At 41.3% G+C, this 57,671-nt stretch carries 47 protein-coding genes (1 of these 47 cut by a window edge); 25 read left to right on the forward strand and 22 right to left on the reverse strand.

Features of this window, described 5'->3' with window-relative positions; genetic code table 11:
* Both F0249_RS07910 and F0249_RS07915 read left to right on the forward strand, forming a co-directional pair.
* Positions 1 to 415, forward strand: partial view of an allophanate hydrolase subunit 1 gene (locus F0249_RS07910; RefSeq protein ID WP_017053217.1) — the 3' portion only. It extends 299 nt beyond the left edge of the window; only the last 415 of its 714 coding nucleotides appear in the window; the start codon falls outside the window, past its left edge; it ends in the stop codon at positions 413 to 415.
* Positions 412 to 1,341, forward strand: coding sequence for a biotin-dependent carboxyltransferase family protein (locus F0249_RS07915; RefSeq protein ID WP_171756322.1), 930 nt, complete (start codon positions 412 to 414; stop codon positions 1,339 to 1,341). The genes F0249_RS07910 and F0249_RS07915 overlap by 4 nt, the downstream gene beginning before the upstream one ends.
* 104 nt (positions 1,342 to 1,445) lie before the next feature.
* On the opposite strand, the gene F0249_RS07920 is transcribed toward F0249_RS07915, so the two are convergent.
* The 3 genes from F0249_RS07920 to F0249_RS07930 all read right to left on the reverse strand — a co-directional run bounded on the left by F0249_RS07920 (position 1,446) and on the right by F0249_RS07930 (position 6,350).
* Positions 1,446 to 2,906: an FAD-dependent oxidoreductase gene (locus tag F0249_RS07920; RefSeq protein ID WP_171756323.1), complete on the reverse strand. Its 1,461-nt coding sequence runs from the start codon at positions 2,904 to 2,906 to the stop codon at positions 1,446 to 1,448.
* A 326-nt stretch (positions 2,907 to 3,232) separates the two neighbouring features.
* The gene (locus tag F0249_RS07925; RefSeq protein WP_171756324.1) at positions 3,233 to 5,674 is read right to left on the reverse strand and encodes an ABC transporter permease; all 2,442 of its coding nucleotides are present in this window, start codon (positions 5,672 to 5,674) and stop codon (positions 3,233 to 3,235) included.
* Positions 5,661 to 6,350 carry an ABC transporter ATP-binding protein gene (locus F0249_RS07930; RefSeq protein WP_171756325.1) on the reverse strand — a complete coding sequence of 230 codons (690 nt, stop codon included), beginning with the start codon at positions 6,348 to 6,350 and terminating at the stop codon, positions 5,661 to 5,663. The genes F0249_RS07925 and F0249_RS07930 overlap by 14 nt, the downstream gene beginning before the upstream one ends.
* On the opposite strand from F0249_RS07930, the gene F0249_RS07935 reads away from it, so the two are divergent.
* The 4 genes from F0249_RS07935 (at position 6,349) to F0249_RS07950 (ending at position 12,158) form a co-directional block, all read left to right on the forward strand.
* On the forward strand, positions 6,349 to 6,999 hold the full coding sequence (locus tag F0249_RS07935) for an arylesterase (protein ID WP_171756326.1): 651 nt from the start codon (positions 6,349 to 6,351) through the stop codon (positions 6,997 to 6,999). The genes F0249_RS07930 and F0249_RS07935 overlap by 2 nt on opposite strands.
* A gap of 91 nt (positions 7,000 to 7,090) precedes the next feature.
* Positions 7,091 to 8,287 (forward strand): enoyl-ACP reductase FabV, encoded by a 1,197-nt coding sequence (gene fabV / locus F0249_RS07940; RefSeq protein ID WP_171756327.1) that lies wholly within the window; start codon positions 7,091 to 7,093, stop codon positions 8,285 to 8,287.
* A gap of 213 nt (positions 8,288 to 8,500) precedes the next feature.
* Positions 8,501 to 10,411: an EAL domain-containing protein gene (locus F0249_RS07945; RefSeq protein WP_171756328.1), complete on the forward strand. Its 1,911-nt coding sequence runs from the start codon at positions 8,501 to 8,503 to the stop codon at positions 10,409 to 10,411.
* Positions 10,412 to 10,496: 85 nt separating this feature from the next.
* Positions 10,497 to 12,158, forward strand: a complete 1,662-nt coding sequence (locus F0249_RS07950) for an ABC-ATPase domain-containing protein (RefSeq protein ID WP_171756329.1) — start codon at positions 10,497 to 10,499, stop codon at positions 12,156 to 12,158.
* Positions 12,159 to 12,389: 231 nt separating this feature from the next.
* Here the strand turns inward: F0249_RS07950 and F0249_RS07955 are convergent, their stop codons facing one another.
* Positions 12,390 to 13,007 (reverse strand): DNA-J related domain-containing protein, encoded by a 618-nt coding sequence (locus F0249_RS07955; RefSeq protein ID WP_171756330.1) that lies wholly within the window; start codon positions 13,005 to 13,007, stop codon positions 12,390 to 12,392.
* 185 nt (positions 13,008 to 13,192) lie between these two features.
* Positions 13,193 to 14,032, reverse strand: coding sequence for an isopenicillin N synthase family oxygenase (locus F0249_RS07960; RefSeq protein WP_017051244.1), 840 nt, complete (start codon positions 14,030 to 14,032; stop codon positions 13,193 to 13,195).
* 260 nt (positions 14,033 to 14,292) lie between these two features.
* Here F0249_RS07960 and F0249_RS07965 point away from each other — a divergent pair, with 260 nt between their 5' ends.
* Entirely contained in the window at positions 14,293 to 14,913 is a 621-nt protein-coding gene (locus tag F0249_RS07965; RefSeq protein WP_017051243.1) for a DUF2238 domain-containing protein, read from the forward strand.
* A 55-nt stretch (positions 14,914 to 14,968) separates the two neighbouring features.
* On the opposite strand, the gene cutA is transcribed toward F0249_RS07965, so the two are convergent.
* Positions 14,969 to 15,289: a divalent-cation tolerance protein CutA gene (gene cutA / locus F0249_RS07970; protein WP_113798046.1), complete on the reverse strand. Its 321-nt coding sequence runs from the start codon at positions 15,287 to 15,289 to the stop codon at positions 14,969 to 14,971.
* Complete coding sequence (locus tag F0249_RS07975) at positions 15,286 to 16,212, reverse strand: LysR family transcriptional regulator (protein ID WP_171756331.1); 927 nt, start codon at positions 16,210 to 16,212, stop codon at positions 15,286 to 15,288. Before F0249_RS07975 ends, cutA begins: the two co-directional genes overlap by 4 nt.
* 219 nt (positions 16,213 to 16,431) lie before the next feature.
* Here F0249_RS07975 and F0249_RS07980 point away from each other — a divergent pair, with 219 nt between their 5' ends.
* Complete coding sequence (locus F0249_RS07980) at positions 16,432 to 18,066, forward strand: alpha-glucosidase (RefSeq protein ID WP_171756332.1); 1,635 nt, start codon at positions 16,432 to 16,434, stop codon at positions 18,064 to 18,066.
* A 156-nt stretch (positions 18,067 to 18,222) separates the two neighbouring features.
* A complete protein-coding gene (locus F0249_RS07985) occupies positions 18,223 to 19,491 on the forward strand; it encodes an O-acetylhomoserine aminocarboxypropyltransferase/cysteine synthase family protein (protein ID WP_017051239.1) in 1,269 nt (422 codons plus the stop codon).
* 105 nt (positions 19,492 to 19,596) lie between these two features.
* Here the strand turns inward: F0249_RS07985 and F0249_RS07990 are convergent, their stop codons facing one another.
* From F0249_RS07990 to F0249_RS08005, 4 genes are all read right to left on the reverse strand, one after another.
* On the reverse strand, positions 19,597 to 19,848 hold the full coding sequence (locus tag F0249_RS07990; protein ID WP_017051238.1) for a hypothetical protein: 252 nt from the start codon (positions 19,846 to 19,848) through the stop codon (positions 19,597 to 19,599).
* Positions 19,848 to 21,569 (reverse strand): SgrR family transcriptional regulator, encoded by a 1,722-nt coding sequence (locus F0249_RS07995; protein WP_171756333.1) that lies wholly within the window; start codon positions 21,567 to 21,569, stop codon positions 19,848 to 19,850. The genes F0249_RS07990 and F0249_RS07995 overlap by 1 nt, the downstream gene beginning before the upstream one ends.
* A gap of 115 nt (positions 21,570 to 21,684) precedes the next feature.
* The gene (locus F0249_RS08000; protein ID WP_017051236.1) at positions 21,685 to 21,918 is read right to left on the reverse strand and encodes a DUF3389 domain-containing protein; all 234 of its coding nucleotides are present in this window, start codon (positions 21,916 to 21,918) and stop codon (positions 21,685 to 21,687) included.
* A gap of 55 nt (positions 21,919 to 21,973) precedes the next feature.
* Positions 21,974 to 22,420 carry a hotdog fold thioesterase gene (locus F0249_RS08005; protein WP_017051235.1) on the reverse strand — a complete coding sequence of 149 codons (447 nt, stop codon included), beginning with the start codon at positions 22,418 to 22,420 and terminating at the stop codon, positions 21,974 to 21,976.
* A gap of 104 nt (positions 22,421 to 22,524) precedes the next feature.
* Here F0249_RS08005 and F0249_RS08010 point away from each other — a divergent pair, with 104 nt between their 5' ends.
* From F0249_RS08010 to F0249_RS08020, 3 genes are all read left to right on the forward strand, one after another.
* Entirely contained in the window at positions 22,525 to 23,313 is a 789-nt protein-coding gene (locus tag F0249_RS08010; protein ID WP_171756334.1) for a M48 family metallopeptidase, read from the forward strand.
* A 370-nt stretch (positions 23,314 to 23,683) separates the two neighbouring features.
* On the forward strand, positions 23,684 to 24,154 hold the full coding sequence (locus tag F0249_RS08015; RefSeq protein WP_171756335.1) for a thrombospondin type 3 repeat-containing protein: 471 nt from the start codon (positions 23,684 to 23,686) through the stop codon (positions 24,152 to 24,154).
* 119 nt (positions 24,155 to 24,273) lie between these two features.
* Positions 24,274 to 30,954: a hypothetical protein gene (locus F0249_RS08020; protein ID WP_171756336.1), complete on the forward strand. Its 6,681-nt coding sequence runs from the start codon at positions 24,274 to 24,276 to the stop codon at positions 30,952 to 30,954.
* A 163-nt stretch (positions 30,955 to 31,117) separates the two neighbouring features.
* On the opposite strand, the gene F0249_RS08025 is transcribed toward F0249_RS08020, so the two are convergent.
* From F0249_RS08025 to narQ, 3 genes are all read right to left on the reverse strand, one after another.
* Positions 31,118 to 31,876: an ABC transporter substrate-binding protein gene (locus tag F0249_RS08025; protein ID WP_253825290.1), complete on the reverse strand. Its 759-nt coding sequence runs from the start codon at positions 31,874 to 31,876 to the stop codon at positions 31,118 to 31,120.
* A gap of 158 nt (positions 31,877 to 32,034) precedes the next feature.
* Entirely contained in the window at positions 32,035 to 32,667 is a 633-nt protein-coding gene (locus F0249_RS08030; protein WP_029203222.1) for a response regulator, read from the reverse strand.
* A 1-nt stretch (position 32,668) separates the two neighbouring features.
* Complete coding sequence (gene narQ / locus F0249_RS08035) at positions 32,669 to 34,378, reverse strand: nitrate/nitrite two-component system sensor histidine kinase NarQ (protein ID WP_017051230.1); 1,710 nt, start codon at positions 34,376 to 34,378, stop codon at positions 32,669 to 32,671.
* 242 nt (positions 34,379 to 34,620) lie between these two features.
* On the opposite strand from narQ, the gene napF reads away from it, so the two are divergent.
* From napF to F0249_RS08065, 6 genes are all read left to right on the forward strand, one after another.
* Positions 34,621 to 35,118, forward strand: a complete 498-nt coding sequence (gene napF / locus F0249_RS08040) for a ferredoxin-type protein NapF (protein WP_017051229.1) — start codon at positions 34,621 to 34,623, stop codon at positions 35,116 to 35,118.
* 36 nt (positions 35,119 to 35,154) lie between these two features.
* A complete protein-coding gene (locus tag F0249_RS08045; protein ID WP_017051228.1) occupies positions 35,155 to 35,460 on the forward strand; it encodes a chaperone NapD in 306 nt (101 codons plus the stop codon).
* The gene (gene napA / locus F0249_RS08050) at positions 35,457 to 37,946 is read left to right on the forward strand and encodes a periplasmic nitrate reductase subunit alpha (protein WP_171756337.1); all 2,490 of its coding nucleotides are present in this window, start codon (positions 35,457 to 35,459) and stop codon (positions 37,944 to 37,946) included. Before F0249_RS08045 ends, napA begins: the two co-directional genes overlap by 4 nt.
* Positions 37,947 to 38,030: 84 nt before the next feature.
* Complete coding sequence (locus tag F0249_RS08055) at positions 38,031 to 38,489, forward strand: nitrate reductase cytochrome c-type subunit (protein ID WP_113798026.1); 459 nt, start codon at positions 38,031 to 38,033, stop codon at positions 38,487 to 38,489.
* Positions 38,490 to 38,519: 30 nt separating this feature from the next.
* Positions 38,520 to 39,095 (forward strand): NapC/NirT family cytochrome c, encoded by a 576-nt coding sequence (locus tag F0249_RS08060; protein ID WP_017051225.1) that lies wholly within the window; start codon positions 38,520 to 38,522, stop codon positions 39,093 to 39,095.
* Positions 39,096 to 39,108: 13 nt separating this feature from the next.
* Positions 39,109 to 39,243, forward strand: coding sequence for a TIGR02808 family protein (locus tag F0249_RS08065; RefSeq protein ID WP_017051224.1), 135 nt, complete (start codon positions 39,109 to 39,111; stop codon positions 39,241 to 39,243).
* Positions 39,244 to 39,360: 117 nt separating this feature from the next.
* Here the strand turns inward: F0249_RS08065 and secF are convergent, their stop codons facing one another.
* From secF to F0249_RS08085, 4 genes are all read right to left on the reverse strand, one after another.
* On the reverse strand, positions 39,361 to 40,263 hold the full coding sequence (gene secF, locus F0249_RS08070) for a protein translocase subunit SecF (protein WP_171756338.1): 903 nt from the start codon (positions 40,261 to 40,263) through the stop codon (positions 39,361 to 39,363).
* Complete coding sequence (secD, locus tag F0249_RS08075) at positions 40,263 to 42,098, reverse strand: protein translocase subunit SecD (protein ID WP_171756339.1); 1,836 nt, start codon at positions 42,096 to 42,098, stop codon at positions 40,263 to 40,265. Before secD ends, secF begins: the two co-directional genes overlap by 1 nt.
* Positions 42,099 to 42,179: 81 nt before the next feature.
* Positions 42,180 to 42,623, reverse strand: a complete 444-nt coding sequence (locus F0249_RS08080) for a hypothetical protein (RefSeq protein WP_171756340.1) — start codon at positions 42,621 to 42,623, stop codon at positions 42,180 to 42,182.
* A gap of 192 nt (positions 42,624 to 42,815) precedes the next feature.
* Positions 42,816 to 43,487, reverse strand: coding sequence for a hypothetical protein (locus tag F0249_RS08085; protein ID WP_171756341.1), 672 nt, complete (start codon positions 43,485 to 43,487; stop codon positions 42,816 to 42,818).
* A 173-nt stretch (positions 43,488 to 43,660) separates the two neighbouring features.
* Here F0249_RS08085 and F0249_RS08090 point away from each other — a divergent pair, with 173 nt between their 5' ends.
* From F0249_RS08090 to F0249_RS08110, 6 genes are all read left to right on the forward strand, one after another.
* Positions 43,661 to 44,239, forward strand: a complete 579-nt coding sequence (locus tag F0249_RS08090; protein ID WP_171756342.1) for a hypothetical protein — start codon at positions 43,661 to 43,663, stop codon at positions 44,237 to 44,239.
* Positions 44,240 to 44,519: 280 nt separating this feature from the next.
* Positions 44,520 to 44,762 (forward strand): hypothetical protein, encoded by a 243-nt coding sequence (locus F0249_RS20400; protein ID WP_113798014.1) that lies wholly within the window; start codon positions 44,520 to 44,522, stop codon positions 44,760 to 44,762.
* Between the two features lie 315 nt (positions 44,763 to 45,077).
* The gene (locus tag F0249_RS08095) at positions 45,078 to 45,746 is read left to right on the forward strand and encodes an OmpA family protein (protein WP_017051218.1); all 669 of its coding nucleotides are present in this window, start codon (positions 45,078 to 45,080) and stop codon (positions 45,744 to 45,746) included.
* A gap of 574 nt (positions 45,747 to 46,320) precedes the next feature.
* On the forward strand, positions 46,321 to 47,844 hold the full coding sequence (locus F0249_RS08100; RefSeq protein ID WP_171756343.1) for a peptide MFS transporter: 1,524 nt from the start codon (positions 46,321 to 46,323) through the stop codon (positions 47,842 to 47,844).
* 195 nt (positions 47,845 to 48,039) lie between these two features.
* The gene (locus F0249_RS08105; protein WP_171756344.1) at positions 48,040 to 48,786 is read left to right on the forward strand and encodes a helix-turn-helix transcriptional regulator; all 747 of its coding nucleotides are present in this window, start codon (positions 48,040 to 48,042) and stop codon (positions 48,784 to 48,786) included.
* 149 nt (positions 48,787 to 48,935) lie between these two features.
* Complete coding sequence (locus F0249_RS08110) at positions 48,936 to 49,163, forward strand: hypothetical protein (protein WP_171756345.1); 228 nt, start codon at positions 48,936 to 48,938, stop codon at positions 49,161 to 49,163.
* 92 nt (positions 49,164 to 49,255) lie between these two features.
* Here the strand turns inward: F0249_RS08110 and F0249_RS08115 are convergent, their stop codons facing one another.
* The 3 genes from F0249_RS08115 to F0249_RS08125 form a co-directional block, all read right to left on the reverse strand.
* Positions 49,256 to 52,300, reverse strand: coding sequence for an efflux RND transporter permease subunit (locus F0249_RS08115; protein WP_113798093.1), 3,045 nt, complete (start codon positions 52,298 to 52,300; stop codon positions 49,256 to 49,258).
* A complete protein-coding gene (locus tag F0249_RS08120) occupies positions 52,297 to 53,367 on the reverse strand; it encodes an efflux RND transporter periplasmic adaptor subunit (RefSeq protein ID WP_017051214.1) in 1,071 nt (356 codons plus the stop codon). Before F0249_RS08120 ends, F0249_RS08115 begins: the two co-directional genes overlap by 4 nt.
* Before the next feature lie 164 nt (positions 53,368 to 53,531).
* Positions 53,532 to 53,837 carry a hypothetical protein gene (locus tag F0249_RS08125; RefSeq protein WP_017051213.1) on the reverse strand — a complete coding sequence of 102 codons (306 nt, stop codon included), beginning with the start codon at positions 53,835 to 53,837 and terminating at the stop codon, positions 53,532 to 53,534.
* A 523-nt stretch (positions 53,838 to 54,360) separates the two neighbouring features.
* On the opposite strand from F0249_RS08125, the gene F0249_RS08130 reads away from it, so the two are divergent.
* On the forward strand, positions 54,361 to 55,131 hold the full coding sequence (locus tag F0249_RS08130; protein WP_171756346.1) for a siderophore-interacting protein: 771 nt from the start codon (positions 54,361 to 54,363) through the stop codon (positions 55,129 to 55,131).
* Positions 55,132 to 55,229: 98 nt separating this feature from the next.
* Here the strand turns inward: F0249_RS08130 and F0249_RS08135 are convergent, their stop codons facing one another.
* Positions 55,230 to 57,536, reverse strand: a complete 2,307-nt coding sequence (locus F0249_RS08135) for a bifunctional diguanylate cyclase/phosphodiesterase (protein ID WP_171756347.1) — start codon at positions 57,534 to 57,536, stop codon at positions 55,230 to 55,232.
* Positions 57,537 to 57,671: the final 135 nt, after the last annotated feature.

A 57,671-nucleotide genomic window follows, 5' to 3' on the forward strand; every position in this document is an offset into this window, starting at 1 on the left:
CTATTCGCATAGAGTTGGCCCTGACATCAGCCGATACGAAAGTATTGGAATCACTCTTGAAACTCTGATTGAGCTACATACCTCTGAAGTCTATTCGGTTAGCGCCATAGGCTTCGCTCCTAGCTTTGCTTTTTTGTCTGGGCTAAATGAGAAATTAAAGCTACCAAGGTTAGAAACGCCACGCGTGTATGTTCAAAAAGGCAGTGTTGGTATTGCTGATAGACAGACCGCGGTGTATCCAAATCATTCTCCTGGTGGATGGAATATCATTGGCAATTGCCCACTTGAATTATACCGCCCAGACTCAGCTGAAATTTGCCCATTTAATATCGGTGATAGCGTTAAATTTGAATCCATTGATGAATCGACATTCTTATCATTAGGCGGTGTGATTAAAGAGGCTGACAAACAATGAACACGATAAAAATCAATAAACCAGGCCAGCTTAGCTTAATTCAAGACTTCGGGCGCTTTGGCCTATCACAACACGGCATCACACAAGGTGGCCCTGTTGATGACTATGCGTATAGTTGGGCAAATTATTTATTGGGAAATACTGTCAATTTAGCCACCCTAGAAATTACTCTCGGTCAGGCTGAGTTTCAGGTTCAAAATGACTGCCTTCTTGCTATTTGTGGTGGTGATCTCCAAGCAAAGCTTGATGGAGTGGCGATTGATAATTGGAGTAGTTTTGCGGCTTACAAAGGACAAATGCTCACTTTTGGGCTTCCAATCAATGGACTGAGAAGTTATCTGGCCATCAAAGGAGGATTCATTACCCCAGCTCAATTAGGCAGTTGCTCTACCGTTGTGAGGGATAAACTCGGAGGTGTCCATTTTGATGGTTTGCCCCTTAGATCTGACGATGAATTGCATTTTCATCTTCATGAAGTCAAAAATTTTAAGCCCGTTAGCCTCACATTTCGATTCAAACCAGACTACAACTTACCCTTAAATTTACGAGTCATTGAAGGCTACCAATGTGATGACTTTTCGGCTAAAGCGAAGAATAGTTTTTATTCGAATAAGTTTACGGTGGATCAAAACTCAGATCGCATGGGTTATCGATTATCTGGAACGATGATATCTACACCTTACAATGGAATACTATCAGAAGGGATCGCTCTCGGGGCGGTTCAAGTTCCAAGCGATGGACATCCAATAATCTTACTTAATGATAGACAAACGATTGGTGGCTACCCGAAACTAGGCTGTGTCGCAAGAATTGACTTACCCCGACTAGCACAAGCGAAACCGGGACAACAAGTTCAATTTACTCGTGGTGATCGGCTTGGATTACAGGATGTATGGTGTCAGTGGGCAAATTTCTTTGGATACTAAGAAACAATGAAACGAATGGGTCACTACCATTAGCACTCTTGAAAGAGTTTCAAGTTAAGATAATGGATAGAAAGGCAAATGGCTTACTATCCATTTGATTATATTTAACTATTTTGGGATTTAACCCCTGATATTTTCGCTAAAGATTGTGGGTAATGACGTTCCTTTGCAAGTTGCAGAGCCCTCTCTTCAACCTCATGGCGAGATAAATCACAAGTGACAGGGTAACTGGACGGTAAGGTTTCATCGCCTTCAAATCCTAATGAATCAAACCAGAATGTCGAAATTTTACGTGCAGCTTCAAGTGCTGAAGACGCTTTTACGACCTCGATTCTGGCATACCTTTCACCTTCAAACGAAACGTCCGCCGCACGTAAACTCGGATCACTTCCCGGAATTTGTTGAGCTCCGAATAACGGTTTTCCAGCTACCGTTGAACTCATATATGAAGGTATAAACTGACTCATATGCTCTATCGCACTTGTAGAGCGCTGATGAATAACCTCGTTAGACCAACCGGAATTGATCTTTTTAAGTAAACGCTTTGGTAGTTGAGGTTGAGATGATGATGAGTCGGAGGTCACAAGCCCATCCTCAAACAGAGTGATCCCTTCTGTCATACCATGCAATTGGAAATACCCATCAGCATAAGGTGTTAATTGGGCCATGCCCTGTGGTGTACCTCTTGGCCCGTGGAATATAACCTCTGGCCATTCATCACTGCAATCTGGCCAATGAGTTACGTAGGCTGCTTTGAATTCAACTAACCGATCTCTTTGCTTTCCTAAATAGTCGTCAATTTTTCCAGTTTCAAAACCGCTCGCATTGATCAGAAAATCCGCTTCAAAAGTAGAAGTGTGACCAGATACTTGCTCATAAGAGAGCGTCCAATGGTCTTGGTTCCATTGAGCGTTAGTCAGCGACGTTTCTGTCATCACAGTGCAATTAGGGTTTCTTTCTAGTGCAATGTTTGCTGTTGCTGATAGACGAAATACACTCATCCCAAACTCTTGAACCGCGACAACTGGATACTTTAGAGCGCTTAAATCTGTGTATTGAGCGAAAGGAATGACCCAGTCATCGATCGATCGGGGCTGTTTAGGTTGGGTTTTTAGGGCTAATTCCTGCAAATCCGACAATGAGTAAAGCTTATAATAATCTTTCGGATCGCCAAGAACCTGATTATCAATACTCTCCTCGACGAGTGATTGGTACGCATTTGCAACACTTTTCAAACGTGGCAGGAGTTCATTAGGGTCGCCACTATCAGAATGAGGAACTGCAATAACGGTTGGTCGGATATTCAGCGAATGCGGATAAAGACGAACCGTTTCAATTGATTGACGAAGTAACTCAAGGCACTGCTGTTCAGATATCTCACGATACAAATTGCCACCCGCATGTAAGTGACATATTGGTGGGCCATTTACTAAGCTTGGGCCTTTCTCTAGTAAAGTGACATCTAATCCCATCTCAGACAAATGAATTGCTGCTGTAGAGCCGGCAATTCCACCTCCAATGATTGCAATTTTACGCTTAGGGTGAATCTTAGTATTCAATATCATGAGCTTAACTATATGATTTATAGGCTGTGGTCAGTAAAAATCAACCAGATTATGAGCAGTGCGTATTCTACTGAGTAAACGAGAAGAATAAAAACACATTTTGATTAAGGGATTAGTTTCTCATTATTATTTACTAGAACAAAAATACTAAAATTTCTTCTTGACTCATTTATCCAGCCTAATTAATTCAGTCCATAAATGAAAGCAAATTGAGTGTAACTCTTGTAGATTGAGGCTTAGCGAGGATTGATAGATTTACAAATTCAAGTTATCCCAAATGTTATCCACCGTTTTTGTGGATAACTGGGATAACTTATTCATTAATGTTAGCTGATCCCTTTATTTACGGGGGTTAACAAGCGCTTAATAAGAGAATTAACCACCACAGCAAGGGTAATAAAAGTGATAACTGGTAAAACTATCCACAATAATGGATGAAATTTAGGTGTCAGCTCAAATCCATAATTCATTAAACTAGCCACACTCAACTCAGCCCCCAAACTGGCAACGAGACCTGCAACGAGCGCCATCAAACCATATTCACTCCAAATAGTTTGAGTGATACGTTTTTTACTCGCTCCTAAGGTTCGATACAAGCGGATTTCCTGCTGTCTTTGAGACAAGCTCAGCCTTAATAAAGTAAATATTAACAATAGGCCTGCAATCACCCCTAAACCAGCAAGTACGGTAATGGACCAGATGATTTGAGTAAGAAGCGACTGTATCTTTTCTCCCATCATTCTTATATCCATAAGGCTCACGGTTGGATGCTCTCTAGATAGTTGCTGTAACAGAGCCTGATCACTCTCTTCTGCTCGAAAACTGACTAACCAAGTTGATGGAATAGATTGCAGAAGATCTGGAGTGAAAATGAAATAGAAATTCGGCTTCATCACTCGCCACTCAACCGCACGAATAGAGTTAACTGTCGCGATAACCGTCTGACTATTTATGACGAAAGTAAGCTCATCACCGAGCTGTATGCCTAAATCTTCAGCCACTTCAGACTCGACAGAAACACCTTTAGTTGACGTCCACTCCCCTGCAATCACGTCGTTATAAACAGGTAATTGATCTCCCCAAGTAAAGTTCAATTCTCGGCTGAGAACATCCGTCTCTTCTTCGTTTTCATTTTGGCTTTTCGCTGGTTTTGCATTAACTTCTGAAAGTCTGCCCCGAATGATGGGAAAGGCTTGAGAGCGATCAATATGTTGCTCATCAAGTGCCGCAAGATAAGCCTCTTTCTCATATGGCGCAATGTTTAGGGCGAAGGCATTCGGCGCATCTGCAGGTAATGTCTGTTGCCAATCGGCAAGTAGATCCGTTCGAACCAACCAAATTACTGACAAAAGCATAAGTGACAGTGCAAGTGCTCCAAACTGAAGTCCACTGGCGGTTGAAGAGCGGTTGATGCGGCTTAACGCTAACTTCATTGATGTCGATAACGGTAATTTCACCATCGTCTTTGTTATTCCGATGCTAAGCAGCGCAAGGACGATAAACAATACAAAGATGCCACCAATAACAATCCAAACCAGAGAATTGGAGCCATAAGCAAAGATCATAGGGACAACCGGAACCAGTAACAACAACCAGTGCTTATAATCTGTTGTGGCTTGATTATCAGGCTGCATAACATTCATTGCGGAAGTATTAAGCAAGCCGAGAAGCGGAATACCAAGAGCAGGCACGCCAATCGCAACACTTGCTAACACTGAGATCAATGCAGGTTTGTAGCCATACTCTGGAAGTGGTGTCGGCAGTAGATCAGAGAGTGGGATCCTAAGAAGCATTTCAAGGCCAACACCAATCGCTAATCCTAAAACAACGCCAATCACTAATAACAGAATAACTTGGATAATGAGCCAACGAGCGATCCACCCTTGACTTGCCCCAATGCTTTTTAACATCGCAATTGTTTGTCTACGACTGGCAACGTAATGCTGACAAGTTAGTACAAGCGTTGTCGCGGCCATGATAATCACAATCGCAACCGTTAATGATAAATACTGCTTTGTTCTATTAAATACTTCGTTAGTTCGGCTTGTTGTATTTTGGTCACGCCATCGATCACTGGGCGTCAATTCAATACTCTCTTGAATTCGCAAAATAGCATCACTGTCACCCGCTAGAAATAGTCGGTGTTGAACCCGGCTTCCGAGTTGAATTGCCCCTGTCTTTTCGATGTCGTCCATATTGATTAGTGCCGTAGGCATCTGTTGGAACGGGTTAAAACTGAGCCCAGGTTCTTGTACGATTCGACCACTGACTAAAAAATCCGCGTCACCAACCGTGACATTGTCACCGATTGATACGTTTAACTGTGCAAAAATTCTTTCATCTAACCAAAGTTCTCCTTGCTTCACCTTATTTTGTTGATCCGCTTGGCTTCCCAAAATCAGCTCACCAAGCAATGGATAATTACTTTCCACGGCTTTGACGGTGATCAGTTGCATCCCATTATCACTGAATGCCATGGTGGCAAATCGAGTAAGCTCGGAAGTTTCAAGACCTTCAACTAGACTCTGTGCAATCAGGACGTCTGGAATTGGATTTGCAGAAACAAAGACGCTATCTGCGGTCAACGCATCTTTGCCCTGCTTCACGATTACCTGTTCCATTCTTTCTGCTAGAGCTGATAATGCAAAAATACACGCAATGATTAGTGTTAGTGCAATAGAGATCGGCCACAACTGACCATGACGGATTTCCTCAGAACTCCAAGAGAATAGTCGACGATTCAACTTCGCTCCCTTAGCCTTGATCATGATTGAACTCCTCAAGGACACCATTTTTCATATGAAGTGTTCTATCACATCGTTTTGATAATTCTAGATCGTGAGTCACTAGAACTAGCGTCGTCCCGTGCTGCTGATTCAACTCAAACAGTAACTCAATCACTTTCGCTGCGGTTTGCTGGTCCAAATTACCTGTAGGTTCATCGGCAAACAGGATCTTAGGTTTAATCATAAAGGCGCGAGCTAAAGCGACACGTTGCTGCTCTCCTCCCGATAATTGAGAAGGCAAGTGGTCGACACGCTCAGACAGGCCAACAGATGCTAATAGCGCCAATGCTCGCTCAGTATCTTCCTCTTCTCCTTTTAGCAGACAAGGTAGAGTGACATTGCCTAATGCAGTTAGACTAGGGATCAACAAAAAGCTCTGAAACACAAACCCAATCGATTCGCTTCTGATTGCGGCTCTCGCTTCATCGGTTAACGTGGATAAAGGTTTACCGAGTAAATGGATTTCACCAGCTGTGGGCGTGTCTAGCCCCGCAAGCAGGGTCATAAGAGTGGACTTACCGGCCCCTGAGGTACCAACAATCGCAACAGACTCGCCACTTAAGATTTCAAGGTTAACGTCATCTAATATTGTTAAATGCTCTTGATTAGTAGAGACTAGTTTTGAAACAGATTTGGCTTTAATAATGGATGTATGCATGACTCGACTATTTTCCTTTTTTTTAATTGTTCTACTTTCTAGTAATGCTGTTGCTTCTAATTCACAAAGTAACACTCTTCTTGTACTTGGGGATAGCTTAAGTGCGGGCTATCAAATGGCGATTGAAGATAGTTGGCCTAGCCTTCTTCCAAACGAGCTACAAAAGCAAGCTTCGTTAACCAACAACCAACCGGTTACTGTGATTAACGGCAGTATCTCTGGTGATACAACAGGTAATGGGTTAGCTCGCTTGCCTGAGTTACTTAATCAACATAAACCTAACTGGGTCATTATTGAGCTAGGTGCTAATGACGGCTTACGCGGATTTCCTCCTCAGTTAATTAAAAAGAACCTCACATCATTGATTCAAATGAGTAAAGATGCAGGTGCTCATATTGCATTAATGCAGATTCAAGTGCCACCTAACTATGGCAAGCGATATAGCAAAGCGTTTTACGAAATCTACCCTGCAATAGCAGAAGAGCAATCCGTCCCTCTACTCCCATTTTTTCTTGAGTATGTGATTCAACAACCCTCTTGGATGATGAATGACGGACTTCACCCGAAACCGATCGCACAGCCGTGGATAGCTCGATTTGTTGCGCAAGAATTAGTTAACATTCCAGATTTTACTGGTTTAGCTCAATAAAGTTTACAAAGCTTTACGATATTCTGAATTCATAACGCGGCTTAAAGTCTACAAATAGAGTCGGAAACGCTAGCGAATTTAGGATAAAAATATGCTCATCAAACCAGTAATTAAAGGGGTTGTTGCACGGTCAGCCCATCCGTATGGCTGTGAAGAATCCATCAAGCAGCAGATCCAATATGTTAAAAATGCAGAACAGATTGTTGATGGCCCTAAACGTGTTCTAATTATTGGCGCATCATCCGGTTTTGGCTTAGCTTCTCGTATTGCCGCAACCTTTGGCGGAAGCAAAGCAGATACAATTGGTGTCTCATTTGAAAGAGGACCATCGGAGAAAGGCGTTGGTACTGCTGGTTGGTACAACAATATATTCTTCAAGCAGCAAGCAGAACATGAAGGCCGCGTTGCCGTTAATATTGTCGGTGATGCATTTTCAAATACCGTTCAAGAGCAAGTGATCGAGGCGATAGAGACATATTTTGAAGGTGAAGTAGATTTAGTCATTTACAGCTTAGCCGCTGGCGTTAGACCAAAAGATAATGGTGAGTTTTGGCGCTCTGCAATAAAACCTATAGGTGACAATGTCACGGGTTCATCGATTGATTTAGAAACAGACCAATGGATAGAAGCTGAAATTGAAGCGGCATCGGAAGAAGAAGCGGATGCCACCGTTAAAGTCATGGGGGGTGAGGATTGGGAGCGTTGGATTGACACCTTGATCAACACCGAGTCTATTGCTCAAGGTTGCCAAACTATCGCATTTTCTTACATCGGCCCTGAAGTCACCCACCCTATTTATCTCGACGGAACATTGGGCCGGGCCAAAATCGATTTACACCAAACTAGCCATTCGCTGAATTTAAAACTCGCTAACTTTGATGGTGGTGCTTACGCAACGGTTTGTAAGGCTCTAGTGACAAAGGCGAGCGTTTTCATTCCGGGGTTAAGCCCATACATTTTGGCTCTATACCAAGTAATGAAAGAAAAAGGGACACACGAAGGTTGTATCGAACAGATGCAACGCCTTTTCTCAAGTAAGTTATTCGGTCAAGATAAAGTCCCTGTAGATGGTGAGCGTCTGTTAAGAATGGATGACAAAGAGCTTGATCCTGAAACACAGCATGAAGTTTCACAATTATTGTCAAAAATGAATGAGACTAACTTTGCCGAGATTGGGGATTATCGTGGATTTAAACATGAATTCATGCAACTTAACGGCTTTTCCTTTGCCAATATAGATTATTCCAAACCGATTTCGATGGGAGATCTTGAACTGCTAGAGCCTTAACATATATCTTAAGGTGTTAATTTATAATGTCTTCTTATTTTTAAGACAATATCAAATGGTTAAGGTCCCAATATTTATTTGGGACTTTTTTTTGTTACATTGAATAACCCTTCGTATACTTAGGGTATATTGTTCAGATTATCAATATATGATGAATATCATCAAGCCTAGGAAGGGTTTGCAATACATAACAATAAGGATATCCATAACGATATGACAAGAATCAATACGCAAGAGTTGTCAATTCCTGAGAACATGCAGCTTGGCTGGCAGAATATTGTGGATTTATTAGCCGAAATTATCTCTGTACCTTCGGCGCTGATCATGCGAGTTCATCCTAAGCACATTGAAGTGTTCTGTCGAAGCAACTCTCCCGAAAACCCTTACTTAACTGGTGATAGCGAGTCACTGGGTAAGGGGCTCTATTGTGAAACCGTCATTAATTCAAATTCAGAACTGCTTGTGCCCAACGCCCTTAAAGATGATAAATGGAAATCAAACCCTGATATTGCCCTCGGTATGATTTCGTATTGCGGGATCCCATTGAACTGGCCAAATGGCGATGCTTTCGGCACCATCTGTGTTTTAGACAGCAAAGAAAATCATTACTCTCCTATGTATCGTGAATTGTTAGAAAGCTTTCGAATTTCTATCGAATCGCAACTCACAACACTCTATCAACATGCGAAACTACTTTGTCTCAATGATGAACTCAAATACCGAGTAAAAACCAGAACAAAGGACTTAGCCAGTCTAAACTACTCACTTAATCAAGAAATCGATAAGCGTAAAGCCGCTGAACAACAGATCTCATACCAAAAAAGCCATGACTCTGGCACCGGATTCTTAAACAGAAACGCTTTTGAAACTGAACTTGATAAGTTGATGAAAAATCGAGTTGGGAACACCTCTGAGATTGCAGTGATACATATTGGTTTTACTAATGGGCGGCGTATTCAAGCCAAGTATGGCTACCATGCCTTCGACGAGGTATTAAAACGCTATCGTGATCATATTGGTGGAATCGACCTTATAGAAACAATCACCGCGAGACCAACATCAATCGACCTTGCTATCGCAATAAGAGCCAACGATATCTCCACGCATTTGGAGCTTTTGTGCCATAAGCTAATTGAGGTTGGGCATTCCGAGTTCTTTATTGAAAACGATAAAATCCACTTACATGCTTTTATTGGTATTGCCACTGGCAAAGATGGACAAATCGCAAGTGATGTTTTGAAACACGCCAACGAAGCGATGATCGCATGTAAAGATTCAGGCAACAAATACCGATTTTTCTCTCAATCACTGTCCGATAGTCAATCTCATATTAATCAACTTGAAAGCTACCTGTTACAAGCAGTCAGAAATGATGACCTGATGTTGTACTTCCAACCTAAGGTATGCCCTACTTCTCATAAATGGACAGGAGCAGAAGCACTTTTACGCTGGCGTCATCCGGTTCTTGGGGATATTTCTAATGAAACTCTTATTCACATGGCAGAGCAAAATGGCTTAATCTTCGAGGTCGGCAATTTTGTTTTACGAGCGGCGATTGAAAAAGCACGGGAGTGGTCAGATTATGTTGACCACTTTAAGATGGCGGTTAATGTATCAGCTATTCAGCTAAAAAATGTGCACTTTGCCGACCAGGTACAACACTTACTGGAAACTTATCACCTTCCCCCTAGTTACTTAGAACTAGAAGTGACAGAAAGCGGTTTGATTGCCGATGAAGCCGTCGCACGAAATACACTTCAAAATTTACACGATCTGGGTATTACCCTCTCTTTAGATGATTTCGGTACTGGGTATGCTTCTTTTGCGTACCTTAAAAAATTCCCGTTCGACTGCATAAAAATAGACAAGAGTTTTGTTCAGCAAATCGATAAAAGTGTTGATGATGAAGAGATTGTTCGTTCAATTGTTCAAATCGCTAAGAAATTGGATTTAAAAGTGATTATTGAAGGGGTAGAAACGCAAGAACATGAGAATTTCATCATTGATGAAGGCTGTGACATTGGTCAGGGGTATTTCTATGGAAAACCAATGACTTGCCAAGATTTCGAGCAAGGATTGATTAATCAAAACTATATCGGCTCTACTCAATTTACGTATCAATAACTAATTTGATGCAGTTTCCCTTTACTCCTAAGGTGGCGGTTTCTATAATCGCCGCCTTTATCTTTTTTAATAGGCAAATTTCGTTATGGATCAGTTGACTGCTAAGCTGAAAAAGCTTGAAAAACAGAACTATCGTGCATATCAACAGATCAAAGGTCAGTATGACTTTGGTGATTTCCAGCTTCATATCGATCATATCCAAGGCGACCCGTTTGCTTCGGCTTCTCGCTTTCGAGCGACAAGAGCATGGTCTTTAACAGGTTTAGGTTGGTTAACGGAAAAATCAGCGGCTTATCAAATCGCAGCTCGTGATTTTATTGCTCGTAGCTTTGCGGAATTTGCCAAGCAAGAAAGCAGCATCTCTATTGCCTTAACGGGACAAACGATTCTTGATAGTACTTCTGTTGTGTTTACAGAAGAAGGAATTGATATTCGATTCCGCATCAACTTACCCGCTGATGGTCGAAGCATTCTGGCTAAGAAAGCGAGCAACATTATTACGTTCTACTTGCCAAAATTTATTCGTCGTTCAACGATCGAAAGAGAGCTTAATCTTGAGGCTATGATCAAGCATTGTGAATGTGCTGAGGATCAAGAGTCAATGCGTAGCCAGTTAGCAGGCAAGCAACTGGCAGCCTTCGTTGCAAACGGTAGCGTTCTGCCACGTACTGCGGGTAATTGTGATTTTCCAATGAAAGATGCGGTTGCTTTTGTTGCCCCTTCTTCTCTTGAAGTTACATTAAACACACCTAATAAAGGTGACGTTAAAGGCCTTGGTATTCCTACAGGTATCACGCTTATTGTTGGTGGTGGCTTTCATGGTAAATCAACACTATTGAATGCGATTGAGCGTTCAATCTACAACCATATTCCTGGTGACGGTCGTGAAGGTATCGTTACAGATCGTAATGCAATGAAGATTCGTGCTGAAGACGGTCGCTGTGTCCACCACCTTAATTTATCTAATTACATTAACCACTTACCTATGGGTAAAGACACTGCTGATTTCACGACTCAAGATGCTTCAGGGTCAACCTCTCAAGCCGCTTGGTTACAAGAATCTATCGAAGCAGGTGCAACGTCTTTACTGATTGATGAAGATACGTCAGCAACGAACTTTATGATCCGTGATGAACGTATGCAAGCATTGGTAAGCAAAGGAGATGAGCCAATCACTCCGTTAGTTGATCGTATTGGTCAATTACGAGATGAGCTGAATATTTCAACCATGGTGGTTATGGGCGGTTCAGGTGATTATCTCGATGTGGCTGATACTGTGATTCAAATGCATGATTACCAAGCGGTAGATGTCACTGAAAAAGCGAAAAAAGTCATCGAGCAGCACCCATCTCAAAGAAACAATGAGTGTGAAACTTCACTAGAAGCGTTCCAACCTCGTAGCTTGTTTTGTAATGCTCTGATGAACATCCTTGTTGATGGTAAGTTCCGCGTAACCGCAAAAGGAAAAGACTCTTTACGTTTTGGTAAAGAGTTTACTGATTTGAGTGCGTTGGAGCAGTTAGAGTCAAGCTCTGAAGTCAATGCTATCGGTTGGACTTGGTTCCAAATGGCTCAACATGCTGGCTGGCAAGAGAACCCATCTCAAGAGATCAATCGACTTCTCTCTGATGATTGGCACCAAACTATGCCTAATGTTGGTGATTTAGCAAAGCCACGCACACTAGATGTAATGGCCGCTCTAAACCGTATGCGCAAATCTCAATTTAAATCAAGTGATAACCAGTAAACAAATATCGAACGGCTTAGACAAAACTTAAGCAAACCTGTTGTTAAAGCTCTTGGTTCTTAGCTCTTAGCTCTTAGCTCTTAGCTCTTAGCAAAATAGCAATAAGCTAAACGCCAGTTTTGCTGTCAATTATCTTCTGTAAGATATAAAAAAGAGTGATATGTCGGTTGATTGAAACCACATATCACTCTTTTTTTATCTTTTACACCGCCAAAGTGACAGGGTCGCGTTCTAGTGACGTAATATATTCCATGCCTCACACAATACCCTGAACCTTTCAGCATTGCCGTGTTCTCTATCGGGATGCCACTTCAACGCAAGACGACGCCATTTTTTACGAATTTGAATTTGAGTAGAGTCATGTGAAAGTTCAAACAGGCGCAGCGCTTTTTCTCTGTCCATATCTGAGCCGTTAGTACTCCCGACAGATTGGCGGTAACGAGTCCAAAACTCATTCAGTAACCGCTTCACTTCTCCCTCGTTAGCCTCATAGTTTATCCAATGCGTATAGTAATCTCGTAGAGGATCATTAAGATCAATCTCATGTAAATGTGACTGCGTACCGGACATCAACTCAATACTCATCGCTTCAACTTGCAACCAGTTGTCTGGGTAGAGCGTCTCTTGAAGTTGATAAAGTGCATTCATGATTAAAAAGTTTTTTTTAAACAAATCCTTCTCAGGACTATCATCGAGAACAGGAATATAACCAAGTTCACTCAGGTGAGATGCTAACGTATGTACTTTCCATCCCGAAGGCTGTTTTTTCAGCTCTTCAAGCATGGGCCATAACAGAGGGTTTTCCATATAGGTTTGAAACGTGGCTTTGATCTCTTGGTTTTCTTGCATGAGGCTCTTAAAGAATGGCGATACACAGCTTAATTCAAATCCAATTGAGCCGATTTGTCGAGTAACTATTACATTGTTACTCGACTTCTTGAACTGTACGACAAAAAAATCGCCCATTAACTGAGCGATTGAAATTAACTTGATTGTCGCACACCACTAAAATGTGAATACGACTTATATTTTGACTAAATCACGCCTAATTCACGTAAGCGTTCCATTAAATAACTGTCTGCTGTGTAACGCTCAGACAAAACCACTTCAGGTTTAGGATGTAAGAAAAGCGGTAATGAAATTCGAGAATGCTCTTGGCGTTCACCTGATGGGTTAATCACACGGTGAGTGGTGGATGGGAAGTAACCACCCGATGCTTCTTGCAGCATATCACCAATGTTAATGATCAAATTACCGAAATCACACGGCACATCAAGCCATTCATTCTCTTGAGTTTTTACTTGTAGTCCAGGCTCATTTGACGCAGGAAGTACCGTTAATAAATTGATGTCTTCATGAGCGGCAGCGCGAATTGCACCAGGTTCTTCATCACCTGTCATTGGTGGGTAATGAAGAATACGCAGCAACGTTTTATCACTGCCATTGATCATTTCAGAAAGCGCAATGGAAAACTTCTCTTGTACTTCTTTGGGTGCATGAGCTTCTACCCAGCCAAGTAACTCTTCCGCAAACGCGTTAGCACGAGCGTAGTAATCTAAAATTTGCTCTTTTAGCTGTTCCGGTATTTGTCCCCAAGGATAAACATGGAAATACTCTTTGATATCTTTAACGGTATGGCCCTTTGCCACTTCAGATACTGACGGTGGAAAGTAGCCGTCTTGTGTTGCAGGGTTAAAGGTAAAGTTATTTTTTTCTTCTGAATTAAAGAACGTTTGCCAATTCTCATAAATTGACTCAACAAGTTCTTTCGGGATCGGGTGATTTTTCAGTACACCAAATCCAGTTTCACGTAGTGATTTGACAAATTGCTCTGCTGCATCATCAGCAAGGTAATCAACGGTTTCCAATTTCATGACTTTATACTTTCTTGTTATATGGTTGAGCCGTCGATTTTATGAGTGACAACAATGTAAATCAAACTTTAATGAAATGATGTGAATTGTTAGATTAAATAGTGTGCGAAAAGGAACAATTTAAACATAATTCGTACATACTGATTGAATGAAATATTAAATACAATTGAACAGTGTTTTAAATTATATCACGATACATGAAAGCACGCTTTATATGTGCATAAGATCATAAATCCAGCTTCAGCAATTCAGGATAAACAATGCCCACACAATCCATTCTAAAAAATAAAGCACTTTACTATCTAACGGTTATCTATTCGGTAATATTTATTTTTTCGGCCTATTCACCCCATTCACGAGCGGTTTGGTTCGCTGAAATCATCCCGGCTTTGGGTATTCTCGGGGTAATTTTCTGGGCATCAACTAAGCTTACTTTTAGCCGAACCGCTTATTTTTTGATGTTTATTTGGCTTGGACTGCATACCATCGGGGCAAAATATACCTTTTCCGAAGTTCCATTCGATTGGTTTAACCAACTTATCGGCTCCGAAAGAAACAACTTCGATCGTATCGCTCACTTCTCAATTGGTTTTTATGCCTACCCAATTGCTGAATATTTGATTAGAAAAAAGCTATGCCAACCTATATTAGCGGGGTTATTTGGTCTGTTTGCCATGATGGCAGTGGCGGCTGGATATGAAATTATTGAATGGTGGTATGCGGCGCTTGCTGGTGGAGAAGAAGGTATTGCATTTTTGGGTTCTCAAGGCGATATCTGGGACGCACAAAAGGATATGTTGTGTGATACATCCGGCGCTCTATTATCACTAATATTAATGGTGATACAACGCCGAATGGCAACCAAACCGCTATCATCGTAATAATGAACGATGAATCGTAAGCAATAAGCAATAAGCAATAAAGAGCAAACAATCGCTATTTTGTCGTTTCATCCAACCAAGCGAGATATGGATTCGAGCCATTTTCAATCGAGACTTGCACAACCTGAGGAACATCATAATTGTGTAAGTCATTGATCATGGACTCAACTTGTTTATAAAGAGACGCTTTAGTTTTAATGATAAGAAGCGTCTCATTATCGGAACATACCTCCCCTTGCCATACGTAATGGCTTTGAATTGGCATGGTCTGGATACAAGCGGCAAGTTGATGGCTGAGCAATGATTCAATTATTTGATTCGTTTCCGCCTCTTGATTAGTTGTTGTTAGCACGATACAAAATTCCTGTGCGTTCATCCTTCACCTCTCTCCAAGCTATCTTGCTTTATTAAGTCAATAAGAAGGCTAATTTTCTCATCATCATGTCCCTGTTTCGTATAAATTCCGACATTGCCGATTTGATCTTCATTGACCAGTAACGTTTCGATCCCTTTACTCTCCATCCAACGTTGCATTTCACTGCTGTAAGGCATCACAGCGTCCGTCATGTTAAGCATATCAATGCTGGCAGGAACTGCATCCACATCGTAAATTAATCGGTTATCTTGACCATCTTTACGAATCATTTGGTGCTGAGCTAAATGGTCCGCCAGTACTGAATGGTGTCTCGCATGATCTGGAGTAACCCGTAAAAGCGGAAAATCTTTCTGGCGTTCAATAAGTTCTGTAACACTCAAATTACAGCTGAGGAGTGGATGCCCTTTGCGCACATATAACGCCTCTTTTTCCTGAAATAAAGGTTGGAAATTAACCCGGCAACGTTCATGCAACCCATTCACTTCATGACCAACAAAAAGATCAATATCACCTTGAACAAGATGATGAATCAGCGAAAGGTTATTACCAAATTCAAGATGAAAAGCACACCCCGGAGATTGATCTTGATACGTTTTAACTGAAGATCGAACAAATCGCTCCCACCAAGCTTCACCTGTACCTAATTTGATTTTACCAAAATGGCGCTGCTGCATATCGGTGAACTTATGCATCAAGTGAGCGTGCTTCTCTTGCTGCTCTTGCACATGCTCCTGAAATAAACGGCCATAATTGGTTAACTCCACCCCTTTTGAGCGTCGAATGAACAAATCAACGCCGATATCTAATTCTAGCTTTTTAATTGCAGCAGTAAGTGAAGGTTGGCTTATATGCAATTTTTCCGATGCCGCTTTAATGTTTCCTTCACGTGCCACCATCAAAAAATAGCGGTAGGGCTTGTTCATTTTCACCTCTCTATACCATTAAGCCGTTGGTCGATTTGCTCAACATCACATTTCTTGTTGAACGTAATTTCGCCACTATTCGTGTTTGACACAAGTAACGTCTATAATTTCTCATGATATAGCTTATTTCTATAACAAGGCAATAATTTCCTATTTTTAATTTGCCTGATTGTTTTCTATAGTAGCCTCATCAAAATGCACATAATTAAGGTATTTCCCATGGACAAAAGATGGTGGCATGACGCCGTTGTTTATCAAATTTATCCACGCAGCTTTTGCGATTCTAACAACGATGGAATTGGTGATTTACCAGGCATCATCAGTAAACTAGATTACCTACAAAACCTTGGTATCAATGTTCTGTGGTTATCTCCTGTCTACCGTTCACCGATGGACGACAATGGCTATGATATTTCTGATTATCAAGCCATCGCCGAAGAGTTCGGCACTATGGATGACATGAAAAAACTACTTGATGAAGCGAAAAATCGTGATATCAAAGTCGTTATGGATCTCGTTGTTAATCATACTTCAGATGAACATCCTTGGTTCACTGAAGCGAAGAAGTCAAAAGACAACCCATACCGTGATTACTATATCTGGCGAGATGCAAAAGCAGATGGAAGCGCACCAGATGACCAAGGTTCTATTTTCGGCGGAAGTGCATGGGAATGGGACGAAGCAACACAGCAATATTACTTCCATCTATTCTCTAAACGTCAGCCTGATCTCAATTGGGAGAACCCAAAAGTTCAGCAAGAAGTTCATAAGATGATGAATTGGTGGATAGACCAAGGCATCGGCGGTTTCCGCTTAGATGTTATCGACTTAATTGGTAAAGAGATCGATAAAGGCATCACAGGCAATGGCCCACGTTTGCACCCACTGCTTCAAGAAATGAATCAACAGACTTTTGGTGATAAAGATCTGCTCACGGTCGGTGAAACTTGGGGAGCAACACCCGAAATTGCCAAAATGTACAGTGCGCCAGAGCGAGAAGAACTCTCTATGGTGTTCCAATTTGAACATATTACCCTGACTTGGAAAGATGGCGAAAAATGGTCTCCAATTGATTTGGACTTGAAAGAGTTCAAGCAAGTATTAACCAAATGGCAAGTAGAGTTATCCGATCAGGGTTGGAACTCTCTATTTTGGAACAACCATGATCTGCCTCGAGTGGTCTCTAAATACGGGAACGACAAAGAGTTCCGAGTGGAGTCAGCAAAAATGCTCGCAACCACTCTGCACTTTTTAAAAGGCACACCTTACATCTATCAAGGTGAAGAGATCGGCATGACCAACGTAGCGTTTGAGACTCTTGATCAATATAAAGACATCGAAACGCTTAATTTCTATAAAGTGAAAACTGAATCCGGCGTGTCGCATGAAGCGATGATGGACGCAATTCATGAAAACAGTCGTGACAACGCACGAACGCCAATGCATTGGTCTAATGCGGATAACGCAGGCTTTACTCAAGGAACGCCTTGGATCGAGCTGAACCCAAATTACCCTGAGATTAATGTAGAGAATGCACTGAATGATAGCGACTCAATTTTTTATCACTACCAAAAATTGATTCAAATTCGTAAAGCGCATCCTGTAATTGTCTATGGCGAGTTTACGCCAATATATGAAGATCATGACAAAGTGTTCGCTTATCTTCGTAAAGATGAAAACGAGACTCTGTTTGTCATCAGCAACTTTAGTGATCAGCAAATTAATCTCGACCTGCCAGCAGAACTGAGTAATCGAGACGTTAGCTGTCTGATTTATAATTATGAAGATACAAGCCGACTAAACGATACAGTGTCACTTCAACCATATGAGTCTCTGGCATTTAAAATGCTATAAATTTCATAACCCCCTATCCTTTTTGTAGTTGTCCATTTGGCGTACATTTCTGTGCGCCTTTTTTCGTCTTATAAAAAAGTTTAAATCTCTGCGTGACTCTTGTTTCAATATTGTTCTATTCTGGTGGGCAACCATTTCTCAATTCAAGGATGAACAATGAAAGACGAAACACTCTCGATCCACCATGGTTATGAAAGCGATCCAACCACCAAATCTGTAGCTGTACCTGTTTATCAAACCGTCGCTTATGAATTTGATAGTGCACAACATGGTGCTGATCTGTTTAATTTGGAAGTTCCAGGGAATATTTATACTCGCATCATGAACCCGACCAATGACGTGCTTGAAAAACGAATGGCAGCATTAGAAGGCGGCATCGCAGGTTTGGCGGTAAGTGCGGGAAGCGCAGCAATTAACTACGCGATTCAAACGTTAACGAGAGCTGGGGATAACATTGTTTCTACACCGCAACTTTACGGTGGCACTTACACGTTGTTCGCGCACATGCTACCAAGCCAAGGTGTAGAAGTTCGCTTTGCAAAAGATGACCAAGCGGAAAGCATCGCAGAACTAATAGATGAGAATACTAAAGCCGTATATTGCGAATCAATTGGTAACCCTGCTGGTAATATTATTGATCTACAAGCTATTGCTGATGTTGCCCACGCTCAAGGAGTACCCGTTGTCGTTGATAATACGGTCGCAACTCCTGTGCTTTGTAAACCTATCGAATTCGGTGCTGATATTGTCGTTCACTCCCTGACCAAATACGTTGGTGGCCACGGTACAACGCTTGGCGGCATGATCGTTGATTCCGGTAAATTCCCTTGGGCGGAACACAAAGAACGCTTCCCCGTCTTTAACCAACCAGAGCCGTCTTATCACGGTGTAGTTTATGCCGAAGCATTTGGCGAAGCTGCATTTATCGGGCGAGCTCGTACCGTGCCTTTGAGAAATACAGGTGCCGCACTCTCTCCAATGAATGCGTTCATGTTACTTCAAGGGCTTGAAACGCTCTCTTTGAGAATGGAACGCCACACAGAGAACGCATTGAAGGTTGCGAATTACTTACAACAGCATGAGAAAGTGAGTTGGGTAAGTTATGCAGGTTTAGAAGACTCAGAACATCATCATCTTGCTCAAAAATACATGAAGGGCAAACCTTCTGCCATTCTATCCTTCGGGCTGAAAGATGGTTATGAAGCAGGGGTTCGCTTCTATGATGCACTACAAATATTCAAACGCTTGGTGAATATCGGGGATGCAAAATCGTTAGCGTGCCACCCAGCCTCAACCACCCACAGACAAATGAGTGAGCAAGAACAGAAAGAAGCGGGCGTGAAACCTGAAATGATCCGTTTATCTGTCGGTATCGAGCACATCGACGATATTATTGCAGACTTAGAACAAGCGTTAAGTGCTTAATAAACGTACTTAAGCTTAAGATCAGTGCCCTTTTACGCACTACTGTTTAAATGAACAGTAGTGCGCAATTTTAAGAGTTGATTAAACGTCTGGAATTAGTTCAGTTTACTTCATGGTCACTTTCCCACCGATCATTTTAAAAGCAGGCGTTCCTCGAACTAACGTATCTCGCGCAAACTCCATTTCACATTCAGGGCAATGACATGGTGATGTTGTAAAGTCTTCTACAATTCGTTCTTTGAAACATTTAACTAATGCGCCCTTTCCACCTTTTCGGTATTTGAATAGCTTCGCGCGACATTTGGCACAGAAAATATCGACGGTTTTAGTCGGCTGCTTTTTATTCGGTTTTGCCATTATTCATCACTTTCGCTATAAACAGTTGAGTTGTCTATCTCTGGTTTAACCCAAACCTGGCTAAAGTCAAACCAACCTAACGCATTACATTTAGCATTCTGTAGAGATCCACAATGATCTTGGCTTACACCCAACCAACAATGGAACATTGGGATTATCTGTCTACTTTCAATCAGTTGCTTTCCGAGTTCTTTTGCAGGGAAAAGCGTTGTCTTATCCGCGCGCCAAGTATCAATCAGTGAACTCCAACGATTGAAGTCATCCGCTTTACTTAAAAATTCAATATCACTGTAATTGAGCAACCATCCGGCTAATGCATCATCACGACTGGTGCCAATTCCCATTGGTTTGATCCATATATCAACCAACTTTGTATCTGGAACGGTTAGGTCATAAGTAATAAATTCTATTGAAATCCCATCTTCTTTAAGGATTTTTTCGATTGCCTTTGCCATGCTAGGGAAAACTGGATGCTGAGCATGGTAAGCAATAGTAAGGTTTCTTGGCTCTGGTGGCGTCACTTGTCGCTGATCTAATCCATGATGATACCAACCCGGTTTTAATCCATGTGCGGGTAAAATGCCAAGTTCTGTTATTTTGTCTTCTGGTAATTGTTTAAAGACTTGCAACGTATTTAATTTGCAACTTAGGTAATCGGCCCATTCAGGCGTACGAGCAGCCCCATCCTTACGGTTTAATAGAAGATAAGTACATCCTGGGTCTAACTCAACATCTCCTGAAAAATCACCACGTTGTGACTTGATTGGGTGCGCTAAACTCGGAAATACCATAGATGAATAGGCCTCTTCAATTACCCATACTTCAACTCGGTCCACCAGCGGTCTAAATCCAAAATAGCCATCAAAAGCACTTAAGATCAAACGCTTTTCCGTGTTTTTTTCCACTTTGTAAGGTCCTGTCCCAATAGGTAAGAGATCGAAGTCATCATCTCTAATCGATTCAGGAAGCAATATTTTCGCTTCGGATTCACTTAACAGCAGAGGCAGGTGGTGATCGGGTTTTTGTAGGTGAATATCCACCACCCAATTTGATGGCGATGACACGGTATCGATATGAGAAAAGAGATTGATAAACCGTAGTGCCCAAATGCTTTCTACGACATGCTCCACCAGCAGTGGATCACCATTATGAAAACGGACACCAGGGCGAATATAAAAACGCCAATGCGTCGGAGAGAGTGATTGCCAAGTGTGGGCAAGATCAGCTTGAACATTTTCAAACTCATCTAAACGAGTTAAGCCACTGAAAACCTGACGTGAAATGTGTTGCTCTGAGCGACGCATTGATTTTAGAGGGTTCAACATAGAAAGAGAGCGATAATACGGAAGTCGTATAACTTGCAGCCCTTCTTGATGCTGCACGCCAAGATAGCTCTGTATGACTTGAGTCAGCTTACCAGCATCACTATCTAGGACGTTTAATGCTTGGCCTATTTTTCCATCTTCTAAATAACGCCGAGCTAAATTTAAACTGACATCATTTCGGTTACGCTTAAATAGCAGCTGAGAAAGTTTTCCTCGCCCTGCTGCCGGGTGCCATTCGATCCAGCCCTCTTCGGCTAGTTTATTGAGTACGATACGGGCGTTACGCCGAGTACAGCATAGAACGTCGGTCACATCCTCTAGCTGGATGCCAACATCTTGACCATTGTAGTGTTCAAATAACGTTTCAAATTGGACACGGAGTCTTGGGCTGCTCATAAAGAGGAAATCTCATATAAAAATAACAATACGCGTTTCCTTATTTTATACAAAAATAGCCAAGCTACAATATATCTGCGTGACTATTCTGTGATGAGATCTTCCATTAAGCAAATTATTGTATTGCTACCCCCATTTCTGCCGAGAGTTGCTCCAGTTGCTCTACATTATCGAGTTTAATTGACCATTTACACTCAGCCCCGTTAACTGAAATAACATTTGCACCTCGGCCAATGAGCTGAACAGCATCTGTTTGAGCTTGCATCGTCAGCATATGCTCGCCAATAACACGCACAACCAACTCATGCGCGGTCACAATAATTTTTCCGCTTTTAAATTCTATAACCATTTAATGATTCACTACACTCGTTGCTATTGGGCATCCGTCACCGAAGCCCCAATATTTAATTTCTTAATTTCTTAGCTTCGTTTCGAATTTTCTTTACTGCAATGGTTAAGCGACTCGTACAAACTAATCGTTCACGCTCATCAGTAATATTGATTTGCCATACCTGCGTTGAAACTCCGAGGTGAATCGGGGTAGCAGTACCAATCACATGACCTTCTCTCATAGAACGAACATGATTAGCATTGATATCAAGCCCCACGCAATAAGCATCATCACCCACGCAGAAGTTCGCGGCGAGAGAACCCAATGTCTCAGCAAGCACCACCGATGCACCACCATGTAACATCCCTAATGGCTGGTGTGTAAAAGAACAAACTGGCATCGAGGCACTTAGGCTGTTATCCGTATAATCGGTATAAATAATATTGAGATGCTCTATCAAGGTATTTTTTGACGTTGCATTTAACCGTTCTAGATCGATGGGTTTCTTCCAAATGCTCATGGATAATCCTAAATTTGGTGATGTAACTTGTGGGTTCTGTTCTGTAGATAGTTATAAATGGTATCATTATCAGATGATAACGCCACGCGATATAGGGATTATAAATGGCAACATTGTTTAAAGCTTCTGTTTTAGTCGTTCTTATGGGGCTTACAGCTTGTAGCGCCTCTCCTACGGGAAGAAATCAACTTCTACTTTTTTCTGATCAAGATATGTCGAAACTCGGAGCCAATTCTTTCGAGCAGATGAAAAAAGAACAGCCAATCAGCGAAGACAAAAAGGTAAATGCTTACGTACAGTGTGTAGCGAATAGTATCACTCAATATGTCCCTAAACAGCCAGGGGTCACTGAATGGGAAGTGGTGGTGTTTGATAGCGATCAAGTCAATGCTTTTGCTCTCCCCGGTGGAAAGATAGGTGTATACACTGGTCTATTGAACGTCGCGAAGAATCAAGACCAGCTTGCGACCGTTATTGGACATGAAATAGCGCACGTGTTAGCAGACCATAGTAACGAACGTTTATCTCAATCACAGTTAGCGAATGCAGGGTTGCAACTCACGAGTGCCGCGCTCGGTGCGTCTGAGTATAAACAGTACCAAAAAATCACCATGTCAGCGCTCGGCTTAGGCGTACAATATGGTGTTGTTTTACCTTATGGCAGAACACAAGAATCTGAAGCCGACATTGTAGGATTAGAGTTCATGGCGAAAGCTGGTTTTGATCCAATACAGAGCATAGATTTGTGGAAAAACATGGCGAAAGCATCGGGAGGGAGTCAACCACCTGAATTGCTATCTACCCACCCTTCTCACAGTACAAGAATAAAAGATTTGCAGGTGAAAATCTCTCAACTGCCAAATTATGGTACACCGCACCCCAACTGCTCATAAATTTCATCCGAATCAACAGCTCAAGAGCCTGACTAATTTCAGCTTATCAAACTCTGTCACCGCCTAAGTGATGGAGTTTTTTATTCATCATATATAACTCATCTTTATGCTAGCTACCTAATATATCTCATTGATTTTACTGGTAAGACCTCGCGTTACCTCCATGAAATAAAAATCACCTTGTTTGCAATGAAGTTCAATATTTGTCCTAAATTTAATCCATAATTGGGCTGAATATCAAAAAAAACGCATTCCGTACTCTATAGATTAAATAACCTGTGCAATTGTATATAGGGTACATGGTTCCATTAATTTTGGAGCGTATGTATTCAAAAAACACATCGCAGTTTACATTCAAGTTGAGGACTATATGAAGAGTTCAACCTTCTTTAAGCCATCAGTATTAACTCTGGCACTCATGCTGGCATGGGGGCAAACTAGCGCCCTCGCCGGATCCGCCCCTCCCAATCTAGATAGTGACAATGATGGAATCACAGATTCCGAAGAAAAACGGCAAGGTAGTAATCCATCCATTTCAAACCTTTTAAACTACAAAGTTGCCATTGAAGAAGATTTCAGTGAACTAAATATCCCCGATAGCAATCGTGTCAAAGCCCACCACATCGCCAGTTTATCAACAAAAAAAAGCCAGTTCACTTCATTGGGTTTTTCACATCCAGTTGGCCATATGCGTTATGATCGCGACAATGGTTTTGCTATTTTTCTGACTTATCTATCAATATCGACATCAGAAATATTCTGTGTGACACATATAATCTTACTACTCAATATTCGCGGTCGAGCAGAAAAAATGAACGCACTATCACCATCAATCGCTTAAACGATGACCATGAAATTAAGCCATTAACCGATATTTCAGGCATAAAACAACCATTAGATGAAACCTTTACCCTCACGGGCTCTGATACAGTAGAAAATATAAAAGTTGATGGTAAACGTTTGTGGCTTGGGCGAGTCAATGTAGATGCTCAATGCGATTTACTTGATTCCGACCTCGATACTTTGCCAGATCAACTGGAAAAACAAATTGGTACCGATCCTCTAAGAGTCGACTCTGACGGTGATGGTATTAATGATAATCTGGAATACCAAAGTGGCACTGATCCTAATTTCATCATTGATAGTGATGGCGATGAGATTCCTGATGGTTTTGAAATCGCTGTTGGTCTGAATCCTAACAATAGTGACGATGCACATTTAGATATTGATCAAGATGGTATGAGCAACCTTGCTGAATACCAACATCGCTTTGATTTAACAAATGCGCAAAATGCTAATGAAGATGCTGACAGCGATGGTTTAACAAACTTAATTGAAGTAACTAACGGTCTAAATCCTCGTGATAGTAGCGATGGCGCAGATGTGGATAGCGACGGTGATGGTGTCAATAACGGTAGTGATGCCTTTATCAATGACCCTTCTGAGTCAATTGATACAGATAATGACGGCATTGGTAATAATGCGGATAACGATGATGATAATGATGGCGTTGAAGATGAAAGTGATGCGTTCCCACTAGACCCTTCAGAAACGGTTGATAGCGACAGTGATGGCATTGGCAACAACGCTGATTTAGACGATGACAACGATGGATTGCCTGATGTAGACGATACGCTTCCTACTAACCCTGATAATGGTATTGATTCTGACGGTGATGGTTGGAGTGATGAAAAAGAACGTCTTCAAGGGACCGACCCTACTCGATCGAACCTGATAGATTACTCGATTGACCTCAATGAAAACTTTTCTGAAATCGGTCTAAATGATAGTGATTTCCTTACTGATGAAGGTTTTGCCCGAGTCACACCAAAAGAACAAAACCAAACAAGCCTTGCTTGGTCAAGCTACGTAGGTGGTCGATACGATCGTGATAGTGGTTTCGCTATATTTGATGATCTAAACGCTAACTTCGATATTAAAAATGTATTTTGTGAAAGTTACACACTCAAAACTCGTTTTAATACTTCGAGCGGTAGAGGTGGCTCTATCACCATTTCACGCTTTGAAGATGGCCAGGTCATACAACCAACTAAAGTTCTCTCAGGTTTACCTACCCAATGGTACGAATACCCAATTAATGCCACTGATCATCTCGACACAATTTCGGTAAGCGGCGTTCGAATGTGGTTGAGTGACATCGGTATCTCCGCACAGTGTAATCTAACAGACTGGGACTTAGACACTCTACCCGATACTCTTGAAGCCTCACTTGGTACCGACCCTAAAAAAACAGATACCGATGATGATGGTCTTGCAGATAATGTTGAGTATCAGTTAGGGTTGAATCCAACAGACAATACCGATGGTGCTCAAGCCGATACCGATGGTGACGGCATCAACAACCAAGATGAGTTTAGCCACAATTTTAACCCTTTAGATCCTAACGATGGCGTTACAGATGCTGATGGAGACGGCATCCCAAATAATATAGAAATCAACGCAGGTTTAAACCCCCACTACTTTGAAGATGGACGACTTGACCTAGATAACGATGGCATCAGCAATTATGATGAATACCGTTATGGTCTCGATATGAGTGATGCCACTGATGCCGAACTTGATATGGATAGTGACGGTATTAGTAACCGTAAAGAGATTAACAATGGTTTAAACCCGAATAACATTACCGATGGTGTTGAAGATGCTGATGGTGATGGTGTTCCAAACCGTTTTGATGCGTTCATTCGCGATCCATCTGAAGCTCTAGATAGCGATAATGACGGTATTGGTGATAACCAAGATCTAGATGATGATAATGATGGTATTAAGGACCAGTTCGATGATCTACCATTTGACCCTAATGAAAGTCTAGATACTGATAAAGATGGTCTCGGTAACAATGAAGACTCTGATGACGACAATGATGGCGTTGATGACAGCAATGATCGATTTCCATTGGACGGTAACGAGTCAACCGATACTGATAATGACGGAATTGGTGACAATGCCGACTTAGACAGTGACAATGATGGGATCAACGATGCAAATGATGCCTTCCCTACCGATCCAACTGAATGGTTAGATACTGATGGCGATGGCATCGGTAATAATAAAGACTTGGATGACGACAATGATGGTGCAGCCGATGTAGATGACGCATTCCCGCTGGATAGCTCTGAATCACTCGATAGCGATAATGATGGTATTGGTGATAATTCCGATGAAAGCAATACTCCAGTCGTTGACTATTCCGTAAGTCTTTACGAGGACTTCTCTGAACTAGCGGGTGTGCCTGACAATAGCTACTTCACCGAAGAAGTGCTTCGGAAGCTCTCCATCAAAACCGATGACACGGCGAGCTTACAGTTAATTGCACAAGCGGGAGAAAATAAAGTAGATATCCATAATAGTGTCGGTATTTACGGTCGAACCCAATCGCTTGATTTCCAAATAGCTGGTATTCAATGCTCTAGTTATCAAGTAACTTTCAATGCGCTACGAATGACCAGTTCCAATGTGACTCGCACTGTCTCTCTTGTTCGTCAAAATGACCTTCAAGAATTAGTACCAACTACGAGCATAGCCGAAGGCATCCGTCATACCTTAACCGCTGACGTTGACGCGCTTACGAATGGTGGGATTGAAACGCTAAGATTTACTGGATCCAATAGCCAAATCAAAGATATTCAAGTCTCAGCTGATTGTGCAGTCAGTGACAGTGATAGTGATGGATTAGCGGATCATAATGAGATCGTTCTAGGACTCCACCCAAACAATTCCGATACCGACAATGATGGGATCCGTGATGGAGACGAAGTTCGCTATGGCTTAGACCCTCTTGACCCATCTGACGGAGCAACGATAGACACAGACAATGACGGTATCAGCAACCGTGATGAATTACACTTCGGTCTTAACCCTAACGATAGTTCCGATGCCATCGAAGATTATGATGGTGATGGTGTAAACAACCGTAACGAAATTCGTTTCAATTACTCCCCAATCGACCCTAACGAACGACCTGCTGACAGTGATAGTGACGGTGTTATTGATCAGCTAGAACGCCTACAAGGAACCGACCCATATAAGAGCAATTTAAGCCCTTACCAATCCTCTACTACAGAAGATTTCCATGAACTCAGTAACGAAATAGATTACTCTCATTTTAACGATGATATGTTGTCCAAATTATCGACAAAACGTCACATGAGTACGAGTTTATTAATGACAGGCTACGGTGGAGGTGAGCAAATTACACTTTCCAACGGAGGCTCTGTTTGGAACAATCTTAACCTAGAATATCAAATTGAAACCTTATGCCCTACCTATACGCTTACGGCCAATTTAAGCCGTTCAAGCATTAGTGGTAATCGTTACGCTCAAATATTAAAACGCAGTGATGATAGTGAACTATCTCCAGTCTGGGATTTAAGTCAACCTGGAATAGCGCCTTTCTCTGTCGAGCTGGAGTCAGAAATTGGCAATGTTTCACAGATTAAGATTCACGGTGATCGAGCTATGCTATTTGGCTTGAATATTGAAGAATCTTGCATGGCATTTGATACTGATTTGGATGGCCTTCCTGACTCAGTGGAGAAACATTTCAATACGAGTATCACAGATACCGATACTGACAAAGATGGTATTAATGACAGTGATGAAGTGAAGCATGGCCTAAACCCTCTTGATCCTAGCGACGGAAGTTTAGTCGACAGTGACGGTGATGGTGTCAACAACATGCTCGAAATCGAATATGGTTTTGATCCTTTAATGCCAAACGATTTAGACCTTCATGATAGCGATAACGATGGTATTAATAACAGAGATGAACTCAATTACGGAATGAACCCATTTGACGGCTCAGACCTACATGACGATCTCGATAATGATGGCATCAGCAACAGCGATGAACTTGCGAACAACCTCAATCCAAACGATCCAAGTGACGGTGCTGATTCAGATACCGATGGCGACGGTATCAATAATGGCGATGAGATAAATGCAGGTTTAAACCCTAACGATCATATGCTTCAACTTCCTGATACCTTGGTTGTTAAGTTGATCGCACTAGACACCAATGGTGACCAAGTCATCAATGATGCCGATGAACCTGTTGATGTTCTTCTACAGCGTTACTCACTACGCTCCAATACCTTCCAACTGGGCAATATTAACCCGGAGATTGAAGCTAATGGAGGGGTAAGCCGATTAGCGAGCATTCCTGAAGTTAGAACATACCGCGGGCAAATTATTGGCGAACCTGATAGTAATATCAACGCTGCCATTTTACCTGAATGTAGTATTAGTTACTCTGTTTTCCTAGGGTATAACGCCGCGCCATTCTTTGAACTTAGTGCGGATGGAAGCATTCTTAATCGTTACCAACAACCTCTAGAAGATAAGTCTGTTTGTCGTCCAAACAACCCAAGTCTTGCACAATATCAGCAAGCTTTCACACCTCCAACAACAAACTGGAATGACGTGGGTGGTCAACCGACAGAAAAAGAGTGGTATATCCCTAAAAATGGCGATGATTACCATATGTTCCGCCGTGATGAGGGTATGCAAATCTCTTATCAAGTATTCAGTCATCCTGAGTTCGGTAAAAATGATATGGGTCGAGCAATGGCGTTTGCCGAGTTCCATAACTTGAATGGTGATTATGCCGCTATGCGTCAATATCATCACCGAATCATTTTTTCTGACATGATGGTTGAAGTGGGCGGTAATAATACTGACCGCGCAAGGTTCCGTGACAACTGGGGCAACAGTAATACTTACTTCTGGGATAAACGCGAAGAAGAAGGGAGTAATTGGTATGAAATGGGTTGGTGGGTATCGCCTTCTAGCTCACACGGTGTAACGAATGGTTGGTTCTGGCAAGCAACGCCAGGCTGGGCAAACCAAAATACTATGCAACATGAAATGGGACACATTCAGGGCTGTAAGCATGAATGTTATCCAGAACGTATTTTTGGTAACAACCCAATGCGTGGTGTCGCCGTTCCGACTAGTGCTCCAATTACCGTTCAACGTAGTTCCGCTGCTAAAAATGAGCATCGTTGGGTAAACGGCTTCCGCCTGCTTGATCACAAACGCATCCCTTACCCAACATGGCCAGTTCACCCTGTAGCTCAACCAGATCACTACACAACATTACGTGATGAGAGCAGAACAATAAATGTATTAAATAATGACTGGGACCCAAATAACACACCGCTACGTGTAACCAAAGTAGAAGTAATGGAGTCATCAACAAAAGGGGCAAATGCTTCTGAGTTTATGATAAACAGCGACAATACGATAACGTTTACACCTCCAAAAGGCTGGATTGGCTTAATCGATGGGTATTACGTCTTAGAAGATGAAAGTGGGCAAAGTACTCGAGGTATTTTACACCTTAATGTCGAAGCGCCTGGCATTAGCGATTACTACAGTCTAAACGCTGAAACGTGTCAAAATGCCTACGCTGGTGCATTCGCAAATAGTATGTCTGACAGCCTTCAACCGGGTGAGACTGACTACTCAAACGTAATTACACCGTTATTAGAGGTGCGAAACTGGGGCTACAAAGGTGGCGATTCTGAAATCAACGCTGAAAATCCTCTCGATTGTAATAGTCACAAAGTAGAAGATGGCGCATCTGGAGAAGCTTTCCGCTATCAACTTAGCCAAGCCCCTTTTTACCAGAAGGACTTCATCAATCAGACAAGCTCTCACCAGCATCACCCACATGTATGGGAGATAAATGACAAGAACTTTACTTACTCGATGTGGTTCCGTAATGACGACACGATGACAGGCTTAAAAGAGCTGGCAAGTCGTGGACGCCGTTCCTCTGGTGGTTGGATGGGCGATGGTTGGGTTATCTCAACGAACGTAGTTCCAGAAGAGGGCGTTTACGAAGTGCGCTTTGCTATACACGATAAAAACGCTGAAACTCGATCACCTTTCATTGAAGTCAGTACTGATGTGCCATCAATGGCCAACAGCGATGAGTGGCATCATGTCGCGATGACAGTGGATTGGGACGCTCGAACTCTGAATGGATTTATTAATGGTGAACCAGCAGGTTCAATCGCTATTCCTGATGAGTTTAGCTACGTCAGTACCTCTGGTACCGGTCAAACATATGGTCGTGGAGCTTATGCTAAAGCGGGTCAAACGGATTCAATTTATACCACAACCAGTAATAATGGGATTGATGAAATTGTTGTCGCTCATGAAGCATTTAGCGCAGAGCAAATTGCTCAAATTTATCAAAATAGATTACCTGCGGTATCCCCTAGCCCTTCAAATGGCTTACCTACGGATATCAACAATCTAACTACTTTGCGTTGGGCGACACACTCTTCACTGCAAAGCCAAACTGTCGGATACCGAGTATATCTAAGTGATGACAGCCAGTTAGTTGAAAATGGGGATCATTCGACACTGATTGCGGAATCACACAACGAAACCAGTTTAGCAATCACGCCATTAACGTACAGCGACAGTTACTACTGGAGAGTCGATACATTACTTAATGACGGTAGCGAAATACAAGGCAATGTATGGAGCTTCCAACCGGAAACGCTGAGCATAATGCGTATGATGGAAAGACGTATAACGCCAAGTAGTAGGACTCTGGCTGAGTTAGAAAATAACGTGGACTATGGACACGATGACCACTCTAACTAACCAACAGTTTAATGCTGAGTTTTAACAAGTCGTTATCGATCTAAAAAGTATTAAGCCTAATAAATACCGCTCATTTCAGAATGAGCGGTATTTTTAGCATACAGTAAAAATATTAAGATATAGCAGTGACATACCGACCACACTAGCCCTCAACATTCAGGCTCTACACACAATCTTCACCGGCTAAAATCTTTGAATAGCAACCACTGCTTTTCAATTCACCAAGCGCACTATCAAATACTTTACGAAGCGACTCTCCTTTCTCCGTTTTAGGAAAAAGCACGTACATTGGCTCATTCATTAATGGCTTATCGTGTATTTTGATCGTATTTGAAGCATCATCTGAGATTTGATGAATCAAGCGCATTCCAACTCTTTTTTCTACTGCGAAAGCGTCAATACGGTGTCGATAGAGTTTGTAGGCATTTTCTTCCAATGACGCAGCATCTATGGTTTCAACTCCGCCTTTCTGAATAAATTTAGTCGATGAATACCCTTCAACCGCTCCGATATTATATTGTTTTAAATCTGGCAAAGACTGCCAATCAAACTTGGCATCTATGTGATAAAAAAGAAGTGTTTTTACATCAAGAATGGATTGCTGTGAAAATAGATAGTTTTCACGTCGATCGTCAGTTGAGTACCAAGGGAAAGTGGCATCATATTTAGAATGCTGAACTAATTTTGCACTTCGTAACCAAGGAAGGTAATCGAAAGTGACATCATAACCACGCAATTTAAAGGCGCTCGATACCACTTTTTCAAGTAGCCCTGATTGGGGAGTATTATGTGTATAAGGAACCCACTCTCCGATGGCAAACCGGACAGTGTTATGATTTGATGTTTTAGACGTTACTGCAATTGAGCTCATTGGAACCAGCGCAATCAAGAATATGCAGTAATGAAAACGGTTCAACCTCATTGAAACAAAAACCCACAATAGAGCATTGACTCGAACTGAGTCATGCAGAAGAGACTAAGCATGGCACACATTTATAAATAACACTAATTGTATCCATAAAATCAAAATACAACCGAGTGTGCCTTTAGCCTATCGCACCTTAAGAGTGGTTATTTCAATTACTTCATCTCACCGAAACGCTCAAGGTAGAGAACTGTTGCCGCTGTACGTGAGGGAACTTGAAGCTTTTTAAGTAAGCTCTTCATGTGTACTTTTACCGTTGACTCTGAGATAAATAAGCGCTCTGCAATCTGCTTATTTCGAAAGCCTTTTGCAACTTCTTGCAATATTTGAGTTTCACGCTCTGTGAGTTGAGTAAATACATCATCTCTTGACTCACTGTCTGCCAAGTAACGCGCAACGACATCACTGTAAGCTTTACTGCCATCATGCGCTTTTTTAAGTAATTCTATTAATTCGTCCGGTTCTGTATCTTTCAATAAATAGCCATCAGCACCGGCCTTAACAATCGCTTCGATATCGGCAGGGCTATCAGATACAGTCAAGATAACAATTTGAGCCTCTGAACCGTCGGTTCTCAGCGCTTTTAATGTATCTAAACCCGACATCCCTTTCATATTGAGATCCAGCAGGATTAAATCGAGGTCCATCTCATGAGCTTTTGCCACAGCATCTGCACCGTTGCTAACTTCTGCAACGACTTCAAATTCATCTTCAAAACCAAGTAGTTGGCTTATCCCTCTTCTCATCAGAGGATGATCGTCCACTAACATCACTTTACACGTGGTCAAATTATAATTCCTTAGTACTTCTGTATTTTAAAATGATTTCACACCCGTTGCCTTTAGAGCTGTTAACTTCTAATTTACCATTCAAACGAGAGGAGCGTTCCTGCATGATACTCATGCCATAGTGATTTAATTGCGGATCTTGGAGATCAAAACCGACACCATCATCACTTATTTTAATCATGACCTCATCACTTGAAAGTTCGCACAAAATCTCTATGTTTTGGGCTTTGGCGTGTTTTATCCCGTTAATTGTCGCTTCGCGGATCAACTGGAGTAGGTGAACTTGTTCATGAGCATCAAGTTCTACTGATGACAAATGGTTCGCCAATGTAATTTTTGCATCCGTTTGTTCCGCTAACTGTCGCGTCATCTCAACTAATGCTTCACCAAAACTGCCCTCTTTTATTGTTAATCTAAAGGTCGTTAACAACTCCCTTAATTGGGTATATGCCCCTGAAAGGCCCTCTCCAAGATCTTCTAGTATAAGCGCGGTTCGCTCACTATTTGAGTGCACAGGGCATTTACCAATAACTCTTTTGAGTAATGTAACTTGGATCTTTAAATAAGACAGTGACTGAGCCAAGGAATCATGAAGCTCTCGAGCGATAGTTGCCCTTTCTTCCATCAAAATGAGTTGCTCTGCCTGTTTCTGTGCTTGGTTGTAATAAACTGCACGCGACAAGATCTGGACAAAATTGTCTATCAAAGTTTGATCCGGGCAAGGCAGGCCATACTCGCAGTATAAGAACCCGAGATGATTACCATCCACTTGCAACTCAGATTTATGACCCGTACTTGAACTCACGACACCCTCTTCGATGAAAAGAGCTCTGCCACCGACATCCGTGATCTCTAATTTAGCCGCCCGAATACCTTCTAAACTCACAATATGCTGCAGTATAGCGTGAAAATTATCTTGGCTGATCCGGGCACCTGTTAGCTCTTGTGAAGAGTTATATAAAACTTCTAATGATTGATTTGCGTGCTGCAATTTATGGGTTTTTTCATTTACCGCAAGTTCTAAACCTAGGTACATTTTCCCCAAATCATCAGCCATTGTATTGAACGTTCGAGTCAAAATCCCTAACTCATTATTACTGGTCACATTCAATTTGACATCAAAGCTGCGATTTTTAATTTGTTCACTCGCTATAACTAATGCATTCAGTGGTTTGACGACTTCTTTACGAACAAAATGAACAACGAAAAATGAAACAATCAGAATGCCACCTAACCCGAACCCTCCAGCCCAAGCGAGTTTGATTAATTTCAGTTCAGAAAACTGTTGTAATTTGAATACGAAGCCATCAATTTCAGTCACAAAATTGGCGACTAATACTAAATACTGACTCTTATCTTTGCTGCGTAACACGTCTTTCAATTCATGCCAACGAACTATCACTCGGTAGTAGTCCATGGTGATATCTTTTGGAACGGTCCAACCCTGTAATGCTTTCATTGATGGTGAATAAAGTGAGTTTTCAAACTCGGCAATATGGGCTCCGTAATCGACCGATTTAGTTTGAATATCATGAGACAAACGATAACTTTGCATTCTCATGGAACCAGCTACGTTCACGGCTTCTGCATCATTCAGACTAGATGCCAAAGTGATGATTGCAAACCCTGTAGTTGCGACAGAAAGTAGCAAAATTAGTACTAAAGCTTTAGCTATCGTATTGGTTACAGATTGAACTGGTTTGTTCAGCAAAATGAAGCTCCAAAAATTTCAATTACATTCATTTTGCCACGCCTCTGATATTAACCCTATCAATATGTGATCAACAGCCACGGAATTTATTGATCTAAAACAACATCCAACATTAATTAGCCCTTAAGGGGTATTTATACAAATATTTCTAAAACTACAATTTGTATTAGTAAAAATGAAAGTATGTTAATGGAAAAATAACCTACACTTTTAGCACTATTACTATACTTAGGATGTACTAAGTGGTTGACCTATCTAGAAGACGCTTATTTTCAAGAAAAAACGTTGATAGTAGTTTGGTTCGCTTACCGTGGATTCAAAAACAAGAAAACTTCATCGAAGATTGCACTCGATGTGGCAAATGTTTGAATGCATGTGAGACCAAAATAATTGTTAGTGGTGATGGAGGGTTCCCTACCGTTGACTTTTCTATCGATGAATGCACATTTTGCTATCAATGCGCAGAAGTGTGTCCAGAGCCGATTTTTAAAACACAAGATGAACCAGCTTGGGATGCAAAAGCAAGTATCAGCGAAAAGTGCTTAGCGAACCAAAATGTGGAATGTCGAAGCTGTGGGGATATGTGTGAGCCCATGGCAATTCAATTTGATCTACAAGTAGGTCGAGTTGCGAACCCAAAAATTAACGTTGATGAATGCAGTGGCTGTGGTGCTTGTGTTGCCGTTTGCCCTACTTCAGCCATCAATGTGAGCAATGTTCGCCAAGGCGAAAAACTATAATAACATTCGCTTCGGCGATAATAACGAGAGTAATTTATGGCACTAAATGAAGTGCATATTTCAAGTTTGGTTGTGCATGTTGCTCCTGAACACTTAGCTGAGATCAAAGCGCAAATCGAACAATTCGAAAATGCAGAAATCTATGGCGATAGTCCTAAAGGAAAAATAGTTGTGGTGTTGGAAACCGAAAACCAAGGTTATGTAACCGACACTATAGAAGCGATCAACGATTTACCAAATGTTTTAGGCACTGCTTTGGTTTACCACCAAATCGAAACCGACCTAGACGATATGGATACAGACACTGGAACTAACCATTCCCAAATTGAGGGTGAAGTATGAAAATGACAAGACGTGCATTTGTGAAAGCAAATGCAGCTGCATCAGCGGCAGCGGTTGCGGGCGTAACATTGCCAGCTACTGCTACGAATCTGATCGCTAGTTCAGACCAAACAAAAATAACATGGGATAAAGCGGCTTGTCGTTTTTGTGGTACAGGCTGTTCTGTTCTGATTGGTACTCAAAACGGTAAGGTTGTTGCGACACAGGGTGACCCAGAAGCTCCTGTAAACAAAGGCCTCAACTGTATTAAAGGTTACTTCCTGTCAAAAATCATGTATGGCAAAGACCGTCTTGAAACTCCTCTTCTTCGTATGAAAGATGGCAAATATGACAAAGACGGTGATTTCGCACCTGTTTCTTGGGATGTTGCTTTCGATACAATGGCTGAAAAATGGAAAGCGGCACTGAAAAAACATGGCCCAACGGGTATTGGCATGTTCGGTTCAGGTCAGTGGACAGTAATGGAAGGTTACGCCGCCGCTAAAATGATGAAAGCGGGTTTCCGTTCAAACAACATCGATCCAAACGCTCGTCACTGTATGGCTTCTGCTGTAGGTGGCTTCATGCGTACTTTCGGTATCGATGAGCCAATGGGCTGTTATGACGATTTCGAACACGCAGATGCATTCGTTCTGTGGGGTTCTAACATGGCAGAAATGCACCCTGTATTATGGACTCGTATCACTGACCGTCGTTTAAGCCATCCACACGTAAAAGTGAATGTACTATCGACTTATTACCACCGTTCATTTGAACTAGCAGATACTGGTTACATTTTTGAACCACAGTCTGACCTTGCTATCGCTAACTTCATTGCTAACTACATCATCCAAAACGATGCTGTAAATTGGGACTTCGTAAACAAGCACACGAACTTCAAGCAAGCAACGACTGATATCGGTTACGGCCTACGTGATGACGATCCACTTCAAGTGAAAGCAGCAAACCCGAACGTTGGTAAACTGCACCCACTTGATTTTGAAGGTTACAAAGCTTCTGTTGCTTCTTATACAGCAGAGAAAGCTTCTGAAATGTCAGGCGTTTCTGTTGAGAAACTGATTGAGCTTGCTAAACAATATGCTGATCCAAACATCAAAGTCATGTCACTTTGGACTATGGGTATGAACCAACATACTCGTGGCGTTTGGATGAACAGCTTGGTGTACAACATTCACCTTCTTACAGGTAAAATTGCGACTCCAGGTAACAGCCCGTTCTCACTTACAGGTCAACCATCCGCGTGTGGTACAGCTCGTGAAGTTGGTACATTCTCACACCGTCTTCCTGCGGATATGGTGGTTAAAAATCCTAAACACCGTGCTATTGCTGAAAAAATCTGGAAACTTCCTGAAGGAGCGATTCCTGCGAAGCCTGGTGCTCACGCGGTTAAACAAGACCGTATGTTAAATGACGGTAAGATCAACGCTTACTGGGTTCAATGTAATAACAATATGCAAGCGGGTCCAAATATTAATACTGAACGTTTGCCTGGTTACCGTAACCCTGAAAACTTCATCGTTGTTTCTGACCCTTACCCAACAGCAACCGCTCAAGCGGCTGACTTGATTCTTCCAACCGCAATGTGGGTAGAAAAAGAAGGTGCTTACGGTAACGCTGAACGTCGTACACAAGCTTGGTATCAACAAGTGGGTACAGTTGGTGAAGCGAAGTCGGATTCATGGCAAGTAATGGAGTTCACTAAGCGCTTCAAAATGGAAGAGATCTGGCCTGAAGAACTACTTGCAAAAGCACCTGAATACCGTGGAAAAACCATGTATGACATGCTGTTCAAAAACGGTCAAGTAGATAAATTCCCTATCGAAGAAGCTCGTGAATTGAACGACGATGCACACCACTTCGGTTACTACGTACAAAAAGGCCTATTCGAAGAGTACGCAGAATTTGGTCGCGGTCACGGTCACGATTTAGCACCATACGACGTTTACCACAACGTACGTGGTTTACGCTGGCCTGTTGTTGATGGCAAAGAAACTAAATGGCGTTTCAAAGAAGGCTCTGACCCGTATGTTAAGAAAGGTGCTGGATGGGAATTCTATGGTAAACCAGATGGCAAGGCTCTGATCATTTCAGCACCATACGAAGCGCCACCGGAAGTACCAAATAAAGAATATGACTTGTGGCTATGTACTGGACGTGTACTTGAACACTGGCATACAGGTACAATGACTCGTCGTGTTCCTGAGCTTTACAAAGCCGTTCCTGATGCACTTTGTTACATCCACCCTGCTGATGCAAAAGCACGTGGTTTACGCAGAGGTGATGAAGTTCTAATGGAGAACGCTCGTGGTGAAGTTCGAGTTCGAGTGGAAACTCGCGGTCGTAACCGTCCACCGCAAGGATTGGTATTTGTACCGTTCTTTGATGCTCGCATTCTGATCAACAAACTGATCCTTGATGCTACGGACCCACTGTCTAAACAGACAGACTTTAAGAAGTGTCCGGTTAAGATCACGAAAGTATCTTAAGCACCAGAACAGAAATGATTGCACTGGCAACCTAGAGTCTTAGGTTGCCAATCAAAGAATTAGCCATAAGGCGGAGAAATAAACATGAAAAAACTGATTATTGCCCTTTTATCAATCGGTGCTTTGATGACTGGTGTTGCTCAAGCTGAGCTTGATAACCCAGGCGGTATTGGTGGCGTAGAATCCCTACGTGGAGCTTCTGAACTTGAAGTAACACGTGCGGCAGACGATTTTAAACGTTTCCCAAGAGATCACGTAACATTAGATAGTGACTACGTATATCAGCCACCTCTTGTTCCACACACAATTCGTAACTATGAAGTGTCTCTTAATGCGAACAAATGTCTTTCTTGTCACAGCTGGAAAAACGCTAAAGAGATGGGTGCAACTAAAATTAGTGTAACTCACTACATGAACCGCGAAGACCAAGTGCTTTCAGATGTATCACCTCGTCGTTACTTCTGTCTGCAATGTCACGTTCCTCAAGCTGATGCTAAACCATTAGTTGAGAATGAATTCCAACGCGTTGATTCATTAAAATAATCATAGCCAAAGGCATAAGAGAGGCTATATATGAAATTATTAAAAGCGTTTTGGACCAGATTAAGAAGCCCAAGTAAAGCAGCTGTAGGTGTTGTTCTATTTATGGGATTTGCTGGTGGTCTTCTTTTCTGGGGTGCATTCAACACGGGTATGGAAGCAACTAATACGGAAGAATTCTGTTCTGGTTGTCATGCCCCTATCGTTGCTGAAATCCAAGAGACGGTTCACTACTCGAACCGTTCAGGTGTACGAGCTATCTGTTCTGACTGTCACGTTCCACACAACTGGACAGACAAAATAGTACGTAAAGTTCAAGCGTCTAAAGAGCTTTTTGCTTATTTTGTTACTGATACCATCGGTACTGACGAGAAGTTCAAAGCAAGACGTTCACACCTAGCAGAACGAGAATGGCATCGAATGAAGAGTAACAATTCTCAAGAGTGTCGTAATTGTCATGAATTTGAATTTATGGACTTTTCTGAGCAAGGCCCACGTAGTGTTAAACAACACTCTACCGCACTCGCTTCAGGTGAAAAAACGTGTGTAGATTGCCACAAAGGTATTGCACATAAACTTCCAGACATGAGCGGCGTTGAAGGCTGGTAATAGGAGTTACAGAATGAGTACTTTAGAATCAGTTATTTGGCATATTCTTGGCTACAGTGCAATGCCCGTGATTATTTTAAGCGGATTCGCTGTTGTTGCTGCCATCTCTGTTGGATTCCTTTCTCTAGGAAAAGACAAAGAAGTCTAAGTAAAAAAGCAATGGTTGAGGAGAGATGATTTTGCCTATTTTGTAGCTCCTCTTTCATGTTAAGAAAACCCCGTTAATTCGGGGTTTTCTTTTATCTAGGGTAAACCATCGATTAGCCTAAGGTGCAGAATCGACTCCCACAGGTAAATAATGCTTAGGTTCCAGTTTTAACCATTCAGGCAACACTGTTCCTATCGATATTGATGACCATGTTCCGGTCAGAATACCGATAAACATTGCGGTAGAAAAACCTTCTAACGCGCTCCCTCCCATAAGCCATAATGCGCCAACGGTAATTAACGTTGTTCCTGATGTCACCATAGTGCGAGAAAACGTTGCAACAACAGCTTGGTCGTTAATCTCTTTTGTTGATAACGACTGTTTTGCAACAAGAAGCTCTCGCACCCTATCGGCTATGATAATAGAATCATTTAAGGAGTAACCGAGTATGGCGAGTATGGCTGCAAATACGGTTAAGTTAAATTCCATTTGAGTCAGTGCAAAGAAGCCTAAAACCAGTACCACATCATGCAATAGTGCCAATAATGAACCGCTTGCGAGTCTCCATTCAAAACGGAAACATAAATAACCCAAAATGCATAAAAGGGAGATCAACAATGCGAGCCCGCCTTGATCAACTAAATCTTGGCCCACTTGAGAACCAACCATGCTATTGCTAACCACTTCAACATGGTTTGATATTGGAGCCAATAGAGGTTCAATATTTGGAACATCAGCGCCTAGTTCAGGTATAGCGTAACGAATTACCCAGCGCCCCACTTCTCCAGATGGTGTTACTCTTGTCTCTTCACCCAATTCAGGAGTCAATGAGGAGAGCAATTGGTGGCTATCGACACTGGCATCTACTTGTATCTCGGTCACCATTCCACCCGTAAAATCGAGTCCCATATTCAGCCCTCTAGCCCCTAGAGCGAGTAATGAAACCGCCATTAACGCAATCGATACATAGCTAGTGAAATAGCGAATTTTGCGAATATTACTTTTTATCTGATTCATCATTACACCCTTACATCGCGGCGGCTATCACGGCCCCAAATTAGATTGATCATTGCTCGTGAAGCGAACACGCCTGTAAACATACTCGTAATAAGCCCCAACCCAAGCGTTAAAGCAAAGCCTTGAATTGGCCCATTTCCCATTGAGTACAGAATGACAGCCGTGATCATTGTGGTAATGTTTGCATCCAAAATAGTGCTTATCGCAGAACTAAATCCTTGATCGATGGCTTGTGCGAAATTTCGTCCTTCTGCCAGTTTATCTCTTATCCTTTCAAAAATAAGAACGTTGGTATCAACAGCCATACCGACAGTTAAAACCAATCCAGCAATACCAGGTAATGTTAAAACTGCACCAGGTAACAAAGCGACCATGCCGAGTAAACAGACCATATTCGCCACTAAAGCGACATTCGCAATCCATCCTAACCTGCGGTACCAAAGCGCCATGAACGCAAGGGTCAAACCCATCCCTAGAGCTAGCGCTGCAAAACCATTGTGAATATTTTCAGCGCCAAGTGATGCGCCGATCGTTCTCTCTTCCACTATGGTTACTGGAGCAGTCAACGAACCCGCACGAAGTAAAAGCGCAAGTTGTTGAGCTTCGTCAATGGTTCCTGCCCCTGTGATTCTGAATTGACTACCAAGCTGTGATTGAATAGTCGCAACGCTAATCACTTTCTCACTTCGTTGTGAGTTACCTTGCGCATCTAGAGTGTACTCCCGATAGACCGTAGCCATTGGTTTTCCAATGTGCTTTCCAGAGAAGTCACTCATGATTTTGCCACCGGCGTGATCCAGTGAAATATCCACCTCTGCCCGACCCATCTTGTCAAAACTCGCTCTTGCATTGACGATATGTTCACCGGTCAAAATCGCTTTCTTTACCAAGGTTACCGACGCGCCATCGTTATCAGCCAAAGTGATGTCACGGCTTGTTTTTGCTTCTGAAGGGGATTTAGCTTGATGAAATGCAAGACTGGCAGTCGCACCTATCACATTTTTTGCTTGTGATGGATCTTGTACGCCAGGTAATTCAATCCGAATCGAGTGCTCACCTTGTCGCTGGACTAAAGCTTCAGTAATACCTAACTCTTCAATCCTTCCACGCATAATTTTTAAGTTCTGTTGCAGCGTGATGGTTTGAAACTCAGTCTTATTTTGTTGTGATGGCTGAATTAACAATTGACCAGATGAACGCTTAACAACCCAATTTGGATAGCTTTTATTTAAGTATTCACGAATACGATTAAGATGATCAGCTGACTTCGCACTTACGAGAAATCCATCAACACCTCGGCTTACCACTTTTACTCCGCGTAAATGTTCAGCACGCAACATCTCTCTCACTTCATCTTGAATGGCATCTCGTTGCTCTGAAAAAGCTTGGTCTACATCTACGTTAAGTAAAAACTGCACTCCTCCTCTAAGATCAAGCCCAAGTTTTATCGGATTGAAGCCTAACTCCCCAAGCCACTTAGGCGCAACAGAGACATACGAATAGGTAATACCATCCGCTTGTGTAACGACTGAATCTAATATTTTACGTGCTCGACTCTGGGTATCTTCGTCTCGAAAAACCAAAGTCATTTGCTCTTTATTTTGTGTAATTTCCTGCGCTGATACCCCTGCACCTTTTAAGAATCGATCCAGTTTTGTGATTGAGGATAATGAAGGCTGTAGAGCCTCACTTTGAATCTGTATCGATGGTTGCTCACCGTACCAAGTTGGGATGGCGCTGAGAGCCAATAGAACCACTGCAACAATAAGAACCAGATATTTCCACATAGAATAGTGGTTCATGCGTTTTTGATTTTTTATATTTTTCATTTCTTTCATCTATAAGAATGCCCTTGGAATGAACCAAGTCAAAAAACAATAGAGACTACCTATCGAATAGGTATGGAGTTAAGTGAATCGTTAAATAGATGAAGAGGAATATTGGCTATTCAGGGCAACATAAAATGCGTTGCTCTCTTTCCAGCCAGAAACACGATAATTTGAAAGGGTAATTTTCGAATACCAAGCGAAAGCTGGCATAGATTTTAGGGACGATAAGATAAATTGGTATTGTGGCAGATCATCGCGGTTATGCGAATCAAAACCTAGGTCATCAATGGTCTCTTGATCTCTAGGTGTATATGTCCAACGAATCTGATTAACGTTGGCATGGATTGGACGACGATGAAGATCGATTGAAATTGGTGGAGTGTCACCAATATGTAAGGAGTTCGGTGAACTCAACACTCGATTTAACTCAGCCTGAGACTCGCTCTCGAATGCCGCGTGATTGGTTTGAGGTTGGGTATACTCATTATTAGGGCTGATTTCTACTTGTACAAACGCCTGCGAGGGGAAAGCCACCGCACACATAAATACAAGAATAGATCTTACCAGCACTCGAAACATAGCCAACATATATAGTAGTAAAGTGACAGTAAGTGGTGAAACGAACCCACTGCGAAAGTCTGAATAATAGGCCCAGTTATAGGAATGAACAACTAAAAAGATCTAAAAGCCACCAGAGCCAATAGGCATCTGACAAATATCATTATATTACAATTGCTTATAAAACAATTTTGTCGTTGATACGTCTAAATAAATTTTGTTCTCTAGCTCCAGACCATCACAATAGACGAAATACACAGGTTCATCTTTATAATTGATGGAGCGGATCCAACCCTTAAGCTGTTCAAAGTCTTTCGGTTCACATTGGCCTTCGTTCAGAAGCTTCTCTGTCGCAGCTCGAAATTCAGCTCGGTAGTCCATTAAGTCATCTGACTCAGCAATATACGCATCTATAGTTTCAATACGTTCTTTTTTAGAAATAGTTGGTTTTTCAATGGCTAAAAATGACATATCGATCCAGTCAGCTTGCTCCAACTCTCCATCCCCATAAACGAAGTTTTCTGAGATTCGCGCCCAGCCGTCTTTTTTCTCAAGCACCTCAACGAAATCCGTTTTGTACAAGGCTCCAATAATAATACCGTCATTAGATGGACGATCCATAATATTGAGTTTGGCCGATGCCACATAAAATTCAGTATTTTCAGGTTTGGGGGTTAAATCAATGACCAAGCCTTCTGAGGGTGTCTGCTGTATTGGTGCGGTTTCTTGAGATTGATTTGCGGCATCAGAGTCGTCCTCTTGCATGAAAAAGAAATAATACCCAGCACCGGCCCCGCCGAGGATGGCTAAAATGACGATCATAATTATTACTTTTTTCATATGGATATATCTCTAAAGCAGTTGCCCAATATATATAGTTTTGAGTGTACAACAAGTTGACATAACCTGTGAGAGCTTTTAAAGGCAGCTGATATATAGATCTAATTTATCTCTTAGGCACTCCATCATTTATAAACCTATACTATATATAACTTCTCAGCACATTGGTTTTTATGAAGAAATGCATCAGATTCGGCCTGTATCTTGCGCTATTTTCGTTCAGTTTTTACTCGAATGCACAACACTGCACCGTTGTGACTTGGGATAAAGCTCAAAAGCAACATGAAGCGCTGGAAGAGTGGTATAACTTAAGTGCAGTCCAATTCAATGAACTTCTCTTTAGACACAAATCCCAAGTCTTCATGTCCAAAGAGTTTACCCTTCAAGAGCTCACGATATTTTGGCACCCAGCAAAAGTTCATCTTCACAAAATACTGGAAGATCAAATTCAAAGCGCACTTAACTTAGCGACTCAACTGTCTCAAGCTTCAACACTTTTAAGCGAGAAGATTGATTCAATTAACGGCATGACTTTAACATGGCAACGTTTGAGTTCTCATTGCATAGAAGATAATTTAATCGCAAATCACACTGCTAGCCTTAAGTACGTTAAGTCAGCACAGGAGTTAAAATCTGACATTATCGCTTTAATGCTAAAAATTGAAACTCTTGAGCAACGTTACATCTATGAGGCTAAGGTGTTACAAGATGCGCACTTTATGTCAGATCTTGAATTTAATTCCAAAAAATAATGTTCATCCAATACCTCTAAATTCTGGACACCTCAACATACCGGATTAACACAATTTATGAGTTTTAATTTACCTACCTAGCTGAGAGCCCCGTCCTGTAAGGCATACAAGAAGCGTCTTAATATGTATTGAATATAAATTCATCACACTTGATGGTTTTATCAACATAAACTCAGACGAAAACGAGAGCCACCTCACAAAAACATTTACAATCGCCCATTTTTTGTTTAATATAACTGTTCATATTGCTTCATAAAAAAACATAAAGTGGCTAGTAAATATGCATAAAATTATGGCTTTGAATCACCGAATGGACAACGATTGTCCAGTTGAAATAAGAACTAAATTAATTTCAGTTATAGAGCATATAGAGAAACATGGATTTGTCAGTGATTTAACGTTATGTAAAATTTTTGGTGAAATGATCTGGAACGATGGCATTGACTATCACTCCCATGCCCTTTCATTTAGAATTGATTCAACAACAGGTAATTGTCAGATATCTCAGTTGAAGTGCCATTAAAGCTCGAATAAATAGAAAGAGAATGTAGCAATACATTCTCTTTTTGCGTTCATCAGCTACTTTCTTTCCAACACGACCTTCTACCACAACCAAACTCTCCAAGTATGGCACTAGACAATTCACCTAATACCTGTTTCTTCATCAGTAAGTAGCCCATTGAGTTTTGATTTAGATGTTTATTGTTAGCACTTAACCCTTGCGCCACAACACTTCGTCAATTTACGGTTAATTTCGGCCTTATCGCTACTGAATAATTCATATATCTGCCTTAATCGCTTATATTTATACTATCTCTCAATCAAAGAAATAAATCCCATGAAAAAAATCATCTCTATTATCACTCTGGCAGCATTAATGACAGGTTGCCAAGCAACTCAAAGGCAAAATGCCACTACAGGCGAAATGGAAACAAACTCTGCGACCAAAGGTGCGATTGCAGGTGTTCTAGCTGGCGTTGCGGTTGGTTTAGCGACAGGAGACGATGCAAAGGAACGTAAAAAATACGCATTACGTGGTGCTGCGGCTGGTGGACTAATCGGGGCTGGTACTGGCTACTACATGGATCAACAAGAAGAAGCTTTACGTCTTAAATTAGCGAATTCTGGTGTGCAAGTGAGACGTATTGGTGAAAACGAGCTTCAACTTGTAATGGAAAATGGTATTGGCTTTAGTTCGGGATCTTACTCTTTATCTTCAAGCATTTACTCGACACTCAATGGCATTGCTCTAATCTTAGTGGAATACCCTGATACACGCCTAGACATTATTGGCCATACTGATAGCTCCGGCAGCGATGCAACTAACCAAAAACTTTCTGAGCAACGTGCTCAATCTGTTGCGAACTACCTAGTCCGTCAAAATGTTGCGTCAGGTCGAGTTGCTAGTAAAGGTCTTGGTGAGCGCTTCCCTATTTGTACGAACTCAACATCACAGGGTAAAGCTTGCAACCGCCGCGTTGAAATCAATATCTTATCCCTCAAGTAATTCAAATTTAGGCTGTCTATCTTAGGCGGCCTACCAACATCTCTTTTATACCCAAAAATTCCTTTCTAATTGAGAATGATCAACAATATTTATTGCTTACTACACTCTTTAAATCGCCCCCTGTCTATCTTCAATTTTGATACTCTCTACATTCAACTACAAACTTCAGATTTTTTAATTCGCTTTTATGCGCTATCCACTATTAAGCCTCGCGATTATTCTTAACACCATATCTAGATAACATATTTCAACTAAACCCTACCTTAAATTTTACTAATCAAGCATCAATTTTAAACTTGATAACCTCCTAAAATGCATGCTTCACCTCACAAAAGCAAATGCGCAACTAAACACATTAAAATTTGATGCACTCGTACCATTTTCATATATTCATGCGTGCTATAAACACTATGAAATTCATACTTAATAGCTAGTTAAACTGCAATCGTGATATTTTTGTTAAAGAAGAATCTAAATTTATTTACAAATTTAGCATAAAGCACTATTAAAAATGAAGGCGAACAGTGCCAATTGATAGGCACAAATAATTATATCCAAATGTCTGGAGCAAAACATGCAAGACCATAATTCTAGGTTTCCTACCATATCCAAAATTCTAATTCTGCGGCAGTTCTTATGGGGAGCCGCTTTCTATGGAACATTTGTTCTCTTAACTAAGTTTTTCCTAAATGACTTAAACTACAGTGAAGCTGATACCATAATGATGATGGGAGCGTTTGGCGCGGTAGGACCTGTCTTTTCAGCCGTCGGTGGGTTTGTCGCTGACAAATTTATAGGGGCATTCCGCGCAGTCTATATTGGATATACGGCTTATTTAGCAGGGTTTTTATTACTAGGCATTGGCGCAAGCAGCCTTAATATTCCTCTAAGCATCCTAGCTATTGCTCTCATTGGCTATGCTCGTGGCCTATCGGCTACCTGTCCTACAGTATTGTTTGGCAACTCATATTCAGAAACCAATCGCGATGCATTCCAACAGGGTCTTACGGTAAACTATTCAATCAACAATCTCGGTTCTTTCTCTGCAAAATACCTCTTTCCTTTCTTAATAGCTTACCTAGCCTACCAAGGCGTTTTCTTTATTTCTGCCCTATTGATGGTCGGCAACCTATTGATGTTCTTTAAATTCCGTAAAGAACTCAGCAGCGTCGGTAACCCAATAGATAAAACACCTCTTCCGTTGATGACTTGGGCGATGTTCGTCGGTGGTTCGATTGCGGTACTGGGCTTAGTTTTCTGGATCTTCTCCAATCTAGATACTGGTAAATACATTTTATACACACTCGGTTTCGGTGCTATTGGTTACTTTATCTATGAGATAACACGGGCGACGAAAGCCTACCAATTCAAAATGGTTGCTGTATTGATTACCGTTTGTATCTTGATCGTGTTCTACTTCTTCTATGGTCAAATGTTCACCTCAATGAATATGTACGCGATCAACTTGATGGGGGATACATTACTCGGCTTTATTCCAATTCACCCTGAATCCAACATGGCATTCAACCCTTTATGGTGCTTTGTTCTTGGTGGTCCAATGATTCAACTTTATGCATGGTTAGATCGTAAAGGCTATTCTCCTACAATCCCAACTAAAATCGCTGGTGCATTCGTGCTAAGTGCGATCGCATTTTCATTGTTAGGACTATCAGCAGATTCAATGGGGCCAGACGGGAAAATATCCGCAAACTGGATCCTCTCTGTGCACTTCTTTCAATCTGCTGCAGAGTTAATTGTTGGTGCCCTTGGTGCTGGCTTCATCTTTGAGATGGTTCCTCGATATTTAGCAGCCTTCTCAATTGGGTTACGCGCTGTCGCTATCTCACTAAGTGGTATTTTAGCGGCGGTTATTGCAACCAAGATAGCACTTCCTAAAGATATTGTTTTCACACACGAAGTGGTTGAATCTGTTTACACAGGATACTTCTACATGCTAGCGCAAATTGCAGCGTTCATGGCAGTGCTGACTTTCGGTCTATCGCGTGTCATTCAGAATCTAATTGAACGTGGTGAAGCTCTTGAAAAAGAAGAGCAAGAACAGAAACAAACGCTAGAACCTCAATTAGACAATAGCTAACATCTCAACTGGCCAATTTTAGTTAATAACTGAATATTGGCATGACGAAGGATGATAAACAAAGCGCTAAATGCATTCCATTTGGCGCTTTTGGTATTTTCAATGAAAATAACTGCTTTAAGATCTATTACTTAGGATGAGTAAACTGTTAGATTATTTGGTAGATCCCTTAGACAAGAAACACTGAGAACTTGTATGTCAGGAACAAAAATTGTCATCAAAGAATTAAAGAAGCAACTAAAACTGCACGAAATTCAATATCGAGATATCGCAACCCAACTTGAATTGAGTGAAGGCTCAGTCAAACGTCTACTCGCTGATGGAAGCAATATAAGTTTGACTCGACTGGAAAAAATCTGCCAACTCATCCGAATTGATCTAACGGAGCTTTTCCGTTTAGCCTCCCGAACCGACCAAGGTCTTCAAACATTATCATTTGAGCAAGAGCAGATGATCGTGTCGGATAAAGTTTTACTCTTAGTGTCAGTTAGCGTACTAAACGGATTTAAATATGAGGAAATCATTAGTCGCTATAACATCAATAAAAATGTACTGATTCAAAAACTCGCCGAATTAGATCGAATGCGTATCATTGAGTTGATGCCCGACAACCGTATACGCCTATTGCTTTCTCCTAAGTTTGACTGGATTGGTGGAGGGCCCATTCAGTCCTTCTTTCTGAAGGAAGTCTTACCTGAATTTTTTAATAGCTACTTTAGTCGCCAGGATGAAAAACTAGTAATGGCGACAGGACTAATGTCTCCACATACGAACCAAAAATTTCAGGGACAGGTTCAAAAACTCGTCGATGACTTCCACGAAGCGTGTGATGAAGACTCGAATCTAGATATTAATGATCGAAACGGTACCTCTATCGTCATAGCATTAAGACGTTGGCATTTCGATATGTTTGATACTGTCAGTTCTAACACCAACAAGTAACGTCATATGTTACTTCAAGTGGATGCATTATAAACTTCAATTGTTAAGCTTTATCTATCATCGTAATAAATGCCAAGATATTAACAAGCAAGATGAGCATTAAGAATTAAGTCTCATATAAGTAATTGCATGTTAAAAAGGGACAAACAATGAAATTACCCATATATCTATCTCTAACACTTATTTTGATTACGTCAACGATGGGCTGCACGAGTACCCGTTACAGTTCAAGGTTATTAGTTGCACCCCCTACGAAACATATCAATCTCGCACCTACACTGTACAACGTTGCGAAAGTAACAAAGGCATTGACTCCGATTGCTTTACGCTTAATGCAACCCATTGTCGTCGCACCCAAGATCATCATTACAAAATAATGCTACCGCACCCACCATACAAAATAAGCCTTCTGAAAACAGAAGGCTTATAGCGTCAGAGTTTAAATAAACAGTACTATGCTAGCTTTTAATTACACTTCTGTTGCTTTGACTCTAAACATAATGGCATAAAGTACAGGAACAATAATGAGAGTCAAGATCGTGGCAAAGGTCAAACCAAAACCTAAGACAACAGACATCGACTTAAAGAATGCATCAAAATAAAGTGGAACAAGACCAAGCACGGTTGTTAGTGCCCCCATCGTTACAGGTCGTACACGACTTGTTGCCGCGTCTACAATCGCGGTAAATCGAGGTTTTCCATCATTTATTTCAAGATCTATTTGATCAACCAGTACAATAGCATTCTTAATCAACAAACCTGAAAGTGAAAGCAACCCAAGGATACCCATAAATTCGAGAGGCATCCCCGCAGAAAGTAAACCAATAACGACTCCAATGATAGCAAGTGGAACCACCATCCATATCACAAGTGGTTGACGAACCGAACCAAATAATACGAAAACGATAATCACCATCGCCGCAAACCCATAAGGTAAGGTTGAGCCTATGTTTTCATTTGATTCTTTTGAGTCTCTATACTCCCCACCCCATTCAAGAGTGTAACCAGTCGGCAATTCAATCGCCTCGATTTTATCCGATAATCGATTGAGTAGAACTGATGCCAATACACCTGGTTTTGGATCCGCTTCCGCTTTAATTCGCCATATACGATTATCACGTTTCATCCGTCCATCACGCCAAATTGTTTTGAACCCATCAACAACTTGTCTCAGAGGTACAATGTTCCCTGTCGTTGAACTAATAACCTGGATATTATAAATATCATCTGGGTTCTCAAATTCGGAATCTGGTGACGTTGATATAATAGGAATAATATCTTCACCATCGCGGTAGGAACCAATTTGTCGCCCTGAATATGCTGTTTTTATAGCAAGAGCTACATCTTGAATCGTGACACCAGCACGTTTTGCTTTAACTTTAGACAAAATAGGCTCAAGTACACTCACTTGATCACGCCAATCATCCTTTATCGAAATCGCATCACTATCGCGGTGCATGATAGCTTTTGCTTCATTTGCAAGACGACGAAGAACCTTGGGATCAGGTCCAAAAAACTCAGCTTGGATTTTTGAACCACCACCTGGACCTAGCTGGAATTGCCATACTTTAGCTTGAGCATCTGGAAATTCAGTATCAATATGTCGCTGAACTTTCGTGATTTTATCTCGAATAGTTTGGTAATCATCCACTTTAACCAACAATTGTGCATAAGAGGAATTTGGTGATTGTGGAGAATAAACCAGCATATAACGCAATCCACCCGCACCTACGGAGGTCTGAATAGTATTAACGCCTGGTAGTGATTCTACATATTTAGCAACTTTCTTGATTTCTTTATCAGTTTGGTTGATTGATGTACTTTCTGGCAGCCAAAAATCAACAACAAATTGTGGTGTCGTTGAAGCAGCAAAGAAGCCATCTTTCACGAAGCCAAAACCGTATAAAGCCGACATAAACATCGCGACAACAACAGCCGAGACTTTCCAGCGATGATTAAGCATCGTGCGCATGAGCTTTTTATAACTAAGCGTCAGTCGCCCTTCTTTTTGAATAGCGAAACTGTCATCAGTCTTGAAGATCGAGTAACAAAGCAGCGGTGTTATTGTGATTGCAAACAACCAGCTGAACAGGAGTGAAATTAAAATCACCCAGAATAAGTGACCCGTAAATTCGGCAATGTCACCTGGCGCAAAGCCTATAGGTGCAAAAGCAACGCAGCCAACTAAAGTACCAGCAAGTAGCGGCCATTGAGTTTGCGCAACAATAGATTTTGCAACCTCTAAACGGTTTAAGCCTTTTTTGATTCCTATCAGCATTCCTTCAGCAACAACGATCGCGTTATCAACCATCATACCGAGAGCAATAATTAGAGCCCCAAGAGAAATCCTATGCATTGGAATGCCAGCAAGGTTCATTACCGCTAGCGTTGCCGCAATCGTCAGCAATAAGATCGAACCGATAATAAGCGCTGATCTTATTCCCATAAAAATGAACAAAGTTACAATAACAATTGCCAATGCCATCACAACATTGAGTGCAAAATTATTTATTGACGCTTCTACCGATTCACCTTGGTGGTAATAATTACTGACATCAATACCAAGAGGCCTAACGTTAAGTGTATCTGATATTTTTTTGTTAACTGCTTTACCAACTTCAACAATATTTTCACCGCTCGTTGCTGATAGGCCTAAAGCTAAAGCACGATGTCCGTTGAAGTAATAAAGCCTTTCTTCCGGTTTTACAAGCTCTCGCGAGACTTCAGCGACATCACCGAGATAGACCAAGTTGCCTAGATCCGAAGTCTTAACTAAAATATCGGATATCGAGTCTACAGAATTAATCGAACCAGATGGTGAGATTGCGATTCTTCGCTGTGCAACATCAATTTCCCCAGCATTCACTACTAAGTTTTGCGTTTCTAAGCTCTGATATATTGATTGGATGGATACACCAAGGTTAAGCATCCGCTCCCTTGAAAACTTAACATATATGGCTTCATTTGCTTCCCCGCTAATGTCAACCCTTGCAACACCGTTGATTGACATCAAATCATTACGCAGTGTTTTAGCGTAAGTCCTTAATTCAGGTAAAGTGTATTCATCACCATATATGAAAAAATACATCCCGAAGAGATCACCAAAATCATCCGCTACAATTGGGGCAGATGATCCCGTAGGCAGCGTTCCAGAAACATCGGAAACCTTATTTCGCAATTTCCCCCAAACCGCTTGAAGCTCCGATTTGTTTTTGGAAAATTTATATTTAATTTCAACTAATATTTCTGACTTTCCAGCTGACGATACAGATTTAACTGATTTAACTTCCGTCATCTGCTGAATGGCACTTTCAATCGGCTCACTTAATTCTTGAGCCACTTCTAAAGGCGTTGCCCCAGGATAATATGTGATGACTTGTGCTTTTCGGATAGTAAACTCAGGATCTTCAAGCCTTGCCATACTCTCGTAAGAACTATAGCCACTTATCAAAGCTAAAATAATAACAATGGCGCAGAGTACTTTATTTCGAATGGAAAACTCAGCTATATTCATTTGGCCTCCCATTCTGATACTTCCATGCCTTCAGACACATATGATGCACCACTGATGATAACTCGGTCACCTAGCTGTAAGCCGCTTGAAACGCCAAGGAACTCGCCAATTCCATCTTTGACATTTACGACAACTTTGTTGGCTCTATTCGATTCATTGTTTACTGTCCAAACGTATCTTTCATCGCCAGAAGATAAGATAGCGCTTGCCGGTATTTGAAAAATGTTTGAATCAGCATCCCCCATTGATTCCATTAATACTGTTGCAGGCATACCAGGTAACACTACAAATTCTTGGGGTGGCACAAATGACATCGTGGTTTCGTAAGACTGGGAGTTTTGATTCGTTTCGAGAGAAATCTCTTCAAACTTGGCATCAATTTTTTTGTCGGTTTGACTCTGAAGAACAACGAAAGCCTTCGTATCTGGCTTTTTATCTAGCGTTCTCAGCGTATCGGCTGGTAGATCAAAGCTTACTTTTAATCGAGTCGTATCTATTAAAGTAATTACTTTCGATGAACCACTCACGCTGTCAAATTGTTCGAAAAACACATCAGAGATAACACCTGAAAAAGGAGCGAATATATTGGTATCGTCTAACGCTTTTTGATCACTATTCAATTTTGCTTTTGCTGAAATCATCACCGATTCCAGTTCATCAAACTGACTCTTAGAGATTACTTTCTTATTGATAAGTGTTTTGGCTCTTTCGAAAGCTTTAAGGGCCTGATTATAAGTAGCCTCAGATGAAGCGAGTTGTATTTTAAAATCTCGGTCATCAATTTTGGCTAATAGATTACCTTCAGCAACAATTTGTCCTTTTTTTGCATTTAAGACTGTCAGTGTACCGCCATTTTTGAATGATAGGTTTGTCGATTTATTTGCTTTAATAGTAGAAGGGAATTCCCACTTTTTGGACTCTGTAGTGCGTTGAATAGTGAACGTTTTGACTGGCCTCACGGTGGACTCTTCAACCTTAACCACTTCTTCAACATCACCACAACCACCTAAGGATATCGCTATCATGAGTAATGGCGTACTAAAAATCAATCCGTTATTCTTTTTCATATAAGCCTCAAATCAGTATTGGTGGCTATGCAATTTACACTTACACAAGTCTATAAAAGGTGAAATTGGCAATAGTTGTTGCTTGTAAGCGATAAAAACCAAAAGCCGAGATACAAAACATCAAAAGGGAGATATAAAATCTCCCTTAAATAAAACGTTAAATATTAAAGATACTTATCTTCAATGATGCCACACATAATGCCTAGCTCTAGTTTGTTGGTGTCATCAAGACGCTTAAACTCCTTCATCTGAGCTTTCTTCATCTGTTTTTTCCACCACTCACCACGAGTTGCTACTTTATATTTACCAATAACAGCAAAATCAGCTTCAGCTTTCTCTGATTTGTTAATTTTACCAGCCAAGTGGCACGCCGTGATTTGCGCAAACGTTTTACCAGCTTTCTCAGGTTTACCTGCATTGGCATTCATCGACACGGCAAGAAGCGCAAGTGCTACAACTATTTTCTTCATTTTATACTCATCATTTATCTAGATCAGAAGATTTAAAATTTTAAAAGGCAACACCCTTTATTTAAAGGGTAAATAATAAACACCTGCCGACATCATAGTCAAATATAATTACAACTTTTAACCAACAATATGAAGTTGCCTGCAATTCAAGTATTTCTTTGCGACTAACAACAATGAGTAGCACATTTTAACAACAATTAACCCACAAAAACACTACACAAAGGCTGGTAAAATTAAAGTAAATACTCAAGTTCAACCTAAAATAGCAGCACAAAACCTTTAATAATGATTCTGCTGGTTTTAGTGCCCTTAATTGAGTGGATACGAAAAGGCGAAACATTAGGTGACACTGATCGATGTTCAAAATGCAGTCGACCCACTACAAGTAAATATTGCAAACCCTCGCACGTACGACGAGAGTTCCTACAGTATTGAAAGTGTAAATTAATATAAAGACGATACTATTTAGCAAGATGCAATGATAAGCTAGATCTAAATGATAATTAATATCCAAAAGGATCCTATGAAAAAACCAACACCAAGTTTGCTCACTGTACTTAAATCAGTCCCAATATCACCGAACATGCAAAGAATTACGCTACAAGGTGAAGCACTTGCGCATTTCCCGAATAACTGCGAGGGAAGTTATATCAAACTCCTATTTACTCAAACTGGAAGCACCGATTTAACAAAGGTTGATGAAAATGAACGACCTGTGATGCGTACTTACACCATTAAGCACTTTTCTCCGCTGCAACGTACTATTGATGTCGATTTTGTACGCCATACCACTGATGATTGTCGCTGTGGTTTCGCTGCTCGATGGGCAATGCATGCAAAAACTGGCGATATCATCAATATTGCAGGACCGGGAAGTATTAGCAGTTTAAACATAAATGCAGACTGGTTCTTCACGGTTGCCGACATGACAGCATTGCCTGCTTTATCAACGAAACTTCGTACTCTTCCTGATGACGCTAAAGGGTATGCCGTCATAAAGGTCATTGAACACGCAGATATACAAACACTTGATGCGCCAACCGGCATAGAGGTTATCTGGCTAGTTGATAATGACACTCTCACGCCCAAGATCAAATCACTGCCATGGTTAAGTGGAACAGCCTCTGTTTGGGTTGCTTGTGAGTTTGATACTATGCGAGAGCTACGTGATTACTTCCGCAATGAAAAGAAAGTAGCAAAAGAGAACATTTACATCAGTAGTTATTGGAAGAAAGGTGTCACCGAAGATGGACACAAAGTAATGAAACAGCAAGATGCGAATGAAGCGGGCTAATGGCGGTAATTTATAGCATCACCTACCTAAAAGGGCTAGCTTAAGCCAAAATAACCATGATGCTGATTATTACCAAATATGTACCATGTGAGAAAGTGCTATATCATTTCTTCTAGCACACCTTCAGGCTGCCTAAAATACACATTAAACTGTGATTTTGGCAGCGGCTTACTGAACAAATACCCTTGGTAAAAAGCACAACCCGCTTGCTCTAAGTATCGCTTCTGTTCTGATGTCTCTACACCTTCAGCTATAATATTAAACCCAAGTTCTTTGGACATCGAAATGATTGTCTTTACAATACACTGATCATTAGCATCTGACACTAGCTCATTGATAAATGATTTATCGATTTTTAGCTGACTGAGCGGCAATTTTTTAAGGTATTTAAGCGAGGAATACCCCGTCCCGAAGTCATCCAAAGAGAACTTCACACCACTCTCTCGTAACTCATTCATATGCACAATGGTACTTTCAATATCATCCGCCAGCATGCTTTCCGTTAATTCAAGCTTTAAGCGCCCACTTTGAATATGGTAATCGCTGATTAATTGTTGAATGTGAGCAACAAAATCAAGCTCTTTGAACTGTTTGTAACTCACATTAACAGACAGAGTTAAATGATCTTTTGAGGCCTCTTTTTGCCAACGACTTAACTCTTCACAGGCCATTTTTAAAACCATTTTCCCAATAGGAATAATAAGCCCGGTCTTTTCAGCAAGCGGGATAAATTCATTTGGCCCTACCATTCCATTTTCTGGATGAATCCAACGTAACAACCCTTCTGCTCCGATGATGTTGTCATCGTGGTCAACTTGGGGCTGGTAGAATAATTCAAGCTGGTTGTCGCGTACCGCCTTTCTTAATTGAGCTTCCAGCAAAAATTCAGACGCCACATCAATTTGCATTTGAGGATCGAAAACAGAGTAAGTATTTTTTCCTGAGTTTTTAGCCCTATACATCGCAATATCAGCATGTTTGATGAGTTCAGACTCTGAACTCGAGTCATCATCAAATAGGACAATGCCAACACTGACACTACTGTTGTAGATGTACTCTTTAAGCGCATATGGTTTCGACAATATTTCAAGCAGATGATCAACGGTATTTTCAACCGTAAGATTAGATTTCTCTGTATCAACCCCTAACCCAGACAGTAAAATGACAAATTCATCCCCACCAAAACGAGTCAGCACATCACACGGCCTAATACTCTGATTAATTCTAGATGCCGTTTCAATGAGCAGGAGATCACCATATTCATGCCCATGAGCATCGTTAATGCTCTTGAAATCATCAATATCCAAAAACAGCAGTGCATGATGGTTATATTCGTATTCTAGGCTATTTAAAGTTTGACGAATTTGACCAAACAACTCCATTCGATTTGGCAACCCCGTCAAGGCATCATGATTAGCCAGACGCAGCAGCTCTTTCTCTTTTCGCTTTTCGGAACTGGCGATAGTACGAATAAGAAAAAAGATAAAGAAATTATAAAGGAGGAAAACACCTGCATTGAGCGCTAAGTGGTCAAAGTAGCTTTGCAACAAATATTTTTTATCGACTTTAGATACAAACCATACTTCAAGAAAAGGATCATAGTGAGCAACGATTTGTAACTTACTACCAGTCCCCTCAGCCTCGTATTCAAAAACGGAAAAGCAGTCATCACTGTTAACATTCTCGTTCAGACTTCGGAAATAAGAGTCACTTACAGGCTTACTATAATCGACAACTTCACTTTGGGAACTAAATTGTAGAAATCGATCACTTCGAACAATTTCAATCTTATGATAGGGCGCTAAATCATCATGACCATTAAATATTGGTGTATTATCGAGTCGAATACCCGCAGTCATCACAGCAATGGCTTGGGATGCATCTTTCGGGATATAAATCGCTTTACGAATCGGCATCGCTAACGTTATTGAGTCCAGACCATTTATCTCATAATTTTGCCCCGTCGTTATTTTTTTACTATCACGGGCTTGAACGAATGTTTTTCGACTCCCTTCATTGAGCATTAGGTTTGGGACTTTATCAAGATCAAAATTTGAGCTTGCGACAAGTGGTGTCCCATCATAGGCAATAAGCCCTAACCCAATAAAAGCTGGGTTGGTATTCATCGTATGATCAAGTGCAGCATCATGTAATGGCTGTTCTGGAATTTTATGTCGTGCAATAAGCTGAACACCTAAGACATCGAGCAACGACTCTTGGGATTCAAGAAACGCTCGAACAGAGTTGCCGAACAAATCAACATGATTCTTTTGTTTATTAAGTACTGTCTGCTGACTGGATTCCCAACTAGTGTATGACGTATAAAAAAGCAGCATTAAGGATGATATAAAGATGATTGAAAAAATCATCCAGATATTTTTTCTAAGCTGCGCAAATTTTCCCATACCAATACACCAAAGACCTTCAGATTAGCACCTAACATTTTGCTTATCGTACCAGTCGTGAGTACAAAACAAACACACCTTGACACATAACGTGCGGTAACTCACTTTATTATTTCAATGCTTATTATTAAGCTA

Origin of the sequence: Vibrio sp. 03-59-1 (assembly GCF_013114135.1) — a bacterium.
Classification (GTDB): domain Bacteria; phylum Pseudomonadota; class Gammaproteobacteria; order Enterobacterales; family Vibrionaceae; genus Vibrio; species Vibrio cortegadensis.

Excerpts from the sequence above, each read along its gene's own strand:
- F0249_RS07915 (WP_171756322.1), top strand. The coding sequence starts at position 412 with ATGAACACGATAAAAATCAATAAACCAGGCCAGCTTAGCTTAATTCAA.
- F0249_RS07920 (WP_171756323.1), bottom strand. The coding sequence starts at position 2,906 with ATGATATTGAATACTAAGATTCACCCTAAGCGTAAAATTGCAATCATT.
- F0249_RS07925 (WP_171756324.1), bottom strand. The coding sequence starts at position 5,674 with ATGATCAAGGCTAAGGGAGCGAAGTTGAATCGTCGACTATTCTCTTGG.
- F0249_RS07935 (WP_171756326.1), top strand. The coding sequence starts at position 6,349 with ATGACTCGACTATTTTCCTTTTTTTTAATTGTTCTACTTTCTAGTAAT.
- F0249_RS07930 (WP_171756325.1), bottom strand. The coding sequence starts at position 6,350 with ATGCATACATCCATTATTAAAGCCAAATCTGTTTCAAAACTAGTCTCT.
- fabV (WP_171756327.1), top strand. The coding sequence starts at position 7,091 with ATGCTCATCAAACCAGTAATTAAAGGGGTTGTTGCACGGTCAGCCCAT.
- F0249_RS07945 (WP_171756328.1), top strand. The coding sequence starts at position 8,501 with ATGACAAGAATCAATACGCAAGAGTTGTCAATTCCTGAGAACATGCAG.
- F0249_RS07950 (WP_171756329.1), top strand. The coding sequence starts at position 10,497 with ATGGATCAGTTGACTGCTAAGCTGAAAAAGCTTGAAAAACAGAACTAT.
- F0249_RS07955 (WP_171756330.1), bottom strand. The coding sequence starts at position 13,007 with ATGCAAGAAAACCAAGAGATCAAAGCCACGTTTCAAACCTATATGGAA.
- F0249_RS07960 (WP_017051244.1), bottom strand. The coding sequence starts at position 14,032 with ATGAAATTGGAAACCGTTGATTACCTTGCTGATGATGCAGCAGAGCAA.
- F0249_RS07965 (WP_017051243.1), top strand. The coding sequence starts at position 14,293 with ATGCCCACACAATCCATTCTAAAAAATAAAGCACTTTACTATCTAACG.
- cutA (WP_113798046.1), bottom strand. The coding sequence starts at position 15,289 with ATGAACGCACAGGAATTTTGTATCGTGCTAACAACAACTAATCAAGAG.
- F0249_RS07975 (WP_171756331.1), bottom strand. The coding sequence starts at position 16,212 with ATGAACAAGCCCTACCGCTATTTTTTGATGGTGGCACGTGAAGGAAAC.
- F0249_RS07980 (WP_171756332.1), top strand. The coding sequence starts at position 16,432 with ATGGACAAAAGATGGTGGCATGACGCCGTTGTTTATCAAATTTATCCA.
- F0249_RS07985 (WP_017051239.1), top strand. The coding sequence starts at position 18,223 with ATGAAAGACGAAACACTCTCGATCCACCATGGTTATGAAAGCGATCCA.
- F0249_RS07990 (WP_017051238.1), bottom strand. The coding sequence starts at position 19,848 with ATGGCAAAACCGAATAAAAAGCAGCCGACTAAAACCGTCGATATTTTC.
- F0249_RS07995 (WP_171756333.1), bottom strand. The coding sequence starts at position 21,569 with ATGAGCAGCCCAAGACTCCGTGTCCAATTTGAAACGTTATTTGAACAC.
- F0249_RS08000 (WP_017051236.1), bottom strand. The coding sequence starts at position 21,918 with ATGGTTATAGAATTTAAAAGCGGAAAAATTATTGTGACCGCGCATGAG.
- F0249_RS08005 (WP_017051235.1), bottom strand. The coding sequence starts at position 22,420 with ATGAGCATTTGGAAGAAACCCATCGATCTAGAACGGTTAAATGCAACG.
- F0249_RS08010 (WP_171756334.1), top strand. The coding sequence starts at position 22,525 with ATGGCAACATTGTTTAAAGCTTCTGTTTTAGTCGTTCTTATGGGGCTT.
- F0249_RS08015 (WP_171756335.1), top strand. The coding sequence starts at position 23,684 with ATGAAGAGTTCAACCTTCTTTAAGCCATCAGTATTAACTCTGGCACTC.
- F0249_RS08025 (WP_253825290.1), bottom strand. The coding sequence starts at position 31,876 with ATGAGGTTGAACCGTTTTCATTACTGCATATTCTTGATTGCGCTGGTT.
- F0249_RS08045 (WP_017051228.1), top strand. The coding sequence starts at position 35,155 with ATGGCACTAAATGAAGTGCATATTTCAAGTTTGGTTGTGCATGTTGCT.
- napA (WP_171756337.1), top strand. The coding sequence starts at position 35,457 with ATGAAAATGACAAGACGTGCATTTGTGAAAGCAAATGCAGCTGCATCA.
- F0249_RS08055 (WP_113798026.1), top strand. The coding sequence starts at position 38,031 with ATGAAAAAACTGATTATTGCCCTTTTATCAATCGGTGCTTTGATGACT.
- F0249_RS08060 (WP_017051225.1), top strand. The coding sequence starts at position 38,520 with ATGAAATTATTAAAAGCGTTTTGGACCAGATTAAGAAGCCCAAGTAAA.
- F0249_RS08065 (WP_017051224.1), top strand. The coding sequence starts at position 39,109 with ATGAGTACTTTAGAATCAGTTATTTGGCATATTCTTGGCTACAGTGCA.
- secF (WP_171756338.1), bottom strand. The coding sequence starts at position 40,263 with ATGATGAATCAGATAAAAAGTAATATTCGCAAAATTCGCTATTTCACT.
- secD (WP_171756339.1), bottom strand. The coding sequence starts at position 42,098 with ATGAAAGAAATGAAAAATATAAAAAATCAAAAACGCATGAACCACTAT.
- F0249_RS08085 (WP_171756341.1), bottom strand. The coding sequence starts at position 43,487 with ATGAAAAAAGTAATAATTATGATCGTCATTTTAGCCATCCTCGGCGGG.
- F0249_RS08090 (WP_171756342.1), top strand. The coding sequence starts at position 43,661 with ATGAAGAAATGCATCAGATTCGGCCTGTATCTTGCGCTATTTTCGTTC.
- F0249_RS20400 (WP_113798014.1), top strand. The coding sequence starts at position 44,520 with ATGCATAAAATTATGGCTTTGAATCACCGAATGGACAACGATTGTCCA.
- F0249_RS08095 (WP_017051218.1), top strand. The coding sequence starts at position 45,078 with ATGAAAAAAATCATCTCTATTATCACTCTGGCAGCATTAATGACAGGT.
- F0249_RS08100 (WP_171756343.1), top strand. The coding sequence starts at position 46,321 with ATGCAAGACCATAATTCTAGGTTTCCTACCATATCCAAAATTCTAATT.
- F0249_RS08105 (WP_171756344.1), top strand. The coding sequence starts at position 48,040 with ATGTCAGGAACAAAAATTGTCATCAAAGAATTAAAGAAGCAACTAAAA.
- F0249_RS08110 (WP_171756345.1), top strand. The coding sequence starts at position 48,936 with ATGAAATTACCCATATATCTATCTCTAACACTTATTTTGATTACGTCA.
- F0249_RS08115 (WP_113798093.1), bottom strand. The coding sequence starts at position 52,300 with ATGAATATAGCTGAGTTTTCCATTCGAAATAAAGTACTCTGCGCCATT.
- F0249_RS08120 (WP_017051214.1), bottom strand. The coding sequence starts at position 53,367 with ATGAAAAAGAATAACGGATTGATTTTTAGTACGCCATTACTCATGATA.
- F0249_RS08125 (WP_017051213.1), bottom strand. The coding sequence starts at position 53,837 with ATGAAGAAAATAGTTGTAGCACTTGCGCTTCTTGCCGTGTCGATGAAT.
- F0249_RS08130 (WP_171756346.1), top strand. The coding sequence starts at position 54,361 with ATGAAAAAACCAACACCAAGTTTGCTCACTGTACTTAAATCAGTCCCA.
- F0249_RS08135 (WP_171756347.1), bottom strand. The coding sequence starts at position 57,536 with ATGGGAAAATTTGCGCAGCTTAGAAAAAATATCTGGATGATTTTTTCA.